Below are 57671 nucleotides of genomic sequence, written 5' to 3' on the forward strand. Positions count from 1 at the left end.
GCTGCACCAGCAGGCGCAGTGTTTCGATCTGCTCGCGATAGCCCTGTTCGGCCGGTGCCAGCAGGCCCTGGGTTTCCTGCGCCAGACTCAGCCAGGACAGGCTGTCGACAAGCTCGTAGCGCACGGACGCGTTGTCTGGGGTACGCGCCAATACCTGGCGTTTGAGCGCGATCGAGCGGGCGAACAAGCCGATCGCCGTGTTGGCCTGCCCTTCGCTACGCGCCAGCGTGCCAAGATTGTTGAGCGCGTACGACAACTCCAGTTGCCAGTGTGGATCATCCGGCGCGGTGCGCACCAACCATTCGCTGGCGGCCAGATACTGCGACCAATGGGTGCGCGCCAACGGAAACTGTTTGCTGCGATAGGCCATGTTGCCCAGCCAATACGCCGTCTGACCTATTTCCGCATGCGCCTCCACTGCCTCCGGCGCCTGCGTCCGCGCCTGCTCGGCAGCGGACGCGGCACGCGTGAATGCGGCCTGCGCCTCCTCCAGCTTGCCCTGATTCATCAGCACTTCGCCGGTGGTACGCAGCGCACGTGCGTGGTTGATCAGATCACCGGTTGCCACGCCCGCCCGGGGCAGGTCTTCCAGATAACGCAGCGCACGGCTGCCGACGCTATCGAGCAGCTTGAGGTTGCCCACGGTGCGCAACTGCTCGGCCAGGTCGCCCAGCATATAGCCCACCAGTTGCTGGGCTTGATCGCGGCGTTGTTCGGCTACTTGCTGGGCCTGGCGCGCCCGCCAGCCGAGCAGCAGCGAGGCGCTGGCCAGCACCACCAGCAGTGCGGCAGCGGCGGCGTACAGACCGCGGCGCTGGCGTTGGGAGCGTTCGCAGGCGCGCAGGAAGGCATGATCCAGTGCGTCCAGATCCTGCGGCATGCGCCGTGCAGCCTCGCGTGCTTCGCTCAGCGGGCGGCCGCTGTTGAGCAAGTGATCGCTGCGCCGGCCTTCGGCGGCCCAGCGCTGTGCCGCCAGTTGCAGCCGCTTGCGTGCCTGCAACAGGCGGCGGTTTTCATGGATCCACTCGGCTGCGCGCGGCCATTGCCGCAACAGGGCTTCGTGCGCGACCGCAAAGCCCGGCTCGCCGGCCACCAGCTCGCTGACGAACAGGCGCGCATGCACGAACGCATCCACCAGCACGCGCGCTGCGCTGCTGGCCGGCAGTGCCGACCACAGCGCACGCCGCGCGGTGACGGCATCGCTGTCGGGGTGGATCACGCTCAGCAGCGTCAGCACCTCGCCCAGCGCGGCCCGCGCATCGGAAGGCAATGCGCGAAACGTCTGTTCGGCATGATGCGCCAGCGCGCCTTCCAGCCCGCCCAGCGCGCCATACGCCGCGAACGTCAGCACGCCATCGTCGCTGCGCTGCGCATGCAGGGCATGCAGCAGATGTTGCAGCAATGGCAGTGCGTCGGGCTGGCGCGTGGTGGCATCGCGCAGCACATCGTCCAGGCGGCCGGCGCCGCTGTGGTCTTCTTCGAAGCGCAGCCCGGCCATCGCTGCCGGTATGCGAATGATCTGGCCGATCTCGCCATCGCGTGGCGGCAGCAGATCCACGTGCCCATCGCCGCGTTTGAGCTCGACGATGTCCGGCAGTGCATCGATCAGGCGCGGATAGAAATCGCTGCGGGTGAGCATCAGCACGGCCACGTGCGCGCTGGCGCAGAGCGCGTGCAAGGCCGCTGCCAGCGCGGCGCGATCGGCGGCAGTGATGCCGGGCGTGGCCACCATCGCTTCGGCATGGTCGATGACCAGCAGCAGATGGCGCTGGGTGTGCACGTTGTCGCGCGCGTGAGCGCTCTGGCGCATCGCTTCGTCGATGGCCGCATGCAGCGGCGCAGGTTGCTGCAGCCATTCGGGCAGGCGTGCCGTCTGCGCCGGCGACAGCACCGCGCGCCCACCCGGTGCCCATTGCCCCAGTGCGCGTGCGAGCGTGTCCAGCACATCGCCGCCGCGGCATTGCGCCAGGTTGCAGTACGCCACCGCGATGGCCTCCAGCCCATCCAGGCCGCCGGGCTGGCACAGCAACGGCACCACGCCGGCGCGCAGCAACGAGGTCTTGCCGCAGCCGCTGGCGCCGCTCACCAGCATCAGCCCGCGCCGGCTGTGCAATTGCGCGCGCAACGCGCCCAGCACCTGCGCAATGGCATGGCTGCGGCCGAAGAACACGTCTGCATATGCCGGGTCGAATGCCTGCAGCCCCATGTACGGGTTGCCATGCCCCCACACCTGCGTACCGATCACCGCACCGCGGTAATCGTCGGGAAACACCACCTTCGGCAGCAGCCGGTAGCCACGCTTGCGGATGGTCTCGATAAAGCGCGGCTGGCGGCTGTCGTCGCCGAGCTTGCGGCGCAGCTGGGCGATGGTCTTGTGCACCGGGTTATCGCCGTAGAAGCTGCCGTGCCACACCTCGATCAACAACTGCTCGGCGCTGATGACCTCGCCGGCGCGCTCGGCCAGCGCGATCAGCACTTCCATCATGCGCGGTTCCAGCGTGATGGTCCGGCCGTCGTCGATCAGCGTCAGCCGCTCCGGCTCGACCAGCAGCGGGCCAAGACGGAACCGCGGAACGGAGCCCAGCTGCGTGACGCGCTCGCTTCGAAGAGACATCGCTCAAATAACCGGTCGCACAACTGGAAGGGGCCTCGACAATCGCCATCAGGCGCGGCCAGGCACGGCACGGCAGGGCGGAAACGTAGCACAGCCCGCTGCCGGGTAAGTCGATTACGGTCGCTGTTCGTTGCGGCGCGCGCGCAGGTGCTGGCGTCGGGCTGCCCTGCGGCGGCCTTCAGTACGTCCATACAGCGGCGTGTGTTACGCATCAGGCTGTTTCGTGCGCGCCACACGCACTAAGATGCCGCCAGCATCTTGCTGACCAGGAGTCCACGTTGATCATCCATCCCAAAGTGCGCGGCTTCATCTGCACCACCACGCATCCGCTTGGCTGCGAGCGCAATGTGCTCGAGCAGATTGCCGCAACGCGTGCGCGTGGCGTACGCACCGACGGCCCCAAGAAAGTGCTGGTGATCGGCGCGTCCAGCGGCTACGGCCTGGCCTCGCGCATCACCGCTGCCTTCGGGTTCGGTGCGGACACGCTGGGCGTGTTCTTCGAAAAGCCCGGCACCGCCAGCAAGGCCGGCACGGCCGGCTGGTACAACTCGGCCGCGTTCGACAAACATGCCAAGGCGGCCGGGCTGTATAGCAAGTCGATCAATGGCGACGCGTTTTCCGATGCCGCGCGCGAGAAGGTGATCGAGCTGATCAAGACCGAGATGGGCGGGCAGGTCGACCTGGTGGTGTATTCGCTGGCCTCGCCGGTGCGCAAGCTGCCGGGCAGCGGCGAAGTCAAGCGCTCGGCGCTCAAGCCGATCGGGCAGACCTATACCGCCACCGCCATCGACACCAACAAGGACACCATCATCCAGGCCTCGATCGAGCCGGCCAGCGCGCAGGAGATCGAAGATACCGTCACCGTAATGGGCGGGCAGGATTGGGAATTGTGGATCGACGCGCTGGAAGGCGCCGGCGTGCTCGCCGATGGCGCGCGCAGCGTGGCCTTCAGCTATATCGGCACCGAAATCACCTGGCCGATCTACTGGCATGGCGCACTCGGCAAGGCCAAGGTCGACCTGGACCACACCGCGCAGCGCTTGAATGCGCGCCTGGCCAAGCGCGGTGGCGGCGCCAATGTGGCGGTGCTCAAGTCGGTGGTCACCCAGGCCAGCGCGGCCATTCCGGTGATGCCGCTGTACATCTCCATGGTCTACAAGATCATGAAAGAAAAGGGCCTGCACGAAGGCACCATCGAGCAGCTCGACCGCCTGTTCCGCGAGCGCCTGTACCGCGAAGACGGCCAGCCGGCGCAGTTGGACGACGAAAACCGTCTGCGCCTGGACGACTGGGAACTGCGCGACGACGTGCAGGACGCCTGCAAGGCGCTATGGCCGCAGGTCACGACCGAGAACCTGTTCGAGCTCACCGACTACGCCGGCTACAAGCACGAGTTCCTCAAGCTGTTCGGCTTCGAGCGCACCGATGTGGATTACGACGCCGACGTGGCGACGGATGTCAGCTTCGATTGCATCGAGTTGGGCTGAGAATCGGGAATCGGGAATTGCAAGAGCGGTGGCTGATGCAGCACTGATCTTGGGCGGACATCAAGACTTCGCGATAAGGACAACCGGTACGTTGCCGGTTGTCTTGCTGAGCTGCTGCGACGAATCCCCATTCCCTAATTCCGAATCCCGGCCCCCAATGGACAAACTTATCGCATCTGGTCCTGGCCTTTCTTGTCAGTGGCGTCTGTGCCGCGCTGTTGCGGTTTATCCGTGCGCACGGTGCGCTCAAAGCACTCGCCAATCCTGTGATCACTACGGCCGTGGTCTGCGCCGTGGTGGTGCAGGACGGCTCGGCACCGCCGTGGCAGAACGCGCTATTGATTGCGGCGTTCTTCAGCGTGCCTGCCTCGCTCTGCGTGGTGCTGGTAAGTGCCGCGATGGCATGGCTCATCAACAAGCGCCTCGCACGCAAGCCCGCCTGAAACGCGTCAGCGCAGCGAACAACACCTAGCGGGCATCTGCCAGCTGCCCGCTGGCGCGCAATCGCGCGCCAGTTCCGGATGCGCCGTGCTATCGGCAAAACATTCGAATCCAGTGCCGAAAACCAGCGCTCTCAGCTCTTACGATTCCCAATTCCCAATTCACCGCCTTACATCGAACCGCGCATCGCCCACGCAGGCCTGCACGTCGGCCACCGACAGCGGATTGAAATCGCCCGGGATCGAATGCTTCAAACAGCCGGCGGCCAGGCCGAAGCGCACGGTATCCTCCAGCGACCAGCCTTCGATCAGGCCGTGCAGCACGCCGGCCGCAAACGCGTCGCCGCCGCCAATGCGGTCGATGATGGGGGTGAGCTCTTCGCTGGGCGCACGCGCCAACGCGCCCTGGCGCGGCACCAGCATCGCGCCCAGGCTGTGGTGGTCCACGTGATGCGCCACGCGTTGCGTGCAGGCCATCAACTGCAGCTGCGGGAATGCAGCGAAGGCGTGCTGCGCGGCCGCTTCCACGCGCGCTTCCAGCGTGTCCTGCGCGAACTCCCCGCCCAGCACCACGCCGATGTCGCGGTAATCGGCAAACACCACATCCGCACAGGCAAACAGCTGATGCAGGATGCCGCGCGCATCGCCCTGCCAGCATTGCCACAACTTGGGCCGGTAGTTGCCGTCGAACGACACCTTCACCCCGGCCGCGCGCGCAGCACGTGCCGCCGCCAACGTGGCCTGCGCCACCTCCGCGCCCAATGCCGGGCTCACCCCGGACAGGTGCAGCCACTGCACGCCTTCCAGCAGACGCGGCCAGTCGTAGGCATCGGCCGGTGCCAGCGCAAAGGCCGAGTCGGCGCGGTCGTAGATCACCTCGCTGGGGCGATGGATCGCCCCGGTGGTCAGGAAATACAGGCCCATGCGGCCATCCACGCGCCGCACATGGCGGGTATCCACGTCGTGCCGGCGCAGTTCGCCCAGTACCGCGGCGCCCAACGGGTTGTCCGCCACCGTGCTGACCATGGCCACGTCATGGCCGAAATGCGCCAGCGAGACGCCGACGTTGGCCTCCGCGCCGCCGCAGTGCACATCCAGCCGAGGCTGCTGCAGCAGCAGTTCATGGCCAGGCGCCCCCAGGCGCAGCAATAACTCACCAAAACACAGGATACGGGCACGGCTCATACGGCAATTACCTCGGCTGGGTGGTACGTGACGGGTGGGGGCGCCGTCGCGCACTGAGATGACCATCGGTGTCATTCTAGCCGGCGCGAAATGCCGGCTGCTACGGACATGATGCGGCGTGAAGGGACCGCCTGCACCCGTTTTTCGGAAATTTGGTGGCGTTTTCTGCTGCGCTGCAAGATGTTACGGGACGATTCAGCTGGTAACGTCGTTTTGACCAGCGGTGTCATTGCCGCGCTCAACCCGCTATTTCACATTGTTCATGGACCCTTGGGAGGGGAGGACATGCAATTTCGGACCACCAGCCGGAAGACACCGGTTACCTTGCTTGCGCTGTCGATCGGCCTGGCGCTGAGCGGCCAGGCTGCCGCACAAGACGCCGCCCAATCGCCCGCTGAGCCCGCCGTCGACCTGGACACTGTCACGGTGACCGGTTACCGCGCCAGCGTCGAGAAGGCCCTGGACATCAAGCGCGGCGAAGCCGGCGTGGTCGATGCCATCGTGGCCGAAGACATCGGCAAGTTCCCCGACCTCAACCTGGCCGAGTCGCTGCAGCGCATTCCCGGCGTGGTGATCACCCGCGACGCCGGCGAAGGCCGCGCCATCACGGTGCGTGGCCTGGGCCCGGAATTCACCCGCGTCCGCATCAACGGCATGGAAGCGCTCACCACCGTGGGCGCCGGCGACCAGAGCGGCGGCACCAACCGCGGCCGCGGCTTCGACTTCAACGTCTTCGCCTCGGACCTGTTCTCGCAGCTGATCGCCCGCAAGACGGCCTCGGCCGATGTGGAAGAGGGCTCGCTGGGGGCCACCGTCGACCTGCGCACCGCGCGCCCGTTCGACTACAGCGGCTTTACGTTTGCCGCCAGTGGCCAGGCGGCCTACAACGCCATGGCCGAGAAGGCCAACCCGCGCGTGGCTGCGTTGATCGCCAATACCTGGGCCGACAACACCTTCGGCGCCTTGCTGTCGGTGGCCTACACCGAGCGGCAGGTGCTGGAAGAAGGCTCCAACACCGGCCGCTGGGCCAATGGGACGAGCAACGGCAACTTCAGTGCGGCATCGCCATTTGCGGCCGCACGCTCGGCGGACGTGTACCACCCGCGCTTCCCGCGTTATGTGCAGATGGAACACGACCAGCAGCGCCTGGGCGTGACCGGGTCGTTGCAGTGGAAGCCCACCGACCGCACCACCATCTCGCTGGACGCGCTGTACTCCAAGATCGACGCCACGCGCGATGAGCACTACATCGAGGCCATCTCCTTCAGCCGCGGTCGCGACAGCGGCACGCCGCGGCGCGCCGATCGCGACGGCAAGCCGGCCACCATCGTGCGCAATGGCGAGATCCGCAACAACGCGCTGGTGTACGGCGAATTCGACAACGTCGATATCCGCTCGGAGAACCGCCACGACGAGTGGAACACCGAGTTCAAGCAGGTCAGCCTGGATCTGGAGCACCGCTTCAGCGATGCCTTCTCCGTGTCCGGCCGTGTCGGTACCTCGCGCTCGGCGCACGAGAACCCGGTGCAGACCACCATCATCATGGACAAGTACGACGTCGACGGGTACAGCTACGACTATCGCGGCAACAATCGCGCGCCGGTGCTGAACTACGGCATCGACCCGACCAATCCTGCCGGGTGGGAACTGGCCGAAATCCGCCTGCGTCCGCAGACGGTGGACAACGATTTCGATACGGCGCAGATCGACTTCAACTGGAACATCAGCCCCAGGTTCCGCCTCAAGGGTGGCGTGCTGGCCAAGGACTACACATTCAGCACGGTTGAGCTGCGTCGCGCCAGCGAAATTGCGGTGCCGACCTTCGCCGATGGCACCCGCATCGTGCCGACGGACCTGACCGAGCAGGCCGGCCTCAAGGGCATCAACGGCAGCCCGTCCAACTGGGTCGTTCCCAACCTGGATGCAGTGGCCAACCAGCTCGGCATCTACCGCAACGCCGGCACCTACGCCGTGGCGCCGCGCGCCAACAACACCCGCAGCGTCGAAGAAAAGGACCGCGGCGTCTGGTTGATGGGCGAGTTCTCCACCGACCTGGGCTCCATCCCGCTGTCGGGTAATGTCGGCGTGCGCTATGTGCGTACCGAGCAGGAATCCACCGGCTATGCGTTGATCAACAACGCGCCGGCGCTGACCACGGTGGGCCGCAAGTACAACAACACGCTGCCCTCGTTCAACCTGGTGGCCGAGCTCGCGCCCGACCTGCTGCTGCGTCTGGGCGCGGCCAAGGTGATGTCGCGCCCCGGCCTGGGCAGCCTCACGCCCGGTGTGACCGTGGCGGTGGCCGGTGGCGCACGCACCGTGTCCGGCGGCAACCCGGATCTGGATCCAATCGAAGCCACCAATGTCGATCTTGGCCTGGAGTGGTACTTCAACGAGGGCGCGATGCTCGGTGTCGGCGTGTTCTACAAGGACATCGAAAGTTTCATCCAGACCGCACGCGAAGTGCGCCCGTATGCCAGCAGTGGCTTGCCGGCTTCCTTGCTGGATGGCACCGGCGCCAGCATCAACGACGACTTCACCTTCAGCATTCCGTTGAATACACCCGGTGGCGAGTTGAAGGGCGTGGAAGCGAACTATGTTCAGCCCTTTACGTTCCTGCCGGGCAAGTGGGCCAATCTGGGCGTGCAACTGAACTACACCTGGGTGGATTCGCAGATCCAGTACCTGTCCAGCACCGGCGCACCGGTGATGAAGAACGACCTGACCGGGTTGTCGCGCTCGTCGTGGAATGCGACCTTGTTCTACGAGGGCGAGTCCTTCGCCGGCCGCATCTCGGCCACCAATCGCGACGATTACCTGACCCAGGCCCCCGGCACCGAAGCGGGATTCAACGTCGATGGCGTGCACGGCATGACCGGTACCACCATGATCGACGCCTCGCTGCGCTACAAGATTAGCAAGCAGCTGGAGCTGAGCCTGGAGGGCATTAACCTCACCAACGAAGCGTCCGACGAATGGGTGTGGTCGCCGCAAACCGGCGAGTTGCCGTTGCAGTACACCGAAACCGGCCGCCAGTACTTGCTGGGCCTGCGCTACAAGTTCTAAGTGCAGCCAAGTCGCGCCAAGTGATCTCGCGCCCGCCACGTACATCGCGTAGCGGGCGCGAGATCGACGTTGCAACGCATCTGTACGACGCACCGCACCCCGCACCCCGCTGCACGCAACCCAGTGGTGGATGGCAACCCGTCCGCGCCGCGCACGACGCACCGCCTGGGTCATCAGCGTGCATCCAGTGGTGACCAAGGTGCGATGCACGGGCAGGCTGGCACCGCGTAGGCTATGCAGGCCATCGCGGCGCCGGGCAGGACATGAGGCAGACCCGTGCCGGCGTGGGGCTGTCATCGCCATGCAGTTTCGAATATTCGCCGCGCGGTGACCCCGTGCGGCGATGCTTTTTGAGGAGTCAGGCAGTGAGCGTGCAGAAGTGGTGGATGGGTGTGCTGTTGTTGATTGCGCTGCCGATGCGTGCGCCCGCTGCCGATGCACCGGAGTTGTTGTTCCGCGTCTCGGCCGACCAGAGCCTGCAAGCCGATGTCGCCCGCGGCGATGGCGTGCCCAATTTCCGCGACAAGATCGCGCTGGTGCCCACCGGTAAACGCGGCAACGCCATCGAATGGGCCGACGACGGCGTGCTGTCGTGGAATGCACCCGGCAACCTCTACACCCAGCGCGGCACGCTCGGCTTCTTCTGGCGTTCGCGTTACCCGGTCGGCGAAGCGCCGTTCGTGATCTTCCGCGTCGGCTACGCCGACCACACCAGCTGGGACATGGCCTGGCTGCGCATCGACTGGAACGGCCACGGCCTCGATGCCTTCGTCACCGATGCCAATCTCGCGCGCACCCGTGTCTCCTTCAAGCTCGACAAGGCTCCCGCTGCCAGCGACTGGACCCACATTGCGTTTGCCTGGGACGAAACCCGCGGCGTGCGCCTGTATGTCGACGGCAAGGAGGCCGCACGCGCAGACTGCGGCGCGCCTTGCACCAATGGCGGTTCGCTCGATTACGACGCCGCACTCGACCAGTTCGGCCTGGCCGGCCGCGTGATGTCGCCGCACCAGGTGCAGAGCCGCTACAACTTTTTGCGCGGCAGCGACTTCGACGAGATCCGCATCTACGACCGCATGCTCGACGCCAGCGGCGCCGCTGCGCTTGCGCGCCTGCAGGAACCCACCACCGCACCCGCCATCGCTGCGGACGCGCAACATGCCGCCTTCCTGCATCGCTACGGCTGGGACAACGGCCATGCGCCGCCTGTATTGACCGCTCCGGTCACCCGCATCCGCAAGGTGGAATTCACCGACGCGCGCGACCTCAAGCAATGGATGTGGAAGGCCACCGACGGCATCGCCGAAACCACCTGGCCCGGCGTCTACAACCGCTCGCGGCTGCCGGGGCGCAACGACTATTTCCAGCTGCCAGACTGGAACACCTATGTCGAAGGCGGCAAGGCACTCGACCTCACCCTGCCGGACGAACCCTTCAACCGCATCGAACTACGCGGTGCCGCCTACGGCCAGGCCACCTACGCTGCACCTAATGCACAGCCGCAACCGTTGTTCGCACGCCAGCAAGGCGTGGTGCGCAGCGTCGACCAGTTCGAAGAGCGCCGCGGCGGCACGCTGCGCTTTGCCAACACCGCGCAGGAAACGCCCATCCAGGAAATCTGGGCCTACGACGTGCAGCCGGGCGACGTGCCCAACGGCAGCGCGCAACTCAGCTACACCGTGCGCAGCGACATCCAGCCCGACTACGACAACCTCGCACCCTTGCGCGCTGTCATTGCCGGCCGCTACCCGCCAGGCGAGCGCCAGACCGTCATCGCGCTGCCCACCAAGGCACCGGCGCGCAAGCGCCCAAGCGACAAGGCCGCAGCAAGCAAGCAGCAACCCATCGTGCACATCCTGGTGCCCTCCAGCCTGGGCAACCCGCCGCCGGACCAGGCGCTGATGCGCAGTTGGTCCTACGGCTGGGAGAACATGCACGACGGCCTGGACGGCATCGCCATCACCCTGCCGGCGCTCAACCTGCCGGCCACCCACAACGGCAGCATCCCGCTCAACATCCGCATCAAGGACCCCATCTGGCCCGCACGCGACATGATCGATGTCTCGGTCTCCGTCGCCCCCGGCCAGGCCCGCACGCTGTGGCTGGATCTGCGCGACCGCATCCTCAGCAACGACAGCCTCATGCTCAGCATCGCGGCCGCTGCCCCCGGCTTCGATGCCAACGCGCTCGACGGCACCCAGCTGCAACTGGTGTTCAAGCCGCGCACCGAGGCCATCACAGAGCACGTCGCTGACCGCTTCAACCAGGTCAAGGACAACTGGGGCTTTCTGGTCGAAGAACACACCACCTCCAAGCGCCAGCTGCTCTACAAACGGCTAGATGCGGACATCACCGACCTGCTGCGCGTCGACCCGGACCACGCCCTCGGCCGCCAGTACTGGAACGACATCAGCTACGCCAACCAGGGCGCGTTGCCTGTCGAGCTGCCCACCGTACCCAAGGGCGTGCCCGCCTGGGCGTTCTGGCAGCTGCAAGACCTCAGCGTCACCCGCCGCTACATCCGCTGGTGGATCGAGCAGCGCCAGGTGGCCTACGGCGATTTCGGCGGCGGCATCTCCGACGACTCGGACCTGGTGCAGCAATGGCCCGGCGTCGCGCTGATGGGCGTGGACCCGGACATGCTCAACGCCTCCATGCTGGCGCTGTCCGATGCCAACTACCGCAACGGCATGTTTACCAATGGCCTGTCCACCATCGAAACCGACGAGCTGCATTCGTATGAGGAGGGCATCAACCTCAACAGCGCCCTGCTGTACCTCAACTGGGGCGACCCGCGCACCGTCGAGCGCCTGATGCAGACGGTCAAGGCCTTCGACACCATCATCCAGGTCAACCCGCAAGGCCACCTGCTGTTCGCCAGCAACTGGTTCGGCGGCCGCACCGTCTACCGCGAGCCCAACTGGCAATGGCAAAAACCGTACTCCTTCCCCATCGTGCACCCGGCCATCCTGCTGGGCGGCTATAACGCCGACCCCAACAGCCGCCGCATCGTCACCGGCCTGGCCGACGGCTATCTCGCCCACGCCTACACCAACGCCAAGGGCAATTGGGCGCTGCCCAACGAGATCAACTGGCAAACCGGCAAAACCCGCGGCGGCGAACTGTTCGAAGGCAGCGGCGGCGCCGACACCTTGCACACCTTCTGGGCCGCCTACCGCTTCACTGGCGAAGATCGCTATCTCAAGCCGATTAACTACCGTGTCGCCAACAGCGGCCCGAATGGTTTATCGCTGCTCAACGAAAACTTCCTCGACGTCATGGGCAAGCGCAGCGACTGGAGCGCCAAGCTCATCGACGCCGCAAATAAAGACGATGACAGCGCCCCGGACTTCCCGCACCACGTGGCCTGGGAGCAGACCGGCAATCTCGATTATCTCGCTTCCATTTACCGCAGCGAGACAAGAGAGAAACTGCAGAACTTCTACATGAACACCGAAGGCCACTGGTGGAGCGACCGCGTGGAATCCCCCACGGTCAACCTGCAACGCGCACGCCTTGGCGGCGTGGCCCTCAAGCGCAACCAGACCTACCCCGGCCACATCGTGAGCTGGCGCTTCGCCGATCCAGAAGCGGCGACCCAGGTCGCTATCGCCATCCCCGCACCCCGGCAAGACCGCTTCACCGTCATCGCCTACAACACCTCCAGTAAACCTCAGCGCGCCAGCATGACCGGCTGGAACGTCGCCCCGGGCCAATGGCGTATCACCCAGGGCGTGAGCAAAGCCAATGACGGCAAGCTCGACAGCAACGCCAAAACGCAAGAGGTCGCTTTCGAAAAAAGCGCAGCCATCGACATCGACTTCCCCGCAGGCCGCACCACCGTCCTGCAGCTCGAACGTATCGCAGCCACCACCCCGGTCGAACTACGCCCGGACCTTGGCATCGGCCACGGCGACGTGCGCGTGACTGCAGATGCCATCGAAGTGACCGTGCACAGCCTCGGTCATGCCGACGCACCAGCCGGGTTTGTGGTGCTGGAAGATGCGCGTGGGAAGGAGCTGGCAAGAGCCGCGTTCCCGGCACTCGCGGCACCACGCGATCTGCAGCCGATCACCACGCAGGTGCGCCTGCCGCTGGCCAACGCCGCAAACACAAAAACCGCGCAACTGCGCGTCATCACCGATGGTAACGTCGCAGAGATTACCGAACTCAACAATAAGCTGCCGCTGCCGACCCCAACCACCGCGCCAACGATAAAAAACAGCCCATAACCAAACTCACCCATCCCTTCTCCCGCACGCGGGAGAAGGTGCCCGAAGGGCGGATGAGGGCAAAGCCGATAAAGCCAACGATCATTCGCGCAAGCGCATTGACGCAATCCAAAAACTCGGCGAGGATCGAGGCACGCAGGACTTAATGCAGCCGCAAAGCCACACATTTCTTCAGGGGGAAGAAAAAATGTTGAGCAAGGCATGGAGCATCGCGGCACTGACTGTGGCCGCACTCGGTGTGTTTACCCCAACAGCGCAAGCGCGCGTCAGGGCCGCCGGTTCGCACCACACCACCAGTCACGGCGGTCACTACAGCGCAGGCCACGGCGCCTCGCACAAGGGTGGCAGCTACCGCAGCATCAGTACCAACAACCACTATCGGCGTCACAAGTCCTAGCAGGCCTCAAGCCAACGCCACTCGGAAGTGCTGCGTAATGCAGGAACTAGGACGCAAAGAATGCGCTATCAAAAACTCCTGAAGCTGCTCGCCGGCCTTGCCGGGGTCATGCTCGCGGCGACAGGCGCATTGCTGTTGGCGCTGGTTGCAGTAGGCCAGGTACGTGAGGGACAGACGAGTGCATTGATCAGCGGCATCGGATTTCTGGTGATGGCCGCTCCCGCGCTGGCAATGCCGTTTTCCTTACGCGTCGCCAAGCGATTGCTGATGCTGACGCTGTGCTGCCTCGCGGCACTCGCGATTTGGCTTTCTTTCTGGCCGAAGGAGGGCGTGATGCCGACGCTCCAACTGCGAATCGCCGTCCTTGCGTTCCCGGCACTTCTGATACTTCGCATGCTTCTGGCCCGTCGTCGCAAGTTAACTAAGTTTGTCTCTGATAGCTGATTTAAACGCGGCCGCTTTTATGGATCAGGCCTGTGGTAGATGATGGATAAATTTAATAAAAATAAAAATTCTTCACCGAATCTCTTCTGGAGATATCCGTTGATATCCAAAATTAGTAATGAAGCGGAAGGAAAATCCAAAGACATGTGTCAATACGTTAGTGGCCAAGGCCGAGGCGTTTGAAAAGTCATCTCCACTATTTTTCCGTTTATCTCCCTGGTAAATATAGATTGCATATCTCATGAATGAAATCATCGAGCCGCAGCCGAAGAAAAACTATTTAAAATCGGCAATTGCCAAGATATACGGAGATGAAGACGATTTCATACTTCTTGGATTGACCGGTCGCACGGGAAGTGGTTGTAGCACTTCGGCAAAAATCCTTCAATCTCCGAAAGATAAAATCAAACATAGCCTGTTCAATGGGAACTCGCCAGAGACGAACGAGCAAAGAAAGGAGCGGATAGTGTATCGGCACTTTGCCGCTACATGGAGCCCATTTTTATTGATTCAAGTCAGATCAATTATAACAACTTTCCTTCTTGATGAAGATGTTAATGATGTAAGCGAGAAATTTTCCCATCTTTTAGCTGATGCAGATCTTAAGGGCAAGTTTGCAGAATTGCTTTCAGAGCTCCAAATACCCTATGACAGCCTTTCTAAAGCTGAACTAGATGACCCGACGATCTATTACACGCAGACGCTACCAGAGAAGTGCGACGCACTGAAAATGCTTCTGGGTGAGAGTGTTTTCGTTAAATTATACCAGGAAGTAGGTAGAAATCTGCGTCTGTCAGGAAGCCCGTACAAAAATGAGGTGGTGGAGGGCCAATTCTTCACAATTGCGGAACGTATCAACTCTGTCGTCAAGCAGATCCACGGTTTTCAAAAGAAACGGCAGCAAAATACATTCATAGTTATTGATGCAATACGAAACCCCTTGGAAGCTATATTTTTTCAAGATCGGTACGCATCCTTTTTTCTCGTTGCCGTTTCGTCTCCAGATAACCATCGCGTACGAAGATTGCGTGAACAGAGATACTCTGAAGATGACATAACATCGCTAGATAATACAGAATATACGCCGCACGATCTCGATGAACCCGATTTTTATTCGGTGCAGGATATTCAGGCCTGTCTTCAACGAGCAGATTTGTACATAAGCAATCCTGACGTGACGTCAGAAGTTAATAAGTATCAAGCCCTTGCAAATCAAATTATTAGCTTTGTATCGCTCATCAGAAGGCCTGGAATAACTACGCCAAGTGCGGTAGAGCGGTGTATGCAAATTGCTTATACTGCGAAGCTAAATTCAGGCTGTATATCTCGTCAAGTAGGCGCAGTTGTAACGGACATGAACTATTCTGTACGCGCTTTGGGATGGAACGATGCGCCGCATGGACAAGTGCCGTGCAATTTGCGAAACCGCGACGACTTGATTGGTGGCGCCGACTCGTCTGCTTACAGTGAATTTGAAAAGACAGACGAAAAATATTTAACGCACTTTAGAGCAAGCACTGAACGTTTCAGAGAAATTGAACTAAATGGGAGGAATAATTCGTTCTGCTTCAAGTCGGAGTATAACAATTTCAAGTGTGAAAGAAATCAAGTGCACGCAAGATCGCTACATGCCGAAGAAAATGCCTTTCTACAGATATCAAAATACGGACTTGCAGCAATCCAAGGGGGTATACTGTTTACTACCGCAAGTCCATGCGAATTATGTGCAAAGAAAGCATATCAACTTGGAATAGTCGATATCGTTTACATCGATCCATATCCCGGGATCGCACTTACTCATATTCTTAATGGCGGAACTAACAATCCAAAATTAACTTTGTTTTCAGGTGCCATAGGCAGAGCATTTCACCGACTTTATTCGCCTATAGTTGCCTATAAGGATGAATTGAACGCCCTCATAAAGTAATTCTATAACGTTTAAGAATTGAGACTTGCCGAGCCAGATTATTAATATAGCTCGTTAGCCAATGCAAGTGATCGGAATATTCTTGCTAGAAAAACTGTACCCGCTTTCTCTAACGAGCTATTAAATGTGAAAAACACCTCAAAGGAAGTAACAAATCTTCGTACCTACGTGGTGTCGTCAGCGGTTTTTATCGGCGGCGTAATCCTTCTTATATGCGCAGAGTGGTTTAATTTTTCGAGAGGATATCTTTGGCTGAAGTCCATCACGTCCAACTTCGGGGCATTATTGATCGCTTCAGTATCCATAGCAATGCTTTGGGAGCTCTTCTCTAAAAGAAGCTTCCTGGATGAGTTGCTAGCTAAAACAGGTTTGGCCGAAGAGATTCGCACCGTTGGAGTGACGGGGTTCTCTTTAAACCCGTTAAGAGGCCCGGATTTCTCAAAAATAATAAGATCTTCTGAGCGGCTTGATATATTTGTATGTTATGCAAATACATGGAGGGCTAATTTTGAGGAAGACCTTAAATTGCTTGCTCAAAAGAAAAGTTGTCGAATTCGCTTAATTGTTCCTGATCCGGACAACATGGAAATCATGAAGGATCTTGCAAAAAGATTTAACGCGAGCGACGCCGAAACGATGAAGGGTAGAATTAATCAAGCAATTACTGAGTACAAAGCGCTTTTCGGATCCATATCAAATTCCAGTTTGGACTTTAGTATCTGGATTCATGACGAAACCCCAGTGTCTAGCTTCTATCGCTTTGATCGTTGCGCTGTAATAACGCTTTACAAGCATGCCAAAGGGAGGGGGAATGCACCTACCATTATAGCTGACCGCGGCGGTGCTCTTTATACATATATAGAAAATGAGATAGACTCAATGATAAATGGGGTAGATCCTTTTGGACGACTTGCTCGGCAAATTTTTCCAGAGATTGTATAAATAAAATAAAATAAAACAACGGAATCGGGTTCTGAGGTATCTACGTGCGTTTACAGCACAATGTCATCTGCGCGCTCACAGGAAAACGGGGTCAGGTTAACTTCTTGAGGTAAGTGTGCCAGATAGAAGCGAAAAAAGGTCGGGTGCAATTAATAAGTAAACATGCATCCGTTTCTTGATTTGACCTTGTTACAAATCCTTTTACAGTGCGCCAAGAACGGGGGTCAGGTTCTAAGGTATCCCCATGTTTTACAGCACCAACGTCATCTGCGCGCGCACGGCTTCCGGCAATGTGCGCAAGCGGTCGGAAAACGGGGTCAGGTTCACTTCTTGAGGTAAGAGTGCCATATAAAAGAGAAAAAATAGGCCATGAGAAATTACTAAGTCAACCTGAACCCGTTCCTCGATCCAACGTTGTCACGAATCCTTTTGCAGTTCGTCATCTTTGTTCGTCGGTTAATTACTAGGAGTTTTAATCATGAGCACTGCTCTCGTCGTCATTGCAATCCTTGCTGTCGCAATAGGCGTTCTGTCGCTTAGTCAGGCGACAATGGGCGTGGGGGTCATTGCTATAGGTTGCTTCATAGGAATTCTTGCAAGGATTGCGCAAGCCTCCGAGCACAATAGGGCTGCAATCTTACGCGGCAACTCCTAACAATTCGTTCAAGCCAACGCCGCTTCCCAGGGCGGCTTGATTGGGACGTTAGACGTTACATTGAGGACGGGTCAGATTCATTTAGGCATCAGCCCCCGTTCCTTGTCGAGAGCGAGGGGCTGCCAACCGTTTGATGATAGGTGCGTCGCGTCATCGCCTCAAAGTGACGGAACGGGACCCCGCTGTTGCTGCTCCTGCGAGCGCTGCTGTTCCACTACCAGCTCTTGCGTGCGCTCCTGCGCTAGTCGCTGGTTGACAGATTCCAGTTGGGTATAGCTATCTTGAACAGGCCGCTGCGCTGCATCGGCCGTCGGCATATGAGCGCGCAGCATGGCCGGATCCTTTGGATCGCCTTGCACTACGAACAGGGTCTGCGCAGCGGGCAGGTCTCTGGTCCTTTCGCTGAGCAGCACGTGGTCCACCCGAGTTAGTCCATTGTCTTTGGCTAGCGTCAGCAGACTCGCGGTCATCCGCTCGCTGGTAGCGTCGAACGTGCGGCCATTGGCGGCGTCCAGCTGCTCTACCTTGCTCCGGATCTGCTGATGCATGGCGTGGTCCGGGTGCCCCGCCTCTGCAGGCGTCAATGCGCGTCCAGGCTCATTCGGTGCCACAAGATTGGGAGAACTGACACCGCGTGCGCCAGTGTCCTTGAGCTGCACCATGCCATAGCCATCCTTGCCCAGGTCAACGGTGTTGAACGTCTTCGCAGATCCTAGCTCCAGCCCGTTGCGCTCCAGCTGTCTTGGGTCAAGTCCCAGGGATTTGAGATCGATGCGGACCTCTGGCGGCTTGCGGTCATGTGCCAGATGCGCGTAGCTCTGCGCGATGTGGCTGATCGGGTTGACGCCATAGTAATTCCGGTAATCGGAGTCGCCATGAGGTCCTAGCGTGCCGCGACCGTCGTAGAAGCACTGTTCCACCGACTTTGTCAGCGCATCATTACGTGAGAACGGGCGCGTCGTTAGCTCTTCATATGTCAGTCCGTTGGCAAACTGCGGTGGAGCAACCCCTCTGTCCACACAACGCGTGGTCGAGCGCTGGAGTAGCCGAAGTTCGACCATTGCATCAGACATCCCAGGGTTCTGATGCTTGATGCGGTCGTGAAGCGCACGCATGCCTGAAATCTCTGAGAGCGCCTCATCCTCCCGAGTGCTATCCAGATAGACGCGTGTTGGGCCGGTAAGGTCGACCTGACCTTCGCGATTCTCGTGCGCCTCCTGCAGCTGGCTGCTCATTGTCTTTGCGAACTCTGCCAGTGCCTGAGCGCGGTGTTCTGCCAGCACGCCATGCATCGTCTCATGCCCGAGTACTTCGGTGATGTAGTCAATCCGCTGCGCGCCGGTGAAGTCGCTGAACGCTGCAGCGCTGATGTTGAGCGTGCCAGCGCTCCCATTCTTGCCATCCTGGAAGTGGCCGCCGTTGTTCTGGCCATGCGAGACCGCAATCGATCCGATATGCCCATTCTCTATCGCATTACCAAGCAGGTTCGATAGGTAGGGCGATTCTGATAGCGCTTGACGAATACTGGACTCGGCCTCTTTTGGAAGGCGCGGATCGTTTGCCATGCGTCCCAGCAGAGGTTCGATTCTTGGATCGACACCTATCATGACTTGCCCCCATCGATCTGCATGCCGTAAGCGCATTCGCGCGAACCACTGTCCTGGCTGGTTCGGTAGATCAGCAACGCGACGGAGAAACCTTGCGTCCCATTACTGAGTGGGCGCCAATGCTGGCGCAGCCATCCTCCCTGGAAAGGCCTTTGCCCACCACGCTTGTACCCCATCTCCTCGAGTTTCCGTGACAGCGTTGTTGCATCCCAAACACAACGCGAGGTAGGCGTGCGCGTTGGGTCGATACGTTCGGGCAGACCGACGGCGACCTCCATACTTGAGAAGATTTTTTCCGCGGGTACATGGCTTGCGTAAAAGGTGTACCCGTCGCTGAGGGAAATATCTTTCATGATGTAGAAAGGATGCAGGGAGTCCGAGGTGCCAGCGAACCTCGTACCCAGCGCGACCTCCAGCCGCCGGTAATTCATGTCGGCCGGTGACTTGAATCCATCGACAAACTTCAACAACCGGGCTTCCAGCTCTTGAGAACTAATGCTGGGCTTGTTTGGCTGCGAGCGCTCGCCTGCGATCGGATCCTGCACGGTGACCGGTACTGATGGGGATGACGTGGTGGAATCCTTCTTAGGGTCGGCGCACGCGCCCTGAAGTCCCGCCACAAGGAGCAGCAACAAAAGGGAAAAGAAGCTTCTTCCTGTTCTTATGTGCTGGGTATCCTCAGGCTCTTCGCTTCCAGGGCCCCATTTCATGGCCTGCCTCCATCGATCTTGACGCCATAACGCACTCTTGTTAACCGTTTTGGTCATTGCTCTGGTAGATGAGCAATGAGTGCGCTCGCGGTAGCACTCTGCCTTCTCCAATCCAACGCTGGCTCTACTGCTCCAAACGGCAAGCAAGATCTTCCATCAACCCTCTACAGATTGCCAGCCTCGACCGGTTGACATGTCACGCGGCGCGTAGCAGTCTTTTGGCCACGGAGCGTAGAAACTCCTAAGACAGCGGTACCCACCTCCGAAATCCCGGTGGGTTTTTTGTGCCTGCAGCTTGCTGCGGGCGCAGCCGACGCGTTGCCTGCGTCGGGAGGGTGGCTAATACAATACCCCTCGGGGAAATACGCCCGCCGTCTGTCTTCGGTTTCTAACCTCCCGACATCCCGTCGCCACCCGGCGGCGGGGGCCTGTTCGTCAAGGAGGGCTTTGCAATGCGTCGATCCACGTCCAGTCCCAAGCCCGCGCGCAAGCGCGCCATGGTGCCGCCGCCCTCCGAGATCGGCTGGCACTCGCTCGACCCAACGATCAAACCGCGACCCTATCTCGAGCGCACTCCCATCCCCGAGCCCCGCCCCGATCCCAGCAAACCGCGCCGCCCAGGTCACCCGCGTGCCCCGCAACACTGCACCGTCGGCTACGGCTACTACCCCGACAGCCACCAACGCATCCCCACGCTGCGCCTGCGCGGCCGCTGGCTGGAACAACTCGGCTTCACCATCGGCAGCAAACTCAACATAAGCATGCGCAACGGCGAGCTGATCGTCACCGTAGCACCTGCAGAGTGACCAACCCGCCGCGCCTATGCGCAGCGCGTGCCCCCAGTTGGAGAACTCGCACGGTGAATGACACCCTGGCCGGCACCTTCGGCACATCCCCGCGCTTCGGCAGCAATTGGATGTCGCTGCCAGTCGAACGCGCGACCAGCGAAGAACGGGCTTAGGTTCACTTAAGAAGTCGACCTGGCGTCACTCCATTCAAATTGAATTCCTGAAACTTTAGTGCAATAGATCTAGCCGCAATAGGCTAGTTGATTTTCATCGCATACATGTTTGCTGCTGCCACTCCAGCGGTCTTGTCGAAATATATGATGGTGATTGGTAGTGGGTCGCCAGGCTGACAGGTGCCCGGGCTACTCGGGATGCTCGGCAGAGTGGCCATGCCACTAGACGTTACATTCAAGCAAGCTTTTGGCCGATAAATCAATTTTGATGATCCAGTAACGTCCACCTCGGCACCTGCGGGGTTAACTAGCGTGACTTGAATCTGGAATGAGGCTCCACGGGCGATGCCAATCTGAGCAGATGCTGCTTTCTGGAGCAGTTCATCCTGAGAAGTTATCTTCGATAGCTCCCATTCTCCTACTAACTGGTTTCCGGAAATCGCTGCACGGATGGTCCAAGTAGGTGGAGCGTCGTTCTGTGCACGGGCGCCCATTGAGCTAGCGGCGAGAAGCAAAAAAATTAGGGCTCGGCTCGGCATACCTTTCCTCCAAATCCAGAATTAATATCAATGGGTAAGCCACGCGCATTGCGACTAGCAAGGCACTGCGATCTCACTCTCTCACGAGCCAAGCGAACGAAGACGACGCCAAATTCGTAGTACTGGTTAGGATATCCAGGGTCCGTTTTAAGTAGGCACGGTGCAATTTGGTCTCCGACCAAGTCCCAGTCTTTCTGCGTTCCACATCCATGTGCTTCAAGCGCAGCCTTGAGGTCTATTTGAACGTGATTCCAGCCCATAGTCGAGAAACACTCTCTATCCGCGATCCACTTGCCACCAGGTACCACGCTCAACAGGCTCTGCATTGCGCCACAGTTAGTCTCCACTATTGGCCAGATGCCATCCCCGTCTAGATAAGGCCTGGTGAACGCAGGGATCACCAAATCCATCCATTGGCAATTATCCATTTGGCAGCGCAATTCACATGATTTTCTGGCGATGCACTCTTGCTGGTTATGGAAAAGACGACGGGGATCAATCTGGCTCTTTCGAGTTGCTTGAAGTTCCGCCACGCTTTCTCCGCATCCGAAAGTACTATTTTCTGGATAGCCTGGACAGGCGCCAGGAACACGCCAGCACTCGCCTGTGTCGTAGTCCTTCACGACGAATCCTGGCCTACAGCTTGCACTTACAATTATGCTTCGTACGTATGGAGCTGGACTGGATGGGGGTGACAGACCGTCAGGCCGATAGGTGTAGCATTGATGAGTGAAGTCAACACGCCCCATCCACTGCTGTGGGAACGAGTAATAGACAACGGGGAATGTTGCCACCTCAGCCCTTTCGCATTTACGCCGCCATACCGATTGAATCTCAGGGACATCCCAACCATCAATTTCGAGATAATCCGCGATGGCTCTAGACGCTGCCTCACTTTCCCAAGAATACATTTCGGTCCGATACCCAAATGGATCACGTGATCCGCCATTGTAAATGTCGCACGGACCCGACTGGCAAACGGCAAAGTACTGAAGGTTTTGTTTTGGATTCTGCGCGACGGCTTGGTCGGCGACTGACAATCCTATGAACATGAAAATTGCTGTAAGAACATCCCTCACCGAATTGGAAGAAAAAGCGTCTTGCATGTTGTGTAAGCCTCGAATTGGTTCGGGAAATCCCCATTGATGTACCGGCCAGCTATTTGTGCGAGAGCCTCTAGCCTTATTTGCGAACCCAGCTCCCATGATATTACATTGAATTCGTACGGCGGCGAGACGGCCAGGGCTCCGCGGACATTCACTGTGAAAGGGTGGGCAAGCTTGTTTGTTGAGATAGATTGGCAGGCTGGGACTCAGAGAAATCTTGCGCGTATCTCATCGGCAGGGTTGCACTCTCGGTGTGCCACCACAGCAGTTGACACCCCAGCACGCCCCTAGCAATCTCTACCTCAAGGAGCGTAGAAACTCCTCTAACCCTGGTGCTCACCTCCGTCGAACCGGTGTTTTTTTGCCTGCAGATTCTGTGGTTGCAACCGACGCGATGCCTGTGTCGGGAGTACGGCTGGCAACATCCTTCGGGGAAATACGCCCGTCGTCAGTCTTCGGTTTCTAACCTCCCGACATCCCGTCACCACCCGGCGTCGGGGCCTGTTCGTCAAGGAGGACTTTGCCATGCGTCGACCCACGTCCAGTCCCGAGCCAGCGCGCAAGCGCGCCACGGTGCCGCCACCCACCGAAATCGGCTGGCACTCGCTCGACCTCTCGATCACCCCGCGACGCTATTTCGAGCGCACCCCCATCCCCGAGCTCCGTCCCGATCCCAGCAAACCGCGTCGCCCAGGACACCCGCGTGCCCCCGCAACACTGTACCGTGGGCTACGGCTACTACCCCGACAGCCACCAACGCATCCCCACGCTGCGCCTACGCGACCGCTGGATGGAACAACTCGGCTTCACCATCGGCGAGAAGCGGGGTCAGATTCACTTCAGGAGATAAGCCGGCCGGATAAGTACTAAGAGATATCTTCCGCGAGCCGAGTCGGGAGGGCAGCACCGCATAGACGGCCGAGCATAAGCGGCCTCTAATTTCTCCAGCTACCACCAGGCGGCGTGGCCCAGCTGCGCGTGGCGATTGACGGCGGGCAGGAAGTCGATGAAGATCATGTCATACCACGCGTAAGTAGACCAATATGGATAGAAAGCTAATGGTTTTTATTCCAATTTGCTATGGATTCCTGACTTATTGGCTAACCCACTCTTGGCAGTCGACCCAATTCGCAAACGAAATTTTTGGCTATCATTATCGCGACCTTGCTATTCTTTTGCTCTCTATTGCACCGTGGGTGATTGCTTATTTTCCGCTACGCGCCAAGTTACCAAGACCTTCGTTATTATCCCGCGCACTCCTCGGAGTTGCATCATGCGTGCTTCTTCTCAATATCGCGTATCACGCGTACTACATCACCCGCCCATCCGCCACGACATTCGAGTTGCGGCTAATTGATAGACTGGACTTCTGGCTTAGATTCTTAGCGGGCTTCACCAAGCCGCTTGTATTGGTTGCATGCATCAGCTACCCAATATTTGCCGTCATCCGGATACTTAAAAGGGGACGTTCTGCTGGATTGAAAATGACGAGGTCAGATTCACTTGAAGAGCGACCTGGCCCCGATTTCGAAGCAGACTTGCAAGGGGCGAAGCCGATCACGCGATCACGTGTTTCGGGCGCACGTCGCGCAGAGTAGACAGTGGCTTTAGCTAGCGGATGAGTTGTGCGCTAATTTAACCATCTACATATTATATGACACGTAACTGATGCTATGCTTGTCCGTGGTAAAGCTGCAAATTTTGCCTTCAAATTTCTCGAGCGTGAGACTGAAGTTACCTGGCATCTTGCCTGTCTGGCTAAGGCAATGTTGTTCCACAATGCCGCGTAATTATATTGAGCTTATAAAGTAATACGAGGCGTATGAGTCGATCGTACACTCGGACTCTTGTATTTAGTTTCATGCGGCAGAAGAACGCAGTCAGGAGCAGCTACTAAGTCAGATTGACTTCAGTCTTCGCCAACACTCCATCACCATGCGGCGGTCATCGACCCTCGCGATGACAGTGCTCTTGCAACTCTACGGTCTGTCGCTCATGAGCATGGCGGCCGCGGTTGAGTGCAGTCACAGAACGTACGATGGATCAGGCGGCGCGCGTCTGTCTGACGCCCCGTAGGGCTGGACTGGCCAACAGCGCCCGTTGGCACGGCGGCTCGCTAGCCGTGCCCAATCCTCACACCGCGCACGGTCGACATGATAACCTGACCACCGCCATTCTGGCGAAGTGAGCGGCGTTCCTGGTAGGCACGTAAACGTACGGCGCGATTACCCGCAAAGCAGAGAACGATGTCGGGTTTACTTAGAAGCCTAACCTGAGTTCGTTATCCGGATTAGATTGCTCGGTGCACATGGCCACTAACCCTGCAGAGACAGCACTTCTTGACGCCCTCGATCACCACGACGCGTTGGTGCGGCAGTGCGCTGTCGGTGCTTTATCGTTCCGAGAATTCTGCGCGGCGTAGGAGAACTTTTACTGGGTGCATGCGCTTGACGGGCATGAATCAGATTCTGCAGGCCAAGCGCTACTCGACCGGCTTGCAACGCGCATCGCTCCACATCATGTATTAGCCGAGACTGTCCTGGGCCGTGTTTGTTTTGATACAAATGCCAATATTGGAAAGGCCGGTAGAATCAGTTCCGAGGAAGCGTTGGTTCGCCTTAGGCGCATCGCCGCCGAACTCCTCTATTAAAGGGCGTCACGACTAACTTAAGGTGAACCTAATCGGCGATGCGGTTCAATGAAGAGCTCGTCTCTCAGTGTTTCCATCTGCCGGCGGTAAGAACAGGGTCGGCGTGCTGCGCAGTCAACCCAACCCAGTTGTCAGGGGGCTACCCAACAAACACCTGCCGATGATCGCGGACAAACTCATCGAATGTATGCGGCCGCTTCCCGGTGAGCCGCTCGATCTCGAACGTGGGATCGATGTCATGATGGCCTGCCACCACATCTGCGAATTGCACGGTCAGGCCCTTGGCCATCCACGGCGAGTTGCCGGTCGCACGCATCAATACGCGAAACACCGGCGTTGGCAAGTCGAGATAACGCACCTTACGCCCGATGACTTGCGATAGACGCGAGGTTGCCGTTTGCATGTCGAGCGTCTCAGGACCAGTGAGGAAATAGGTTGCGCCTGCGTGCCCTTCTTCGGTCAGTACCGTAGAGGCCACGCGCGCGATGTCGCGTAGGTCGATCCACGACACGCTGCCCCGGCCTGCCGCCATCGGAAATAGGCCCTTGGCGATCGGATCCTTGAACCACAGGAAGTTCTGCATGTACGCGGTGGGCTTGAGGATGGTCCACGCGATGCCTGAGGCGCGCGGGTGGTGATCGATCAGCGCATGCGATTTCGCCCACGGCACCGGTGAGCGCACGTTGCAATCGGATGCCGACACTTTCACGATCCGGCCGATGCCGGCACGCTTGGCCGCATCGATGGCGGCCGTCTCCTGGACCACCTGCCCGGGTGTGGGCGGGGTGATGAGAAACAGCGTGCCGCAGCCCTGCATTGCGCCTTTCAGCGTTTCGGGTGTGTCGAAGTCGCCCAGCACGGCATCCACGCCCTTCTGTTGCAGGTCATCCACCTGCTCCTGCTTGCGGCACATTGCGCGAAACGCCGTGCCTGCTTCCTGCAAGAGCCTGCACAGTTCGCCGCCGATACCGCCCGTGGCACCTGATACCAGAATCATGATTGCGTTACTCCTGCAGTTTGACGATGGAACTGGAAGCGCTAGGCGCATCACCCAGATACTCCGAGATGACGGCGCTCATCTCTTCGAGCGTGCGGACGGCATCGCGGATGCGATCGATGCCGATCTTGTCCGCAATTGCTTGATCGACGGGGGCAACGGCGTTTTCGGCGCCCTTGACGGCCTGGATGCCCGCGCGAGTAAGGACAACGAGCTTGGCGCGTAGGTGCTGCGGGTTCGGCTGGAACTCGACCAGTCCATGCTCGGCAAGTACATCGACGATGCGCTGCACTGCCTGCCGGGTGAGTCCCATGTTGCGCGCGATCGAGGCGGCGGGAAGTGGCGTCGGCGCGTAGTGGAGCGCGGCCAGCACTTGCCACCACGCACTGGTGAGCCCCAGGTGAGCAACCAGCTCATTGCCGGCGCTGACCAGGCGGCCGTTGGCTGCGAACACCGCCAGCGCCAACTCGCGGACATGCTGGTTGTCGGTCTGCATACGATTGCCGTTGTTTAATTCGACAGCATGTTGTCAATCTGGCGGTGATCTGCAGGTGATTGCATGGGCTAGGGGACGGCTACGAAACGTGGGCTCACCACGAACAAAAAAAAGCGGGCCAAGCGGGTAACCCGTCTTGAGAGTGATCTGTGCAATCGACGCACAGCGGCCAAGCATGTCGGTGGCGAAATGCAGGGAAAGTTGCCTGGCAGATCAGCTGAAAAGTTAATCAATGAAATGGTTTTGGTGGTTCATTGTCATCAGACGAGCACGCAGCGCGAGTGCAGCGGAGCACGCGGTTTTCCTTGGCATCGCTCAAGCGCTGTGTCCCATGGAATTGAGGTCTGCCGATGCGGCGGGTCTGATACTGAAGTTACTTGCCCGACCCAATGCGATCGGTCGGCGAGACGCGCCCGCCTTGGTGGCGCCGACCTAGCTGATGCACTCCCTGGTTGGTCCAGCTATCGGCCTGCACCGTATTGGTCGGCCTTGCCTACGTGGCGCCTGTCACCCGGCAGCGCATGCGATCGCCAACGGCAATGGGAGATGCCGTGCGCACGCCCCACAGCCGCGCTTGTTTGATTTTCGTCAATTCCACCGACACATGAAATTCGCAGGGGGGGTGCTTGACTGCATGGGTCAAGAATCGTTGCGGAGTCGCGCATGAGTGCAGTCACGGGTGGCAGGGTCGGTCGGGCAGCGTGCCGGCAAGCGTCAATACGGCAAGGTTCGGTACGTAGTGATGGTGGTGCGGCGCGCGGTGAGCAAAGGCTCGCAAGACTGCCACGTGGCACGCGTCCGCTGGCTTCCCACGTGACGGTGCGCGTGCGCGCCGTTGCCTGCTGAGGGGGCGCCATGCGCATCTGTGTTCTCAATGAAGCACTGAAGGACGCGAACGGGCTGGAGCAGCGCTGCGTGGCGGCGCGTGAGGCTGGCTGCGATTACGTGGTGATGGCGGCACCCTTCGAACGCGATACCGAAGGCCGTCTGATCGAGCCCGCGGCCGGCGCCCAGACGCAGGCGCAGCGTCTGCAAGAGGCCGTGCAGGCGGCGCAACGCGCGGGCGTGAAGCTGTGGATCGATGTGCGCCTGGACGAAGTGGGCGGCGCCAGCGCGGTGGTGCGCGATAACCCGCAGTGGTTCCGCGCGCGCAGCACCGCGGTCCCGGACCCGCGTCAGCCGCGTGCCACGCCGGAGGTGGCCGAAGCGCGCTTCGCCTACGCGCAGGAAGGTGCGGCGCTGGTGGAGTGGTGGAGTGCGCGCCTGTTGGAGTGGGTGAGCCAGGGCGTTGGTGGCTTCCGTCTGTTGCAGCCGCAGCAGGTGCCGGTACAGCGCTGGCGCGAGTTGATCGCGCGCGTGCACGCGCAGGCGCCGGAGGTGGTGTTTGCGGCATGGACGCCGGGCCTGGGGCTGGAGGCACTGCAGCAGCTGGCCGGCGCCGGGTTCGATGCGGCGTTTTCCTCGCTTGCCTGGTGGGATGGTCGCGGCAGCTGGTTCTTCGACGAAGACAGTGCACTGCGCGCGTTGGCCGCGCAGGTCGTTGCGATGCTGGATGCGCCCGATGGCAAGCGCGCCGCGGCGCCCGAGCAGCACTGGCAACTGGCGCTGGCATTGGGCGGGGCATGGTTGCTGGACGATGCGCACCTGTCGGCATTGCCATCATCGATCCACGCCACCGACGGACTGCCAACCAGCAATGCAGGCATGCGGTTGCGCCCGCTGTTGCGGGAGGCGACCGGGCTCACCGCGGTGGCGATCAAGCCGCTGGGCGGCTTGCCCTCCCTGTTATTGATCAATGGCGACACCCAGCACGTGGTGCCGGTGCCGGCTTCAGACCTGTTGCGGCTGCTCGGCGATGCCGAGGCCTTGGTGGCCGAAGATGGCCGCACCTTGTCCGGTGCCACGCTGGAGGCGCTGGAGCCGGGCGAGGTGCGCGTGTATCGCAGCGTGCCGGCGCGCCATGTGCTGGCAGTGCCGCGCATGCGCCCGCGTGCGCAGACCGCCGGCACGTGGCCGCGCGTGTGCATCGAGTCGGTGACCCCGTCGGTGGATAACGGCCGTTTTCCGGTCAAGCGCACGGTGGGCGACCGCATTTGTGTGGAGGCCGACGCATTTTGCGATGGGCATGACCGCATCGCGGTGGCAGTGCTGTGGCGTCCGGCCGACGCCAAGGCCTGGGCCAGCGCGCCAATGCGTGCGTTGGGCAACGACCGTTGGCGCGCCGAGTTTCCGTTGGAACGCATCGGCACCTACGAATTTCGCGTAGAAGCCTGGCGCGACGTCTTCGCCACCTTGCATGCGGATCTGGAAAAGAAACGTGCCGCAAATACGGTGCTCCCGGTCGATGTGCAGGAGGCGGTTGCGGCAGTGCAGGCCGCACAGGCGCGCAGCGACGGTGCGCTGGCCGAGCGCTTGCAGACCGTGCTCACCCGCATCGGTGCGCAGAGCGAACCCCTGCAGCAGCTGGCCATCGTGCTGGAGCCGGATACCGCGCAGGCGATGGCGCTGGCCGACGACAAGCCGTTCCGCTCGGAATATCCGGTCACCTTCCGGGTGGAATCCGAGCGCCGCGCGGCGCACTTTTCCAGTTGGTACGAACTGTTTCCGCGTTCGCAAAGTGGCGATGCGAGCCGGCATGGCACGTTCGATGACGTCATCAAGCGCTTGCCGCACATCCGCGCGATGAACTTCGACGTGCTGTACATGCCGCCGATCCATCCGATCGGCCTGAACAACCGCAAGGGCCGAAATAACTCGGTCACGGCGGTGGAAGGCGAGCCCGGCAGCCCGTATGCGATCGGTGCGACCGATGGCGGGCATACCGAAGTCCATGCCGAACTCGGTGGGCTGGAGGGCTTTCGCCGGCTGATCGAGGCCGCGCGCGCGCAGGGTCTGGAAGTGGCGCTGGATTTCGCCATCCAGTGCGCGCCGGACCACCCCTGGTTGAAGGAGCACAAGGATTGGTTCACCTGGCGCGCGGATGGCTCGATTCCGTACGCAGAGAACCCGCCCAAGAAGTACCAGGACATCGTCAACGTCGATTTCTACGCCAGCGGCGCGGTGCCGGACCTGTGGAATACGCTGCGCGACGCGGTGCTGTTCTGGGTCAACGAAGGCGTCACGCTGTTCCGTGTCGACAACCCGCACACCAAGCCGTTCCCGTTCTGGGAGTGGCTGATTGCCGATGTGCGCGGCCGGCGCCCGGATGTGGTGTTTCTCTCCGAAGCCTTCACGCGGCCGAAGATGATGTACCGGCTGGCCAAGTGCGGCTTCTCGCAGTCCTACACCTACTTCACCTGGCGCAACCACAAGCACGAGCTGCAGGCGTACGTGGAAGAGTTGAACGACGGCGTGCCGCGCGAATGTTTCCGCCCGCATTTCTTCGTCAATACGCCGGACATCAACCCGCTGTTCCTGCAGACCAGCGGGCGCAATGGCCATCTGATCCGCGCCGCGCTGGCCACCACGCTGTCGGGTTTATGGGGGATGTACCAGGGCTTCGAGCTCTGCGAAGCCACACCGCTGGCGCCTGGCAAGGAAGAGTATCTGGACTCGGAAAAATTCCAGCTGCGCGCATGGCCCGAACGCGTGCCCGGCGACATCGTCGAGGAGATCACCCGCTTCAACCAACTGCGCCGCATGCATCCGGAACTGCAGTCGCATCTGGGCACGCGCTTCTACCAGGCGCATAACGACCAGGTGCTGTACTACGGCAAATTCCTGGATGCCGGCTACCTGTCGCGCAGCCGCAGCATGGTGCTGGTGGCGATCAATCTGGACCCGCATGCCGGGCAGGACGCCGATATCGAAATCCCGTTGTGGGAACTGGGCCTGCCCGATCACGCCAGCGTTGCCGTGGAGGATCTGTGGGATGGCCATCGTTTCGCGTGGCACGGCAAATATCAACACATTCGTCTAGAGGCAACGCGACCGTTCGCGTTATGGCGCATCCGCGCAGGAGAGGTCGCATGAATGCAGCGGCATCGTTACAAGCCGACGCAGAGCAGTCGGCCGTGGTCGCCGACCAGCGTTGGTACAAGGACGCGATCATCTACCAGGTGCACGTCAAGTCGTTCTTCGATTCCAACGACGACGGCATCGGCGATTTTCCGGGGCTGATTTCCAAGCTGGATTACATCGCCGAGCTCGGCGTGGACACCATCTGGCTGCTGCCGTTCTATCCCAGCCCGCGCCGCGATGACGGCTACGACATCGCCGAGTACATGGCGGTGCACCCGGATTACGGCAGCATCGAAGACTTCGAGCAATTGGTGGCGCATGCGCATGCGCGTGGCATCCGCATCGTCACCGAGCTGGTGATCAACCACACCTCCGATCAGCATCCCTGGTTTCAGCGCGCACGCAATGCGCCAGCCGGCTCGCCCGAGCGCGACTTCTACGTCTGGTCGGACACCGATCAGGAATACGAAGGCACGCGGATCATCTTCTGCGATACCGAAAAATCCAACTGGACCTGGGACCCGGTGGCCGGGCAGTACTTCTGGCACCGCTTCTATTCGCATCAGCCGGACCTGAACTTCGATAACCCGGCCGTGCTGGACGCGGTGCTGGAAGTGATGCGTTTCTGGCTGGATCGCGGCGTGGATGGCCTGCGTCTGGACGCGGTGCCGTACCTGATCGAGCGCGCCGGCACTTCCAACGAAAACCTGCCCGAAACCCACGCCATCCTGCGCAAGATCCGCGCCACGCTGGATGCCGAATATCCCGACCGCATGCTGCTGGCAGAAGCCAACATGTGGCCGGAAGACACCCAGCAATACTTCGGCCAGAACGCCGACGAATGCCACATGGCGTTTCACTTCCCGCTGATGCCGCGCATGTACATGGCGATCGCGCGCGAAGACCGCTTCCCCATCACCGACATCATGCGCCAGACCCCGGAGATTCCGGAGAGCTGCCAGTGGGCGATCTTCCTGCGCAACCACGATGAGTTGACGCTGGAAATGGTCACCGATTCGGAACGCGATTATCTGTGGCAGACCTACGCCGCCGATCGCCGCGCGCGTATCAATCTCGGCATTCGGCGCCGCCTGGCGCCGCTGCTGGAGCGCGACCGCCGCCGTATCGAGTTGATGACCTCGTTGCTGTTGACCATGCCTGGCACGCCGGTGCTGTATTACGGCGACGAAATCGGTATGGGCGACAACATCCATCTGGGCGACCGCGATGGCGTGCGCACGCCAATGCAGTGGTCGATCGACCGCAACGGCGGTTTCTCGCGTGCCGACCCGGCGCAGCTGGTGCTGCCGCCGGTGATGGATCCGCTGTATGGCTTCCAGGCGGTGAATGTGGAAGCGCAGATCCGCGACCAGCATTCGCTGCTGACCTGGACCCGGCGCGTGCTCAGCGTGCGCAAGCGCTACCAGGCCTTCGGCCGCGGCAGCTTGCGCTTCCTGTACCCGGGCAACCGCCGCATGCTCGCCTACTTGCGCTGCTATCAGGATGAAACCGTGTTGTGCGTGGCCAACCTCTCGCACACGCTGCAGGCCGTGGAGCTGGATCTGTCCGAGTTCGAAGGTCGCGTGCCGGTGGACATCATCGGTGGCGGCAGCTTTCCGCCGATCGGCCGGTTGACCTATCTGCTCACGGTGCCGCCGTTCGGTTTCTATGCGTTCCAATTGGTCAGCGAAGGCACCTTGCCGGATTGGCATGTGCCCAGCCCGGTGCCGCTGCCGGATTACCGCACGCTGGTGCTGCGCAGCGATGCCGACGAAAGCGCCGCACTGCTGCCGCATCTGCCCACCCTGGAAGGCGAAATCCTGCCGGCGTGGCTATCGGCACGACGCTGGTTCTCGGCCAAGGACCAGGTGTTGCGCAGCGTGCGCATCGCGCGCCGCACGCCGCTGCCGGGCGATGAGCCCATGACGCTGCTGGAACTGGAGGTAGAGCTGGAAGACGGCCGCCACGAGCGTTACATGCTGCCGGTGGGCATCGTGTGGGAGCGCGAGCAGCCGAGCACGCTGGCCGAGCAGTTGGCGCTGGCGCGCGTGCGCCAGGGCCGCGAGGTGGGCTATCTCACCGACGCGTTTGCGCTCAAGCCCATGGTGCGCGGTGTGATCGATGCGCTGCGCAGCCATGCGGCGCTGGACTTCTGCGACGGCGACGATGCCGCCCAACAGGGGCAGGTCTGCTTCGAAGCCACGCCGGCACTGGCAACGCTGGACATCCCGCAGGATCCGGAAATCCGCTGGTTGTCGGCCGAACAGAGCAACAGCTCGCTGGTGGTCGCCGACAAGGCCGTGTTCAAGCTGCTGCGGCATGTGGCCGTGGGCGCCAACCCGGAGATCGAGATCGGCCGCCGCCTGACCGAGATGGGCTACGCCAACGCTGCGCCGCTGCTGGGCAGCGTCAGCCGGATCGACGGGCAGGGCACCGTCACCACCATCGCGTTGTTGCAGGGCTTCATCCGCAACCAGGGCGATGCCTGGCGCTGGACGCTGGACCATCTGGCGCGCAGCTTCGACGAATACGCCACTGCGCAGACCGACGAAGCGCGCGCCGAAGCGGTCGCCGGCTACGATGCCTTCGCCGCCGTGGTGGGCAAACGGCTGGCCGAATTGCACGAAGCGCTGTCGCGCGGCACCGACGATGCCGACTTCGCGCCGCAACGTATCGACCTGCCCACCGCCAACGACGTGGTGGCCGGCGTGGGACGCCAGGTCGAAGAGATGTGGGAGACCGTCAACGCACGCCTGGCCGGCAGCGAAGACAGTGCCGAACGCGAGGCGCTGGAGGCGGTGCTGGCGCAGCGCCCGCAGCTGGATGCCTTGCTCGCCAAGGCGCCGAGCGTGCTGGCCGACTCCTTGCTCACGCGCGTGCACGGCGATTTTCACCTGGGCCAGATCCTGGTGGCCTTCGACGATGTGGTGCTGATCGACTTCGAAGGCGAGCCGGCCAAGCCGCTGGCCGAACGCCGCGCCAAGGCCAGCCCGCTGCGCGATGTTGCAGGCTTCCTGCGCTCGCTCGATTACGCCAGCGAAGTGTCGGCACGTGGCGAGGAAGGCACCGCCGCCCGCGCCGGTGTTGGTGTGGATACGCATCTGGACCAATTCCTGGTGCAATTCCGCCGCCGCTCCACACAAGCCTTCCTGGACGCTTACCATGCCGTGCTCGACGCCAGCGCCCATCCGTGGATTGCGCCGGCGGCGTTCAATGCAGCCACCTTGTTGTTCCTGGTGGAGAAGGCTTGCTACGAAGTGCGTTATGAAGCGGCCAATCGCCCAGGGTGGCTGATGGTGCCGATCGAAGGCTTGCGACGCATCCTGCAACGCGCACGCGCCGGTGCAGGAGACACATGATGAGTGGAGTAATGACAGCAGTGAGCAATCGATGGGATTCCGGCGTGGTACGCGCCCTGGCAGAAGCGCGCCACGGCGACGCGTTTGCGGTCTTGGGCGCCCACCCGTCCGACAAGGGGCGCTTGTTGCGCACCTATCTACCCGGCGCCGACCGCGTCAGTGCGGTGCTCGACGATGGGCAGGTGGTGGCGCTGGACGCCGGCCCGGAGCCGGGCCTGTTTGCCGGCGAGTTGCCGGCGCACGGCGGGTATCGCCTGCGCATCGGCTGGCCCGGTGGCGAGCAGGAGACCGCAGACCCGTACGCGTTCGGCCCGCAGCTCAGCGACTTCGACCTGCACCTGATCAGCGAAGGCCACCATCTGCAGCTGGCCGACGCGCTGGGCGCCAACGTGGTCGAGGTGGAGGGCGTACGCGGCACGCGCTTTGCCGTCTGGGCACCGAATGCCTCGCGCGTGGCGGTGGTGGGCGACTTCAACAGCTGGGACGCGCGCCGTCATCCGATGCGGCTGCGGCATCAGTTCGGCGTGTGGGAATTGTTCGTGCCCGACGTCGGCCCCGGCGCGCATTACAAGTACCAGCTGCGTGGTCCGCACGGGCACGAGTTGCCGGCCAAGGCCGACCCGGTGGCGCGCCGCGCGGAGCTTGCGCCGGGCACTGCGTCCATCGTGGCCGATCCCACGCCGCATCAGTGGAGCGACGACGGCTGGATGGCCACGCGTGCGCGTCGCCAGGCCCACGACGCGCCGATGAGCATCTACGAGATCCACGCCGGCTCGTGGCTGCGCGAAGCAGGGGTTGATCTGGATTGGGATGGGCTGGCCGACCGCCTGATCCCGTACGTGGCCGACATGGGCTTCACCCATGTCGAGTTGATGCCGGTGAGCGAGCATCCGTTCGGCGGTTCATGGGGTTATCAACCACTGGGCCTGTTCGCGCCCACTGCGCGCTTCGGCACGCCCGATGGATTTGCGCGCTTTGTCGACCGCTGCCATCGCGAAGGCATCGGCGTGATCGTCGACTGGGTGCCGGCGCACTTTCCCACCGATGCGCACGGACTGGCGCATTTCGACGGCACCGCGCTGTACGAGCATGCCGACCCGCGCGAAGGCTTCCACCGCGACTGGAATACGCTGATCTACAACCACGGTCGCCGCGAGGTGTCCGGGTTCCTGATCGCCAGTGCGATGGAGTTCCTGCAGCGCTATCACGTCGATGGCCTGCGCGTGGATGCGGTGGCCTCGATGCTGTACCGCGATTACAGCCGCAACGCCGGCGAGTGGATACCCAACATCCACGGCGGGCGCGAGAACTACGAGACTATCGCGTTCCTGCGCCGGCTCAACGAGGTGGTGCGCGAGCACACTCCGGGCGCGGTGATGATTGCCGAAGAATCCACTGCGTTTCCCGGTGTCACCGCCGAGGTGGCGCACGGCGGCCTGGGCTTTCACTACAAGTGGAACATGGGCTGGATGCACGACACCCTGCATTACGCCGGGCTGGACCCGATCTATCGCCGCTACCATCATGGCGAGCTGACTTTCAGCATGGTCTATGCGTATTCGGAGCGCTTCGTGCTGCCGATCTCGCACGACGAAGTGGTGCACGGCAAGGGTTCGTTGCTGGGCCGCATGCCGGGCGACGATTGGCAACGCTTCGCCAACCTGCGCGCGTACCTGGGTTTCATGTTCACCCACCCGGGACGCAAGTTGCTGTTCATGGGCTGCGAATTCGGCCAGCCGACCGAGTGGAATCACGACGCCGGCCTGCCGTGGCATTTGCTCGACGACCCTCGCCATCGTGGGGTGCAGACGCTGGTGCGCGATTTGAACCGGCTGTATGTCCAATACCCGGCGCTCCACGCGCACGACGACGATCCGTCCGGGTTCGCCTGGGTGGTGGGCGACGATGCCGGCAACAGCGTGGTGGCGTTCCTGCGCAAGGGCAAACGCGGCGACGCACCGGTGCTGGTGGTGATCAACTTCACCCCGGTCGTGCAACACGCATATCGCATCGGTGTGCCACAAGGCGGCCAGTGGCGCGAGGTGTTCAATAGCGACGCCGGTATCTACGGCGGCAGCAACCTGGGCAATGGCGGCAGCGTCACCGCCGAGCAGCAATCCATGCATGGGCACGCGCAATCGCTGCCGCTGCTGTTACCACCGCTGGGCGCCATCGTGCTGACGCCGTATGGCTGATGCCCCCTGCGCCTCCCACCGGGCAACTGGCCCGGTGGGAGGCGGCAGCTGCGTCATGCATCCAGCTGTCGTTGACGGCGTGGGTCATGCGCTGGCATCGCCTGCATTCCTGCACTCCCACTCGACCGTGATGGCATTGATCTCTCCAGGCCGGGAGTCTCGCAACAGATCATCCAGCAGCAGGTCGTCTCGATGATCGAGCGCAAGCGCGGTGATGGCCAGACGGGCACCGGCACGCGGATCGGCGTGATCTCCGATACGCACGGCCTGCTTCGGCCCGAAGCGCTTGCCGCGCTCGAGGGCTGTGCGCACATCATTCATGCCGGCGATGTTGGCAAGCCGCAGGTGCTTGAGGCATTGCGGGCACTGGCACCGCTGCATGCCATCGCAGGCAATATCGATGACAAGCCCTGGGCGGCGGGTTTACCGCAGACGCGGGATCTGCAGATCGATGGCGTGCGCATCCATGTGCTGCACGATCTGAAGACGCTGGCACCGCAGGTGCAGGCCGACGTCGTCATCAGCGGCCATTCGCACAAGCCGGTGGTGCACATGCACGATGGGGTGCTGTATCTCAATCCGGGCAGCGCCGGGCCGCGTCGTTTCAGTCTGCCGATCAGCGTGGCCACGCTATGGCTGGGCGATGGCGCGCCACGTGCGCGCGTGCAGCCATTGGCACTGGTTTGAAGCCCAAGGCTGAGTTCGCTGACTTGGCATGCACACCGGCGGGGCCATGCTCGTGGACCACGTTGTTGCAAGGAATTCCCATGAATACACGTCGCCAATTCCTTTCTGCTGCCGCGGCCGGTACTGCGGCATTGGCCGCTGCGCCGTTGATGGCGCAATCGTCGGCACCCGGCAGCGTGATGCCCACGCGCGGGAAAACCGATGCGGGCGCATTGCCGACCAATCCGCTCGTCAAGGGCGGACGCTACCGGCCTGGCAGTCGCCTCGGCTTCGGTGGCGTGGCGATCGGTAATGGCTTTGCGCCTGCCACCGACGCACAGAGCGAGCAGACGCTGGCAGCGGTGTGGGAGTCGGGCGTGCGGTATTTCGATACCTCGCCTTGGTACGGGTTGGGCTTGTCGGAGCGACGCACCGGCCATCATTTGCACAACCATCCGGCCGACGATTACGTGTTGTCGACCAAGGTCGGGCGCTTGCTCACCGCGACCGACACGCCGCCCAAGACGATGTGGCAGCAACCGTCGCCGTTCGACTATCGCTACGACTATAGCGCGTCCGGGGTGCGGCGCTCGATCGAAGACAGCCTGCAGCGTCTGGGTGTGTCGCAGATCGACATCGCGTATATCCACGATCTCTCGCCAGAGAACGAAAAAGACCTGGGCATGCCGTGGGAGCAGCGGTTCGCCGAGGCGGTGAAGGGCGCGATGCCGGAGCTGACCAAGATGCGCAAGGAGGGCTCGATCAAGGCCTGGGGCTTCGGCGTCAATCGTCCTGAGCCGGCCTTGCGCGCAATCGAAGAAGCCGACCCGGACATCTTCCTGCTCGCCTGCCAGTACTCGCTGCTCGACCATGCGCAGGCCTTGCATGACACCTTCCCGAAGATCGCAAAGCACGGCGCCTCGGTTGTGATCGGTGCACCGCTGTTGGCTGGCTATCTGGCCGGGCGCGAGCGTTATCTCTACGACGGCACCATTCCGCCATGGGCGCCTGCCAAGCGGCAGAAAGCGCTGGCCATCTGCGACCGGCACGGCGTGGATCTACGCACCGTCGCGCTGCAATTTGCTGCGGCCCCGCAGGTGGTGTCGGCCGTGATTCCCGGTGCGCGCACGGCCGAGCAGGCACGCGCCAATGCGAGCTCGATGCGGGTGGCGATTCCGTCGGCGGTGTGGGAGGCGCTCAAGCGCGAAGGTGTGATCGAGGCAGACGCGCCGGTGCCCGCGGCGCGTTGAGGGCTGAGCCCGCGCGCAGCGTAGGGTGTTCGCGCTGCATGGCAATCAAAACGTCCCGCGTTGAATGAACGGCGCTTGTTGATACAACAGGCGTTCGCCACCACGCGGATCCAGTTCCAACCGGCTTGGCGTGTCGAACACCAGCGTTTCGCGCCGTTTCAAGGAATACGGTTTCCAGTACGGCGCGCCGCGACGATTGGGGTCGCCCTGCCGCGCAAACGCAAGCAGCGCTTCGCTCATCTGCTCGGCCATGCGCTGCGCATCGGCACCATCGCCGGTGCGCGAGCCCGGCTGGCGCACGTTGTCGAACACCAGCGGAATATCCAAGGTATGGAAGGCGCCGAACTTGCCGCCATCCAGCGGCGAACCCCAATCCAGTTGATAGACCCAGGTGGACGCGCCCTGACGGGCACGCGCTTGTGCTTCTTCGACAGCGCCGCGCCACGAGCGGCCGGCGGTGGTGGCTGCGAAGAACACCTGCGACGGCGTGTACTGCGGATAGAGCCGCCGATATTCGGCAATGACCACCTGCGGCAACAGGTCCACGTATTGCTGCGCCTCCAGCCTGGCCGGCAATTCGTCCCAACTCAGCGCGAAGTTCTTCGCATCGTTGCCGAGAAAGCCGCGTGTTTCATCGCGCGTATTGCCGATCACCATCGGAATACGTGCCGACTGCACCGGCGCCGTCGGCCAGAACGGATGCACCGGCACGTTGCGCGCATCCAGCACCGGGCCGAAATACAGCGCCGTGCTTTCCACCCGCGACGGGTCGCGCACGTGCGCGGCGGCCAGCAGTTGGGCCACAGGCAGCGTGCGCATGCGCGCGATCTCGCTTGGCGAAATCTTCAACGCGTCCAGCAGCAGCTGCGCGCGCTGGGTGGCCGCACGCGGCCCGGCCACGGTGACCTGTTGCCCGCTCATGGTCCAGGCGCGATGAAATAGCCCGCGCGCGACCGGCATCGCCATCAGCGTGGCGATTTTGGCGCCACCGCCCGATTGCCCAAACACCGTGACATTGCCGGCGTCGCCGCCGAATTCGGCCGCGTGCTGGCGCACCCACTGCAGCGCCTGGATCAGGTCCAACTGCCCCGCATTGCCGGAGTCGGCGAAACTGGCATCGCCCAGCTGCGCCAGCGACAGATAGCCGAACAGGTTGAGCCGGTGATTGACGGTGACCACCACCACATCGCCGCGCTTGCACAGGCGCACGCCATCGTAGAGCGGATCGCTGCCGGAGCCGGTGGTGTAGCCGCCGCCGTGGATATAGAACAACACCGGCCGCTTGCCGCCATCGCGCAGGCCGGGTGTCCACACATTGAGGAACAGGCAGTCCTCACTGGTGGGCTCGCTGGCCTTGGGTTGTGGCGCCGCTGCACCGAAACCGCTGGCATCGCGCACGTGGTGCCACGGCGTTTCCTGCAGCGGTGCCTGGAAGCGTCGCGAAGCGGTGTCGCCGCCATAGGGGATGCCCTTGAACACGCAGACGCCCTGGTCGCGGTAGCCGCGCAGCGCGCCGCCACGCACGCGTGCCAGCGGCGCGCCATCGTCGCGTGGCGGCGCAAGTACGGCCGCGGCAGCGAAGCCGGGAAGCGTTGCTGCCGCAGTCGCGAGCAGGCCACCACGCAGCAGCGTGCGGCGTCGCGTGTCAGGAGTGGCTTGGGTTGTCATCGCGCCATCTCCTTCGCGGGTGTAGGTGTCGGTGCGGGCTTGGCGACATGCGCGATCCAGGCTTGCGCCAGCTGCGGCCATGCGGACACGGTAAGACCGCTGCCGCTGGCGGTACCGAAGCCATGGCCGCCCTGCGGGAATACGTGCAGCTCGCTGGGCACACCAGCGCGTAGCAGCGCATCGTGCATCAGCAGGCTGTTGCGCACCGGCACCACGCTGTCGTCCTGCGCATGCAGCAGAAAGGTAGGTGGCGTGCGCGCGTCCACGTGCAGCTGTGGCGAATAGGCCTGCACCTGCGCCTGGCTCGGGGCGCTGCCGAGCAGGCGTTCGCGTGAGCCTTTGTGCGCGTTGGCGCTGTCCATGTCGATCACCGGGTAGATCAGCAACTGGAAGTCCGGTCGTGCGCTCAGTGCATCGGCCGCGTCGATGGGCGGATACACCTGCGCGGCGTAGCGCGTGCCCAGGCTGGCGGCGACATGGCCGCCGGCCGAAAAGCCCATCACGCCCACGCGCTGCGCATCGATGCCATAGCGCGCCGCATTGGCGCGGATCAGCCGCAAGGCACGTTGCGCATCGGCCAGCGGCACGTCGGCGCCGTTCGGGTGGCCTTCGCCCGGCAGCCGGTAGCGCAGCACGAACAGGGTGATGCCGGCGACGTCGACAAAGCCGGGCACCAGCGCGCTGCCCTCGTTGTCCAGCACGATGCGTTGGTAGCCGCCGCCAGGCGTGACCAGCAGGGCGGTGCGGTTGGGCTGTTTGGGCCGGTAGACCACCAGATACGGCGTACTGACCTGCTGGATGTAGCGATCCGGCTGCGTCGGCTCGCTGCTGCGCTCGACGATGCGCTGCGGTTGCGGCAGCGCCGTATCCCCCGGTGCCAGCGGCGTTGGCCATAGCGCGATCCGGCTGGCTTGTTCGGCGGCAGTATCGGCGCTCGGTCGCTCGGCCGCCGGCGCCGGGCCGGCCAGCAGCGCGCCCAGCACAAGGACCGCCAGGCCATGCCGCGTGGCGCGCGAAAGTGCGGTCAACGCATGCGTTTGGCGTGTCTGTTGCATTCACCCCTCCCAGGGCCACTTCGTCACCGCGACCACAATTGCCGCAGTGCACATTGCCAATGACACCGGTTTACCATATACAGCACACCGTGCCGCTGTCGATTGGCAGTGCAACAAAACACCTATCGGGGAGACACCCTTGAGCAACGACGCCGCCACTCCGCCATCGTCCACACCCGCGCTGTCCGCCATTGCCCAGCGATTTGTGGAAGCACGCCGTGCAGGGGCATCGCTGCCTGACTTTCCCGGGCAAATCCCCGACGATCTGGTCACCGCCTACCAGGTGCAGGACATCGCCATCAGCCAGTGGCACGACCACGTCGTCGGCTGGAAGGTGGGGTACATCGCCGCCGAGCGCCGCGACGCGTCCGGCGACGAGCGTCTGCTCGGCCCGATCTTCTCTCGGAAGGTCTGGAATGCTACCGGTGGAACAACCGAGTTCCCGATCTTTGTCGGCGGCTTCGGCGCAGTGGAAGCCGAATATGTCCTGATGCTCGGTGCCGATGCCCCGGCCGATCAGACCCACTTCACCCCGGAGCAGGCGGCACAGCTGCCGGCCACGTTGTTCATCGGGGTGGAAATCGCCAGCAGCCCGCTGGCCACCATCAACCAGTTGGGCCCGCGGGTGGTGATTTCGGACTTCGGCAACAACAACGGCCTGATTCTGGGCCCGGAAGTGACCGATTGGCTGGCGCGCGACGAGGCTGCGCTCACTGCCCAGACGCTGATCGACGAAAAGGTGGTTGGCACCGGTGGGGCCACCACGCTGCCGGGCGGGCTGCGCGCGGCCTACGCATTCGCGCTCAGCCGTTCGGCACAGCGCGGGCGTCCGCTCAAGCGCGGTGATCTGATTGCCACCGGCAATGCCACCGGTATCCACGACATCGAAGTGGGGCAGCGTGCCCTGATTCGCTTCGCCGGCATCGGCGATATTTCCTGTACGGCTGTGTCCGCCAGTTGACGGCGGTCCCCGTGACCAGACGCTTGGGAGGGCGCCAATGATCACACGCAGACATTTTCTCGGTGCCGGGCTCGGCGCCGCTGCCGCCGCCCCCTGGTGGGGTGCCGGCGCCACCACGCCGGTTCCCGGCGGGCAGTTGCTCACCGCCACCGATGTGCACGTCGGCGATTACCCCACCGTGGAAGCGGTGCGCTGGTTCGGCAAGCAGCTGGAAGAACGCACCAACGGCCGGCTCAAGCTGCGCCAGTACCACTCCGGCCAGCTGGGCCGCGAATCGGAGGCGATCGACATGGCGCGCTTCGGCGCCATCGACATCACCCGTGTGTATTCCGGCGCGTTGAACAACACCTTCCCGCTCACTCAAGCGCTGTGCCTGCCGTATGTGTTCGACTCGGTACCGCATCTGCGTCGCGCCATCGACGGGCATGTCGGCGACAGCGTGCTGCGCAGCTTCGAGCAGCGCGATCTGGTCGGTCTTGCCATCTACGATTCGGGCGCGCGCTGCTTCTACAACACCAAGCATCCGCTGCACCGCCCGGAAGATCTCAAGGGCCTGAAATTGCGGGTGGCTTCGTCGGACATCTTCCTCAAGTTGATGCGCATGCTGGGCGCCAACCCCACGCCGATGTCGCTGGGCGAAACGTTTTCGGCGATGGAAACGCACATGATCGACGGTGCGGAAAACAACATGCGCAGCTTTCAGTCCAGCCGGCATTTCGAAGCCGCGCATTACTGGTCGCAGAGCGAGCATTCCTACGCGCCGGACATCCTGGTGATGTCGCGCCAGAGTTTTCAATCGCTGAGCGCGGCCGACCGCGGCCTGGTGGTGGAACTGGCGCGCGCCTCGGTGCCGGTGATGCGCAACTTGTGGGACGCCTCCGAGACGGTGGCGCGCAAGCAGGTGATCGACTACGGCGTGAAGCTCAATCAGGTCGACATGCCGGCATTCCGCGCTGCCGCTGCGCCGCTGTTGGCCGAATACCGCAAGCAGCCGGAGATCGAAACCCTGTACCGCCGCATCCGCGATTTCGCATAGAGGTGTCCCGATGACCGAACCCGAGACTGTTGCCGTCCCGGTCGCGCCGTTGCAACGCGCGCTGGACCGCGTTTCCGATATCGCCGTGGGCGTGGCCTCATTGGCGCTGCTGGGCCTAGTGGTCGTGCAGGGCTGGCAGGTGTTCACCCGCTACGTGCTCAACGACTCGCCCAGCTGGACCGAACCGGTGACCCTGTTGCTGCTGAGCACCGCACTGAGCCTGGGCGCGGCGGCCGGCGTGCATACCAACCGCCACTTCGGCTTCTACCTGCTGGGCGACCACGTGCCGCCGCTGGTGCGCAAGATGTTCGAAGTGATTCGCCCGCTGATGATCCTCTCCATCGGTGCGGTGCTGGCATGGTGGAGCGCGGCACTGCTGGTCGACGGGCTGGATATCAAGATGGCCGGTGCGCAGATGCCGCAGAGCATCAACTACCTGCCGCTGTCGATCGGCGGTGCGCTGATGGTGCTGTTTGCCGTGTTCAAGTTGTGGCGCGTGCTGCGCCCGGTCCATGTCGGAGGAGTGCGCTGATGGGCATCGCCATGTTGTTGGGCACCTTCGTGGTGCTGCTGCTGATCGGCGTGCCGGTGGCCTACGCCCTGGGCGCGGCGGCGCTGGCCACGCTGCTGTATCTGGACCTGCCCACGGTGGTGCTGGTGCAGCAGATTTCCGCCGGTAGCGGCTCGGCGTCGTTGATTGCGATTCCGCTGTTTATCTTCGCTGGCGAGCTGATGCTGCGCGGTGGCATTTCCGAACGCTTGATCGCGTTGGCCTCGTCCTTGGTCGGGCGTGTCCGCGGTGGCCTGGGCCAAGTCAGCGTGCTTTCGTCGCTGTTCTTCGGCGGCGTCTCCGGCTCGGCGATTGCCGATGTCTCGGCAGTCGGCGGCACCATGATTCCGCAGATGATCAAGCGCGGTTACGACCGCGATTACGCGGTCAATGTGAGCATGACCGCTGCGCTGGTGGCCTTGCTGGTGCCGCCTTCGCATAACCTGATCCTGTTCTCGGCCGCGGCCGGTGGCGGCTTGTCGATTGCCGATCTGTTCGCGGCCGGCATCTTCCCCGCGTTGTTGATGACCGCCGCGATGATGGTGACCGGCTATGCGGTGGCGCGTCATCGCGGCTACGGCACCGAAGCCTTTCCTGGTTGGCGTGCGGTGGCCTTGCGCCTGATCGGCGCGCTGCCCGGCCTGGGGCTGGTCGGGTTGATCTTCATCGGGATTCGCGCCGGCATCTTCACCGCGGTGGAAAGCGCCGCCATTGCGGTGGTGTACGCATTGATCGTCACCGCGTTGTTGTATCGCCAATTGCGTTGGGCCGAGTTCTTCGCTGCGGTGACGCATGCGGCGCGCACCACCGGCGTGATCCTGTTCGTGATCGCCACCGCTGCTGTGTTCGGCTGGTTGCTGGCCTATCTGCAGGTACCTGCAGCGGCGGTGAAGTTCCTGCAGGCCATTGCCGACAGCAAGAACACGGTGCTGCTGATGATCGTGGTGATGCTGCTGTTGCTGGGCATGTTCATGGACCTGGCGCCGAAGATCCTGATCTGCACGCCGATCTTCCTGCCGGTGGTCAAGGCCTACGGCATCGACCCGATCCACTTCGGCCTGGTGATGGTGTTGGCCGGCGGTATCGGCCTGATCACGCCGCCGATCGGCTCGGTGTTGTTCATCGGCACCTCCATCGGGCAGATCACCATCGCGCAAAGCATGCGCACCATCTGGCCGTTCTGGCTGGCGGCGTTGTGCGTGCTGTTGATCGTGGCGTTTTTCCCTGAGTTGTCGCTGTGGCTGCCGCGCGCCCTGCGCGCCTGAGCCGGGGTAACTGCGTGATGGCATGACTGGCAGACGGGCGATCGGTACGGCTTGTTCGCGTCGTATCGATCGCCTGCCATCCACCTGCAAGCGTGCCAGACACCGTTGCCGGTGGCAGGGTTCTACCGCATCTGGTTAACCGGTGGCATTGCCCGCCATCGTGGTAAAGCCCGGCATCCGGGACTAGGAGAGAGCATGTGTGTGCGTCCCATTTCATCCCGGTGGCGTTGGCTGATGGCCGGCGGCTTGCTGTTGTGCGCCGGCCTGAGCGCTGCGGCGGACTGGAAGCGCGGTATCGAACACCAGCGCATCGCCGACCAGGGCGATGGCCGCTTTCTCAATCCGGTGCTGGCCGGCGACCATCCCGACCCGTCGGTGCTCAAGGATGGCGATGATTACTACCTCACGCTGTCCTCGTTCGATGCGTACCCGGGCCTGCCGATCTGGCACTCGCGCGATCTGGTCAACTGGCAGCCGCTGGGCCACGCCATCGCCCAGAACGTCGGTGCGATCTGGGCGCCTGACCTGATCAAGCACGGCAAGCGCTACTACATCTATTTCCCCGCGCGGCGCGGCGATCAGGGCGAGCGCAGCAATTTCGTGGTGTGGGCCGACGACATCACCGGTCCATGGAGCGCGCCGATCGATATCGGCCTGGGCAAATACATCGACCCCGGCCATGCGGTGGGCGAAGACGGCAAGCGTTACCTGTTCCTGAGCGGCGGCGATTACGTGCAGCTGTCCGATGACGGCCTCAAGGTGGTCGGCACGCCCAGGCACGTCTACGACGGCTGGAAATACCCGGAAAGCTGGGACGTGGAAGGCTATGCCCAGGAGGGCCCCAAGATCACCCGCCACAACGGCTGGTACTACATGACGACCGCCGTGGGCGGCACCGCCGGCCCGCCGACCGGGCACATGGTGATCACCGCGCGCTCGCGTTCGATCCACGGCCCGTGGCAGAACGCGCCCAATAACCCGATCACCCGCACCAGCAGCGCGGATGAGCCGTGGTGGTCGCGTGGCCACGCCACCCTGGTGGAAGGCACCGACGGCCGCTGGTGGATGCTCTACCACGGCTACGAACACGGCTACTGGACGCTGGGCCGGCAGGCCTTGCTCGACCCGATCGAATGGACTCCGGACGGTTGGTTCGCCGCCAAGGGCGGCGATCTGGGCACCCCGCTGAAGAAACCCAGCGGGCAGGCGCTGGCCCACGGGATGGCGTTGTCGGACGACTTCCGTGCCGCCAGGCTGGGCCCGCAGTGGGCCTTCTTCGATCCGGCTGCCGACGAAGCCAAGCGCCTGCAGGTGGGCAATGGCGTGTTGCGCCTGCAGGGCAAGGGCACCGCGCCGCGCAATGCCTCGCCGCTGACGGTGATCGCCACCGACCCGGCCTACCAGTTCGAAGTGCAGATGACCGTGGCGCCGGGCGGGCAGGGCGGGGCGTTGCTGTTCTACAGCGACAAGCTCTATGCCGGCGTCGGCAGCAATGGGCAACAGTTCGTCATGCACCGCTACGGCGAGGAACGCCCGGCCACGCTGGCGCCCAGCACCACCGGCGGCACGCTGTGGCTGCGCGTCACCAACAACCGCCACATCGTCACCATTCACAGCAGTCCCGACGGCAAGACGTGGACCAAGTACCCGGTGCAGATGGAAGTGTCCGGTTACCACCACAACGTGGCCGGCAAGTTCCTGGCCCTGAAGCCGGCGCTCTATGCCGCAGGCCCCGGCCAGGTGGAATTCCGCAACTTCCGCTACCGCGCCCTTGACTGACTGACCGTTCTGCATCGGCGGGCATGTCGTGGCGCCGCCTGCTGTGGCAGGCCCGGCACGGCGGACCCGGTGCAGCGGCAGGCCTCGCTCAGGTCTGCCGGCCGTCGGGCCGGTAGAATCCAATCAACTTTACTGGTTGACCGCTATGCCCGCCCGCAAGATGCCTGAAGAGGGAATGCCTGGCCTGCCGAAGGGTCGGGTCGCAACGATCAACGACATCGCGCGGATGTCGGGCGTGTCCAAGAAGACCGTCTCGCGGATCATCAACAATTCGCCACTGGTGCGCCAGGACACGCGCGAGAAGGTCGAGGCGCTGATGCGCGAGGTCGGCTACGCGCCGGATCCGCTCGCGCGCGGGCTGGCGTTCCGGCGCTCGTTCCTGATCGGCATGGTCTACGACAACCCCACCGCGCAATACATCGTGGACATGCAGTACGGCGCGCTGGACGCACTGCGCGGCTCCAGCTTCGAGCTGGTGGTGCACCCCTGCGACAGCCGCAGCCCCGGCTACATCGAAGGCGTGCGCCGTTTCGCCCAGGCGCAGAAGCTGCACGGCGTGATCCTGGTGCCACGCGCCTCCGAAGACCAGGCGCTGGCCGACATGCTGGCCGAGATCGGCTGCCGTTACACCCGCATCGCCTCGATCGCGCTGGACGCCACCTCGCAGACGGTCATCACCCACGACCGCGACGGGGCAGCGGAGGCGGCCGATTACCTGCTCTCGCTGGGCCACCGCGACATCGCCCTGGTCACCGGCCCCAGCGCCTACCGCTCCTCGATCGAGCGCACCTCCGGATTTGCCGACGCGCTGACCCGGCGCGGCATCGAGCTGCCGCCCGAGCGCATCGTCGAAGCCGGTTACACCTTCGAATCCGGCGTGGCGGCGGCCGAAAAGCTGCTGCTGGGCAAGAAACGGCCCACCGCCATCTTCACCGGTAACGACGAAATGGCCGCCGGTATCTACAAGGTCGCCCTGCGCGCCGGCATCAACATCCCGCGCCAGCTCTCGGTGATCGGCTACGACGACAGTTCGCTGGCCTCGCGCCTGTGGCCGCCGCTGACCTCGGTGCGCCGCCACACCCGCGACACCGGCCGCACCGCCGCGGCGATGCTGATCCAGCCCGACAACGCGCCGCAGCTGCCCACCGCCAGCGTGCGGCCGCACCTGATCGTGCGCGACTCCTGCCAGCCGCCGGAGGATTGATCGCCGCGCCGGCGCTCCCTCATCCGGCGCTACGCGCCATCTTCTTCCCAGGAAGAGGGAACAAGCCTCCGCTCGGCCGGCGGCTGGCCCCCATCCGCCCTTCGGGCGGCGGGGGAAGGCAGTCCGGCGATCGCTGCTGTAAAGCCCCTCTCCCGCCTGCGGGAGAGGGGTAAGGGTACGGCGGCAGACAGCCGTCCGAGAAAACTCAGCTGTGAGCGGAGGGGAAGGCACACATCAACGGTCACCCGCTCAAACCCTGCACGCTGATCCGGCGTTGTGCGCCACCTTCTCACAGGAAGAGGGAACAAGCCTCCGCTCGGCCAGCGGCTGGCCCCCATCCGCCCTTCGGGCACCTTCCCCCGCCGGCGGGGGAAGGCAGGCCGTCGATCGCTGCTGTAAAGCCTCTCTCCCGCCTGTGGGAGAGGGGTTGGGGTTGGGGTTGGGGTTGGGGTTGGGGTGAGGGTACGAGGGTACGGCGGCAGGCAGCCGTCCGAGAAAGCCAGCTGTGAGCCGAGCGGAAGTCACACATCAACGGTCACCCGCTCAAGCCCCGCACGCTGATCCGGCGCTGTGCGCCACCTTCTCACAGGAAGAGGGAACAAGCCTCCGCTCGGCCGGCGGCTGGCCCCCATCCGCCCTTCGGGCACCTTCCCCCACCGGCGGGGGAAGGCAGGCCGTCGATCGCTGCTGTAAAGCCCCTCTCCCGCCTGCGGGAGAGGGGTAAGGGTACGGCGGCAGACAGCCGTCCGAGAAAGCCCAGCTGTGAGCCGAGGGGAAGTCACACATCAACGGTCACCCGCTCAAACCCGCACGCTGATCCGGCGCTGTGCGCCACCTTCTCACAGGAAGAGGGAACAAGCCTCCGCTCGGCCAGCGGCGGCCCCCATCCGCCCTTCGGGCACCTTCCCCCGCCGGCGGGGGAAGGCAGGCCGGCGATCGCTGCTGTAAAGCCCCTCTCCCGCCTGCGGGAGAGGGGTTGGGGTGAGGGTACGGCGGCAGGCAGCCGTCCGAGAAAGCCCAGCTGTGAGCCGAGGGGAAGTCACACATCAACGGTCACCCGCTCAAACCCTGCACGCTGATCCGGCGCTGTGCGCCACCTTCTCCCAGGGAGAAGGAACGGGCCCCCACACCGCCGACACCCATTTCGTGCACTGCGCAATGACACCGGTTAACCAGAGTCGGTAGAATGGCCCGGTGCAAGCCACTGCCCCCGCGCTTGGCACCGGAGATCGCGCATGTCCCTGTACTGCAAGACCCATTACGCCACCCATCCCGACGCCATCAAGGGCGCCAGCAACGACGACCTGCGCGAGCTGTATCTGCTCGATGGGCTGTTCGTGGACGACGCGGTGACGCTCAAATACACCCACTACGAGCGCTTCGTGCTCGGTGGCGCCGCGCCGCTGGGCAGGACGCTGGAACTGCCCAGACAGACCGAGCCCGCCTCGGCCGCCGGGCATCCGTTTCTGGAGCGTCGCGAGCTGGGCATTCTCAATGTCGGCGCAGGCACCGGCACGGTGACCGTGGACGGCACCGCCTACACGCTGGGGCCGAAGGACGGCCTGTACGTGGCGATGGGCAGCACCGATGTCAGTTTTGCCTCCGAAGACGCGGCCAACCCGGCCAAGTTCTATCTCGCCTCCACGCCGGCGCATGCGCGCTTTGAGACCAAGCAGCTCTCGATCAAGGATGCGGTGGCACTGGAGCGCGGTGCGCTGGAAACCAGCAACGAACGCACCATTTACCAGTACATCGTGCCGGCCACCTGCCAGTCGTCGCAGCTGTTGCTCGGCCTGACCGTGCTCAAGCCCGGCAGTGTCTGGAACACCATGCCGCCGCATCTGCACGACCGCCGCAGCGAGGTGTATTTCTATTTCGACCTCGGCGCCGACGACCGCGTCTACCACTTCATGGGCGAACCCGATGCGCAGCGCCACATCGTGATTCAGAACAACGAAGCGGTGGTGTCGCCGCCGTGGTCCATCCACATGGGCGCCGGCACCTCCAATTACGCCTTCATCTGGGCAATGGGCGGCGAAAACCTGGATTACACCGACATGCATGTGCTGGATATCTGCCAGCTCAAGTAAGGCCTGCGTCCACGCGCCTGCACGCAGGCGGCCGCGCCATGACGCCGCTTTGTTCAAGCCGGTGCCAGTCACGCCGGCGCGATTCAGATGCGCCTTCGGCGCTGCACCCATTCGTATGACGTCATCGTCCGCACACTACGCGGTTCACTCAGCACACCACGGCACATCCAGCAGGAGCGATAAGGTAATGAGCAATCCGTTCAGTCTCGAAGGCAAGGTCGCACTGGTCACCGGTGCCAACACCGGCTTGGGCCAGGGCATCGCGTTGGCATTGGCCCAAGCCGGTGCCGACATCGCTGCCGCCGGCATCCAGGCGCCCACCGAGACCGAAGCGAAGGTCAAGGCGCTGGGCCGCCGGTTCATCGCCATCGAAGCCAACCTGATCAGCATCGAGCCAGTGCAGCGCATCATCGACGAGACCATCGCCGGCCTCGGCGGGCTGGATATCCTGATCAACAACGCCGGCCTGATCCGTCGCACCGATGCGGTGGATTTCAGCGAGCAGGATTGGGACGACGTGCTCAACGTCAACCTGAAGTCGGCCTTCTTCATGGCGCAGGCCGCAGGCCGTCACTTCATCGCGCAGGGCCGCGGCAAGATCATCAACATCGCCTCGATGCTGTCGTTCCAGGGCGGTATCCGCGTGCCGTCCTACACCGCCAGCAAGTCGGGCATCGCCGGCATCACCCGCCTGCTTGCCAACGAATGGGCCAGCAAGGGCGTGACCACCAATGCCATCGCACCGGGCTATATGGCCACCGACAACACTGCGCAGCTGCGTGCCGACGAAGACCGCAACAAGGCCATCCTGGACCGCATCCCGGCCGCGCGCTGGGGCGTGCCGGCCGACCTGGGCGGCACCGCGGTGTTCCTGGCCAGCAGCGCCTCGGACTACGTCAACGGCGCGATCATCCCGGTCGACGGCGGCTGGCTGGCACGCTAAACGCTCGCGCATGGACGGCTGTCCTTCTCCCTTCGGGAGAAGGTGCCCGAAGGGCGGATGAGGGTCGGCAACTACGCATCAACCAGATGCGCACTTCCGCTCCTGCAATTGCTCTTCCTTCCTGCATCAGCGCGTTGGCCGCTTCAGCAAACAACGCGCACGCCGTCCAAAAAGACCGGCAACCCAACACACACATCATCGCTATCTAGCGACAACTTTTAAAAAAACTTCCCCAACCAATCGGAGCATTCCCATGAAAATCGCACTCATGAATGAGTTTAGTCAGGCCGCCAAGAACCCGGTAATCCTGCAGCAACTCAACGACGTCGCCGGCGAGCAGGGCCATAGCGTCTTCAACGTCGGCATGGACGGCGACAACGACCACCGCCTGACCTACATCCACTTGGGCATCGTCGCCAGCCTGCTGCTGAACTCCAAGGCCGTGGACTTCGTCGTCGCCGGCTGCGGCACCGGCCAGGGCGCGATGATGTCGCTCAACGCGCACCCGGGCGTGTTCTGCGGCTATTGCATCGAGCCGACCGACGCCTACCTGTTCGCCCAGGTCAACAACGGCAACGCGCTGTCGCTGGCATTCGCCAAGGGCTACGGCTGGGGCGCGGAAATCAACGTGCGCTACATCTTCGAAAAGGCCTTCAGCGGCGAGCGCGGCATGGGCTACCCGGCCGAGCGTCGCGAATCGCAGCAGGCCAACGCCGGCATCCTGACCCAACTCAAGCAGGCCACCGCCAAGTCGTACCTGGACGGCCTGCGCGCCATCGACCCGGAGCTGATCAAGCAGGCGATCGGCGGCGAGCGCTTCCAGCAGTGCTTCTTCGACAACGCGCAGGATGCAGAGATCCGCAACTTCGTCGCCGGCGTGCTGGGCAGGACCGAAGCTGCTGCTGCGTAATCGCTAAAGCCCCTCCCCGGTGGGAGAGTCAGTCAACGCGATTGAGCTCCTCTCCTGCGGGCCTTCGAGCGCCCACGCCGCAAGGCGTGGGCCGGGGCGCGGAGCAGGGGGTGGGGTGAGGTACGGCGGAAGACAGCGAACCCAGGCGGCCAGGCGCACGCGCCGAACCATTGGACGAACGGCCACACCGTTGCATCGCTCACCAACCGCATCAACGCGTCGCTCTGCCGAGCCCAATGAGCGCGCGAAGCGCAATTGCGTCGCCCAAGACCACGCATGCGCTCCACGCGTCAGCACGGTATCGCAAACCGCAACAACACCAGCAACAGCAATAGCAATAGCACGCTCACTCAGCGGAGCCCCCATGCATCGACTGCTCATCGCCATGCTGTTGCTCTGCACCGGCATCGCCCATGCCGCGCCACAGCGCATCTTCATCGCCGGAGATTCCACCGCCGCCGAATACGGTGCCGAGCGCGCCCCGCAGGCCGGTTGGGGCCAACTGCTGCAGGACTGGTTCGACCCGGCGCAGTGGCAAGTGCACAACCACGCCAAAGGCGGGCGCAGCACGCGCAGTTTCATCGCCGAAGGGCGCCTGGATGCCATCGCAAGAGAATTGCAACGCGGCGATGTGTTGCTGATCCAGTTCGGCCACAACGATGCCAAGCGCGAAGACCCCACGCGCTACACCGATCCGACGACCGACTACATGCAGTTCCTGCGCCGCTACATCGCCGCTGCGCGCGACAAGGGCGCCACACCCATCCTGATCACTCCGGCCGCGCGCCTGCTCTACGACTTCGGCGCGCTGCTCGACACCCATGGCCGCTACACCCTGGCCATGCAGCAACTTGCCGCGCAGGAACACGTGGGCCTGATCGATCTCAACGCCAGTTCCAGCGACTGGATTCGCGCGCTCGGCGAGCAGGCGGCCAGACCGTATTTCCTGTTCGTGCCCGAACAGGGCAAGGCCGACGGCACCCACTTCAGCCGCGCCGGCGCGACCGCCATCGCCTGCCTGGTGGTGCAGGGTTGGGTCCAGCTGCAGCCGGCGCTCGAGTCGCAGTTGCAGCGCGATGCCGATTGCGGTGCTGCGCCCGACACCGCCACGCAACGTGCTGCACAACCGCGTCCGTCGTTGATCGCACACGAACGCGATCTCGCGCGTCGCCAGCCTGGCCCGCACGGCGGCGCCGGCCCGACCACGGCCTATCCGTTTTTCGCAGACGCGCCGGATCTGGCGTTCGTGCTGCGCAAGCGGGTGCTGCACAAAGGTGCCGGCATCGGCCTGCATCTGCACGACAAGGACGAGATCTATTACATCGTCAGCGGGCGCGGCTTGTACGCGCTGGACGGCAAGCAATACCAGGTCGCTGCCGGCGATGCGTTGTTGACGCGGCCGGGCAGCACGCACGCCTTGCAGCAGACTGGTGAAGAGCCGCTGGTGCTGCTATTGGCCTATCTCGCCAAGCCGGCAGGCTGAGCCTTCGCCCCGGTGCACCGCATCTGCCGGCACTGCACCTGCGCCGCCCATCGCTGTACTGCGGTGTCAGTCGGTCCAGGCCGGCAGCCATCGCCGCGTATTGCGCGGCATGACCTTCGGCATGCTGGCAGGCGACCTCGACCGGCGACAAGATAGGTCATCCCCACCGCCCCGACACGCATGAAAACTCCCTGGTCGCTGCTGTGTGCACTCCTCACGCTGGCCGCTGGCGCAGTGGCCAGCCCGGCGCCTGCAGAGCCTGCTCCGGTTGCGCTGGACCTGGAGCTGGCACCGCACGCAGTCGAGGGCGAAGTGAGCACGGTGGAGGTGCGTCTGCGCCTGGCGACGCTTCGCGTTGCGCGCGGCGGCATCGTGGCGCAGCTGCCGATGCAGGTGCAAAACGTGGATACCGCTGCCGAGCACATCGCCGCGATCGAAGCGACCGATGCGCAGGGGACGGTGCAGCTTGTCGGGCGTGCGGCCAAGGCGCAGGAAAGCGGTGACCAGGGCCAATTGCGCGTCTGGATCGCGCCACGCGCGCTCAGCGGCCCGCTCAGCCTGCACTACCGTGTCCCAGCCAATGCAACCCGGCCGCCGCGCGGCCCGGCGCCGCCGATTTCGTTCCGCAACGATGACCATGCCTTTTCTGCGCTGTCGAGCATGTTTCTGGCACTGCCGCCGCAGGAGCAAAGCTATGCGCTGACCATTCGCTGGGATCTGTCGCAGCTGCCCGACGGCGCCAAGGGAGTCAGCTCGTTCGGCCAGGGCACGGTGCAGGTCGCGCAGATCGACAACAACAGCTTGTCCGGTGTGTTCTTCATGGCCGGGGAGGTTGGACGCTGGCCGGCCGTGCCGCGTGCGGACGGGTTTTCGGTCGCCTGGCAGGGGCAGCCGCCCTTCGATGCGGCCGCGTTGTCCGCGTGGGTGGGCAAGCTGCACGACCAGTTCGAGCTGCTGTTTCCGCAGCCCGCGCCCTACACGATCTTCCTGCGCTACAACCCGGTCAACGCCGGCGGCGGAACCGCATTGAACCAGTCCTTCGTCACCACCTATGGCGAAGGCGACGGGGCCGATCTGGACCTGATCAAGATCACCTTGTCGCATGAGATGTTCCATACCTACCAGCCGCACCTGTCCCGGCATGGGGCCGAGTCCACGACCTGGTTCAGCGAAGGCTCGGCGGTGTTTTACGAGGCGCTTCTGCCGCTGCGATTCGGCTTGCTCACCCCGCAGCAATTCCTGGATACGCTTAACACGACCGCGGCGCGTTACTACACCAATGCGCTGGGAAATCTGCCGAACGCACGCATCGATGAGGGATTCTGGAAGGACACCCGCATCCGCACGCTCGCCTACGACCGCGGCATGTTGTATCTGGCCACGGTAAACGATGCGCTGCGCAAGCGATCGCAGGGCAGGCGTTCGCTGGATGACCTGTTGCGTGCGCTGCTGGAGATCGGGCAGCAGCGCGAGGCAACCCAGGCCGATTGGGAGGCCTTGTTGAAAGCAGAGCTGGGCGACACGGCGGTGCAGGACTTCCACGCCTTCCTGGCCGGAACTGCGCCGCTGCCGGCATCGGATGCGTTCGGGCCGTGCTTCCGTAGGATCAGCAAGCCGCTGCGGCGCTACGTGCTGGGATTTGAGCCGGCGGTGCTGGCCGAACCCAGGCGCATCGTGCGCGGCCTGATGGCGGAGTCTGCTGCTGCACAGGCGGGAGTACGCAATGGCGACGAGATCGTGCGGCCGGTGCCGCAGGACGGCATCCAGGGCAATCAAACCCAGCACCTGAAACTGCGCTTGCGCCGCGACGGCAAGGAATTCGACGTGGACTATCTGCCACGCGGCGAGCAGGTTGACGCCTGGCAATGGGAGCGCGTCCCCGGTGTGGATGATGCACAGTGCCGGCGGTAGATCGCGCGTTTGGCGTCGACATCAGCACCGCGCCGATGAGGTAGCGGCCAACCCCGCTGCGTCGCCGGCAGTTCAGGCCTTGTCCACCCCGTAGTGCGTCAGCCCCAGGCGCGCCAGTTCAGCCGAGCGGCGGTAGTAGACTTCTTCCCAACCATCCACGCGCTGGCGGTCGGTGTCGTTCATGGCATCGAGAATGTCTTCGATGCTGAGCAGATTCGGATCTTCTTCCAGGCGCTCGAACACCGCGCCCAGGCCCTCGATGGCTTGGCGCGCTTGCACCGCGCCCATGGCGGCCAGCCCCCGCAATGCATCGCTGCGGGTCGCCGCATCCCAACGGTCGAAATAGCGCGCGTAGCCGCTCTCGTTCATGTCCGCATCCAGCCGCGCCAGCGCGATGAGTTCGCGCTCGCCTGGCGACAGCGCATCCATGCGCCCGCGCAACTGGGTGAGCTTGGCCTGCGCACGGGCAGCGCGGCGGCGCCACAGCAACTCGGGCATGTTGAGCAGGCCCTCCGGGGTGGGGGGCGCCACCGCGGGCCAGTTCACCCCGAAGCCGTCTTCGGTGATCTGCCATTGCGCGCGTTGCGGCGGCGATGCCTTGAGCAAGAGCCGGTGTGCCTGGATGGGCTCGTCGATGCGCATGCCGTTGGCCAGAGTGAACAGCAGGCGGGTGTCGTCCAGCTCCAAGCGCCGGATGCGCAGATGCGTCAGGTCCATTGAGCGAAGGCGATGTGGGGAGGTTTGACCTTAGTGCGCGTTGGCGGTGGTGTCGAGTCGGTGCAGGTCACATCACGGCATCTTGACCGGGCGGCAATGCGGCGCGCCGCGATCGGCGCCGCGTGATCGCGGCAGCGACCCCACTCACACGTCGCCGTCGCGGCTCCAACCCTCGCCGCTGCCGCGTTGGATCACCCGATCGCCCGGCAGCACGTCACCCGCCGGCACCTGCGGCTGTTGTGCAAGCTCGGCATAAATCGGGGTGAAGTCCGGCGCAGTGGCTTCCATCAACTGCGCAAAGCTGTCGATGACGAAATAGGTCTTCTGAAAGCTGTCGATGCGGTAGCGCGTGCGCATGAGGCGTTGCAGGTCGAACCCGATGCGGTTGGGTGCCGGCGATTCCAGCGAATACAGCGATTCGCCCTTGGACGACACGATGCCGGCACCGTAGATGCGCAGGCCCTGGGGCGTGTCGATCAGACCGAATTCCACCGTGTACCAATACAGCCGGGTGAGGTTCTGCAGCGCGTCCGGGCCGATGCCGTGCGCCTTGACCCCGCCGCGGCCATAGGCCTGCATGAAGTCGGCAAACAGCGGGTTCATCAACAACGGCACATGCCCGAACAGGTCATGGAACAGATCGGGTTCGGCGATGTAATCGATCTGATCGGGCCGGCGGATCCACCAGGTCACCGGGAAGCGCCTGTTGGCCAGGTGATCGAAGAAATCCAGCTCCGGCAGCAAGCCCTGCACGCCGACCAGGGTCCAGCCGGTGGCTGCCTGCAGCACGCGATTGAGCGCATCGAAGCGCGGGATGTGCGTCTGGCCCATGCCCATCGCATCCTGCGCCTGCAGGAACTCCTCGCAGGCGCGACCGACCAGCAGCTCGCGCTGGCGCCGGTACAAGGTGCCCCAGGTGGCGTGATCGTCGGCGCTGTAGCCGTCCCACGGCTGCTCCACCACCGCAGTGGTGTAGACCGGGACATAGCCCTTGTCGGTGAGCTGGTTTTCGACGCGTTGCGGAGCGGTAGTCATGCAGCGGCACCTCCCGGTGATCAGGCCTCACCTTAGCCGGATGTCCGCGCAACGGGATTGCGAATCTTGCGCGCCATGTGCATCCTGGCGCAAGATCCGTGCGTCATCCTCTGCTGCTGCGCAACATATGGATCAGCCCATCGCCTTGGACCGCACCGATTTGCGCCTGCTCGCCCTGCTGCAGACGCAGGGGCGCAGCAGCAATGCGGAGCTGGCCGTGCAGGTCAATCTGTCGGCGTCTGCATGCCTGCGCCGCACGCAGCGACTGGAAGCCGCCGGCATCATCGCCGGCTATGGCGCGCGGCTGGATGCGCGCGCGCTAGGGCTGGGCTTGCAGGCGTTCGTGCGTGTGCAGCTGGAGCAGCACGGGCAAGCCGACATCGAGCATTTCGCCGAGGGCGTGCGCGGCTGGGACGAGGTGGTGGCGTGTTGGGCGCTGACCGGCGACATGGATTACCTGTTGCAGGTACAGGTGCGCGACCTGGAACACTTCTCGCGGTTTCTGCTCGATCGCCTGCTCAATGCCACGGGCGTGTCGGATGTGAATTCCAGCTTCGTGCTGCGCACGGTGAAGGCGCCGGAAGGTCTGCCGCTGTCGCATCTGGCCTGAGGTGCAGATCAGCCATGTGGCTTAGGCAGGGTGCCGCTCGCCCGGTGCAGCCGGCAAGGTGCACCGGCGTGCCGTCGCTTTCCAGACGGACGCAAGAAACGTGCTGCTTGCCACATAAACGATAACGATTTACATTTACCTCACATCTTGGCCGCGTCCGGCCATGTCGTTCGTGTCGCATCGCCAGCCCACGCAGGGTCAGCCAGCCGGTTCGAGTGGACGCCCGCGTGTGCCTGCGCCTTTCCCTGTTGCGTGACGCGCTGCGTCGGCAACGATCGACGAGAACGCCCCATGTCTGCTGCCATCGCTCCCCTTGGCCTGTTGTCTGCCGCGCTGCTGTGCGCACTGTCGACCTTGGCCCCCGCCGCTGCTCATGCCGCCGAGGCCGCCGATGCGACCAACGCCACGACGCTTGACCAGGTCAGCGTCAACGGTACGGTGAGTCGCGCGCAACCGGCCACCACCACGCGGCTGCCGCTGACCCTGCAGGAAACGCCGCAGTCGGTGAGCGTGATCGGGTTGCAGCGCCTGGAAGAGCAATCGCTGTTCAGCATCGACGATGTGATGCG

Annotated in this window: 38 protein-coding genes and 1 pseudogene (2 of these 39 running past the window's edge); 29 read left to right on the top strand and 10 right to left on the bottom strand. The window is 63.0% G+C overall.

Annotation, left to right across the window (positions count from 1 at the left end; genetic code table 11):
* On the bottom strand, nucleotides 1–2614 hold the 5' portion of the coding sequence (locus tag EO156_RS14275) for a winged helix-turn-helix domain-containing protein (RefSeq protein WP_029827807.1). Its footprint begins 734 nt before the window's first position; 2614 of the gene's 3348 nt are visible here — the first part of the coding sequence; the start codon lies at nucleotides 2612–2614; its stop codon lies off the left edge, out of view.
* 278 nt (nucleotides 2615–2892) lie between these two features.
* Between EO156_RS14275 and fabV the strand changes: the two genes are divergently transcribed.
* Entirely contained in the window at nucleotides 2893–4101 is a 1209-nt protein-coding gene (fabV, locus tag EO156_RS14280) for an enoyl-ACP reductase FabV (protein ID WP_016848832.1), read from the top strand.
* Between the two features lie 157 nt (nucleotides 4102–4258).
* Nucleotides 4259–4544, top strand: a pseudogene (locus EO156_RS24395) (hypothetical protein).
* A gap of 159 nt (nucleotides 4545–4703) precedes the next feature.
* Here EO156_RS24395 and EO156_RS14285 read toward each other — a convergent pair.
* Nucleotides 4704–5726 carry a sugar kinase gene (locus EO156_RS14285; protein ID WP_016848834.1) on the bottom strand — a complete coding sequence of 341 codons (1023 nt, stop codon included), beginning with the start codon at nucleotides 5724–5726 and terminating at the stop codon, nucleotides 4704–4706.
* A gap of 285 nt (nucleotides 5727–6011) precedes the next feature.
* Between EO156_RS14285 and EO156_RS14290 the strand changes: the two genes are divergently transcribed.
* The 6 genes from EO156_RS14290 to EO156_RS14320 all read left to right on the top strand — a co-directional run bounded on the left by EO156_RS14290 (nucleotide 6012) and on the right by EO156_RS14320 (nucleotide 16734).
* Nucleotides 6012–8792, top strand: a complete 2781-nt coding sequence (locus tag EO156_RS14290; protein ID WP_016848835.1) for a TonB-dependent receptor — start codon at nucleotides 6012–6014, stop codon at nucleotides 8790–8792.
* Between the two features lie 386 nt (nucleotides 8793–9178).
* Complete coding sequence (locus EO156_RS14300) at nucleotides 9179–13024, top strand: LamG-like jellyroll fold domain-containing protein (protein WP_033483014.1); 3846 nt, start codon at nucleotides 9179–9181, stop codon at nucleotides 13022–13024.
* A 187-nt stretch (nucleotides 13025–13211) separates the two neighbouring features.
* A complete protein-coding gene (locus tag EO156_RS14305) occupies nucleotides 13212–13421 on the top strand; it encodes a hypothetical protein (RefSeq protein ID WP_016848837.1) in 210 nt (69 codons plus the stop codon).
* 60 nt (nucleotides 13422–13481) lie between these two features.
* Nucleotides 13482–13865 carry a hypothetical protein gene (locus EO156_RS24400; RefSeq protein WP_016848838.1) on the top strand — a complete coding sequence of 128 codons (384 nt, stop codon included), beginning with the start codon at nucleotides 13482–13484 and terminating at the stop codon, nucleotides 13863–13865.
* Nucleotides 13866–14106: 241 nt separating this feature from the next.
* Complete coding sequence (locus tag EO156_RS14315) at nucleotides 14107–15792, top strand: hypothetical protein (RefSeq protein WP_078585792.1); 1686 nt, start codon at nucleotides 14107–14109, stop codon at nucleotides 15790–15792.
* A gap of 126 nt (nucleotides 15793–15918) precedes the next feature.
* Entirely contained in the window at nucleotides 15919–16734 is an 816-nt protein-coding gene (locus tag EO156_RS14320) for a hypothetical protein (protein WP_124632033.1), read from the top strand.
* 813 nt (nucleotides 16735–17547) lie between these two features.
* On the opposite strand, the gene EO156_RS14325 is transcribed toward EO156_RS14320, so the two are convergent.
* Nucleotides 17548–18996 (bottom strand): XVIPCD domain-containing protein, encoded by a 1449-nt coding sequence (locus tag EO156_RS14325; RefSeq protein WP_026006795.1) that lies wholly within the window; start codon nucleotides 18994–18996, stop codon nucleotides 17548–17550.
* Nucleotides 18993–19706, bottom strand: coding sequence for a hypothetical protein (locus EO156_RS14330; RefSeq protein ID WP_026006796.1), 714 nt, complete (start codon nucleotides 19704–19706; stop codon nucleotides 18993–18995). The genes EO156_RS14325 and EO156_RS14330 overlap by 4 nt, the downstream gene beginning before the upstream one ends.
* A gap of 452 nt (nucleotides 19707–20158) precedes the next feature.
* Between EO156_RS14330 and EO156_RS14335 the strand changes: the two genes are divergently transcribed.
* The 3 genes from EO156_RS14335 (at nucleotide 20159) to EO156_RS14350 (ending at nucleotide 23910) form a co-directional block, all read left to right on the top strand.
* Nucleotides 20159–20512, top strand: a complete 354-nt coding sequence (locus tag EO156_RS14335) for a SymE family type I addiction module toxin (RefSeq protein ID WP_016848843.1) — start codon at nucleotides 20159–20161, stop codon at nucleotides 20510–20512.
* Nucleotides 20513–23015: 2503 nt separating this feature from the next.
* Nucleotides 23016–23162 carry a SymE family type I addiction module toxin gene (locus tag EO156_RS24405; RefSeq protein ID WP_230578010.1) on the top strand — a complete coding sequence of 49 codons (147 nt, stop codon included), beginning with the start codon at nucleotides 23016–23018 and terminating at the stop codon, nucleotides 23160–23162.
* 193 nt (nucleotides 23163–23355) lie between these two features.
* Nucleotides 23356–23910, top strand: coding sequence for a hypothetical protein (locus EO156_RS14350; protein ID WP_144363094.1), 555 nt, complete (start codon nucleotides 23356–23358; stop codon nucleotides 23908–23910).
* A gap of 1191 nt (nucleotides 23911–25101) precedes the next feature.
* Here the strand turns inward: EO156_RS14350 and EO156_RS14355 are convergent.
* The gene (locus EO156_RS14355; protein WP_230578014.1) at nucleotides 25102–26010 is read right to left on the bottom strand and encodes an SDR family oxidoreductase; all 909 of its coding nucleotides are present in this window, start codon (nucleotides 26008–26010) and stop codon (nucleotides 25102–25104) included.
* Nucleotides 25967–26455 carry a MarR family transcriptional regulator gene (locus EO156_RS14360; RefSeq protein ID WP_016848846.1) on the bottom strand — a complete coding sequence of 163 codons (489 nt, stop codon included), beginning with the start codon at nucleotides 26453–26455 and terminating at the stop codon, nucleotides 25967–25969. Before EO156_RS14360 ends, EO156_RS14355 begins: the two co-directional genes overlap by 44 nt.
* A gap of 855 nt (nucleotides 26456–27310) precedes the next feature.
* Here EO156_RS14360 and EO156_RS14365 point away from each other — a divergent pair.
* The 5 genes from EO156_RS14365 (at nucleotide 27311) to EO156_RS14390 (ending at nucleotide 37885) form a co-directional block, all read left to right on the top strand.
* A complete protein-coding gene (locus EO156_RS14365; protein ID WP_016848847.1) occupies nucleotides 27311–30427 on the top strand; it encodes a maltotransferase domain-containing protein in 3117 nt (1038 codons plus the stop codon).
* Entirely contained in the window at nucleotides 30424–33774 is a 3351-nt protein-coding gene (gene treS / locus EO156_RS14370; protein WP_016848848.1) for a maltose alpha-D-glucosyltransferase, read from the top strand. Before EO156_RS14365 ends, treS begins: the two co-directional genes overlap by 4 nt.
* Nucleotides 33775–33785: 11 nt before the next feature.
* Nucleotides 33786–35969, top strand: a complete 2184-nt coding sequence (gene glgB, locus EO156_RS14375) for a 1,4-alpha-glucan branching protein GlgB (RefSeq protein WP_033483012.1) — start codon at nucleotides 33786–33788, stop codon at nucleotides 35967–35969.
* A gap of 192 nt (nucleotides 35970–36161) precedes the next feature.
* Complete coding sequence (locus EO156_RS14385; protein WP_016848850.1) at nucleotides 36162–36656, top strand: metallophosphoesterase family protein; 495 nt, start codon at nucleotides 36162–36164, stop codon at nucleotides 36654–36656.
* Between the two features lie 80 nt (nucleotides 36657–36736).
* Nucleotides 36737–37885 (top strand): aldo/keto reductase, encoded by a 1149-nt coding sequence (locus EO156_RS14390; protein ID WP_016848851.1) that lies wholly within the window; start codon nucleotides 36737–36739, stop codon nucleotides 37883–37885.
* 45 nt (nucleotides 37886–37930) lie between these two features.
* On the opposite strand, the gene EO156_RS14395 is transcribed toward EO156_RS14390, so the two are convergent.
* Both EO156_RS14395 and EO156_RS14400 read right to left on the bottom strand, forming a co-directional pair.
* Nucleotides 37931–39553, bottom strand: coding sequence for a carboxylesterase/lipase family protein (locus EO156_RS14395; protein WP_029827810.1), 1623 nt, complete (start codon nucleotides 39551–39553; stop codon nucleotides 37931–37933).
* Nucleotides 39550–40608, bottom strand: coding sequence for an alpha/beta hydrolase (locus EO156_RS14400; RefSeq protein ID WP_029827811.1), 1059 nt, complete (start codon nucleotides 40606–40608; stop codon nucleotides 39550–39552). The genes EO156_RS14395 and EO156_RS14400 overlap by 4 nt, the downstream gene beginning before the upstream one ends.
* A 139-nt stretch (nucleotides 40609–40747) precedes the next feature.
* Here EO156_RS14400 and EO156_RS14405 point away from each other — a divergent pair, with 139 nt between their 5' ends.
* From EO156_RS14405 to EO156_RS14470, 11 genes are all read left to right on the top strand, one after another.
* On the top strand, nucleotides 40748–41569 hold the full coding sequence (locus EO156_RS14405) for a 2-keto-4-pentenoate hydratase (RefSeq protein WP_016850028.1): 822 nt from the start codon (nucleotides 40748–40750) through the stop codon (nucleotides 41567–41569).
* A 37-nt stretch (nucleotides 41570–41606) separates the two neighbouring features.
* Nucleotides 41607–42605 (top strand): TRAP transporter substrate-binding protein, encoded by a 999-nt coding sequence (locus EO156_RS14410; protein ID WP_016850027.1) that lies wholly within the window; start codon nucleotides 41607–41609, stop codon nucleotides 42603–42605.
* Nucleotides 42606–42615: 10 nt separating this feature from the next.
* On the top strand, nucleotides 42616–43137 hold the full coding sequence (locus EO156_RS14415) for a TRAP transporter small permease (RefSeq protein ID WP_005912128.1): 522 nt from the start codon (nucleotides 42616–42618) through the stop codon (nucleotides 43135–43137).
* Complete coding sequence (locus EO156_RS14420) at nucleotides 43137–44420, top strand: TRAP transporter large permease (protein WP_005912129.1); 1284 nt, start codon at nucleotides 43137–43139, stop codon at nucleotides 44418–44420. The genes EO156_RS14415 and EO156_RS14420 overlap by 1 nt, the downstream gene beginning before the upstream one ends.
* Before the next feature lie 195 nt (nucleotides 44421–44615).
* The gene (locus tag EO156_RS14425) at nucleotides 44616–46199 is read left to right on the top strand and encodes a family 43 glycosylhydrolase (protein WP_016850026.1); all 1584 of its coding nucleotides are present in this window, start codon (nucleotides 44616–44618) and stop codon (nucleotides 46197–46199) included.
* A 145-nt stretch (nucleotides 46200–46344) separates the two neighbouring features.
* Nucleotides 46345–47403 carry a LacI family DNA-binding transcriptional regulator gene (locus tag EO156_RS14430; protein ID WP_007968130.1) on the top strand — a complete coding sequence of 353 codons (1059 nt, stop codon included), beginning with the start codon at nucleotides 46345–46347 and terminating at the stop codon, nucleotides 47401–47403.
* Nucleotides 47404–48638: 1235 nt separating this feature from the next.
* Nucleotides 48639–49493 (top strand): 5-dehydro-4-deoxy-D-glucuronate isomerase, encoded by an 855-nt coding sequence (gene kduI / locus EO156_RS14450; protein ID WP_005921184.1) that lies wholly within the window; start codon nucleotides 48639–48641, stop codon nucleotides 49491–49493.
* Nucleotides 49494–49680: 187 nt separating this feature from the next.
* Nucleotides 49681–50436 carry a 2-dehydro-3-deoxy-D-gluconate 5-dehydrogenase KduD gene (gene kduD, locus EO156_RS14455; RefSeq protein WP_016849063.1) on the top strand — a complete coding sequence of 252 codons (756 nt, stop codon included), beginning with the start codon at nucleotides 49681–49683 and terminating at the stop codon, nucleotides 50434–50436.
* A 253-nt stretch (nucleotides 50437–50689) separates the two neighbouring features.
* Nucleotides 50690–51346, top strand: coding sequence for an RpiB/LacA/LacB family sugar-phosphate isomerase (locus EO156_RS14460; RefSeq protein WP_016849064.1), 657 nt, complete (start codon nucleotides 50690–50692; stop codon nucleotides 51344–51346).
* 364 nt (nucleotides 51347–51710) lie between these two features.
* Nucleotides 51711–52829 (top strand): GDSL-type esterase/lipase family protein, encoded by a 1119-nt coding sequence (locus EO156_RS14465; RefSeq protein WP_005921182.1) that lies wholly within the window; start codon nucleotides 51711–51713, stop codon nucleotides 52827–52829.
* 180 nt (nucleotides 52830–53009) lie between these two features.
* Complete coding sequence (locus EO156_RS14470) at nucleotides 53010–54740, top strand: peptidase M61 (protein ID WP_016849065.1); 1731 nt, start codon at nucleotides 53010–53012, stop codon at nucleotides 54738–54740.
* Between the two features lie 72 nt (nucleotides 54741–54812).
* Here the strand turns inward: EO156_RS14470 and EO156_RS14475 are convergent, their stop codons facing one another.
* Together EO156_RS14475 and phhA are read right to left on the bottom strand one after the other, a co-directional pair.
* Nucleotides 54813–55457 carry a DUF4375 domain-containing protein gene (locus EO156_RS14475; RefSeq protein WP_003490472.1) on the bottom strand — a complete coding sequence of 215 codons (645 nt, stop codon included), beginning with the start codon at nucleotides 55455–55457 and terminating at the stop codon, nucleotides 54813–54815.
* Nucleotides 55458–55601: 144 nt separating this feature from the next.
* Nucleotides 55602–56492: a phenylalanine 4-monooxygenase gene (phhA, locus tag EO156_RS14480; RefSeq protein WP_005921178.1), complete on the bottom strand. Its 891-nt coding sequence runs from the start codon at nucleotides 56490–56492 to the stop codon at nucleotides 55602–55604.
* A 127-nt stretch (nucleotides 56493–56619) separates the two neighbouring features.
* Between phhA and EO156_RS14485 the strand changes: the two genes are divergently transcribed.
* Both EO156_RS14485 and EO156_RS14490 read left to right on the top strand, forming a co-directional pair.
* A complete protein-coding gene (locus EO156_RS14485; protein WP_003490476.1) occupies nucleotides 56620–57102 on the top strand; it encodes an Lrp/AsnC family transcriptional regulator in 483 nt (160 codons plus the stop codon).
* Between the two features lie 291 nt (nucleotides 57103–57393).
* A protein-coding gene (locus EO156_RS14490; RefSeq protein WP_016849066.1) for a TonB-dependent siderophore receptor crosses the window boundary here: on the top strand, nucleotides 57394–57671 show its start. The gene runs 1924 nt beyond the window's last position; 278 of the gene's 2202 nt are visible here — the first part of the coding sequence; its start codon is at nucleotides 57394–57396; its stop codon lies beyond the right edge, outside the window.

The sequence above is a fragment of the Xanthomonas sp. DAR33341 genome (assembly GCF_003992815.1).
In the GTDB taxonomy this organism is placed as follows: domain Bacteria; phylum Pseudomonadota; class Gammaproteobacteria; order Xanthomonadales; family Xanthomonadaceae; genus Xanthomonas; species Xanthomonas cissicola.

Coding starts and splice junctions, on each gene's coding strand:
- EO156_RS14470 (WP_016849065.1), top strand. CDS start 53,010: ATGAAAACTCCCTGGTCGCTGCTGTGTGCACTCCTCACGCTGGCCGCT.
- EO156_RS14290 (WP_016848835.1), top strand. CDS start 6,012: ATGCAATTTCGGACCACCAGCCGGAAGACACCGGTTACCTTGCTTGCG.
- EO156_RS14305 (WP_016848837.1), top strand. CDS start 13,212: ATGTTGAGCAAGGCATGGAGCATCGCGGCACTGACTGTGGCCGCACTC.
- phhA (WP_005921178.1), bottom strand. CDS start 56,492: ATGACTACCGCTCCGCAACGCGTCGAAAACCAGCTCACCGACAAGGGC.
- EO156_RS14420 (WP_005912129.1), top strand. CDS start 43,137: ATGGGCATCGCCATGTTGTTGGGCACCTTCGTGGTGCTGCTGCTGATC.
- kduD (WP_016849063.1), top strand. CDS start 49,681: ATGAGCAATCCGTTCAGTCTCGAAGGCAAGGTCGCACTGGTCACCGGT.
- EO156_RS14390 (WP_016848851.1), top strand. CDS start 36,737: ATGAATACACGTCGCCAATTCCTTTCTGCTGCCGCGGCCGGTACTGCG.
- EO156_RS14360 (WP_016848846.1), bottom strand. CDS start 26,455: ATGCAGACCGACAACCAGCATGTCCGCGAGTTGGCGCTGGCGGTGTTC.
- EO156_RS14330 (WP_026006796.1), bottom strand. CDS start 19,706: ATGAAATGGGGCCCTGGAAGCGAAGAGCCTGAGGATACCCAGCACATA.
- EO156_RS14400 (WP_029827811.1), bottom strand. CDS start 40,608: ATGCAACAGACACGCCAAACGCATGCGTTGACCGCACTTTCGCGCGCC.
- EO156_RS14430 (WP_007968130.1), top strand. CDS start 46,345: ATGCCCGCCCGCAAGATGCCTGAAGAGGGAATGCCTGGCCTGCCGAAG.
- EO156_RS14465 (WP_005921182.1), top strand. CDS start 51,711: ATGCATCGACTGCTCATCGCCATGCTGTTGCTCTGCACCGGCATCGCC.
- EO156_RS14315 (WP_078585792.1), top strand. CDS start 14,107: ATGAATGAAATCATCGAGCCGCAGCCGAAGAAAAACTATTTAAAATCG.
- EO156_RS14385 (WP_016848850.1), top strand. CDS start 36,162: ATGATCGAGCGCAAGCGCGGTGATGGCCAGACGGGCACCGGCACGCGG.
- EO156_RS14350 (WP_144363094.1), top strand. CDS start 23,356: ATGGATAGAAAGCTAATGGTTTTTATTCCAATTTGCTATGGATTCCTG.
- treS (WP_016848848.1), top strand. CDS start 30,424: ATGAATGCAGCGGCATCGTTACAAGCCGACGCAGAGCAGTCGGCCGTG.
- EO156_RS14325 (WP_026006795.1), bottom strand. CDS start 18,996: ATGATAGGTGTCGATCCAAGAATCGAACCTCTGCTGGGACGCATGGCA.
- kduI (WP_005921184.1), top strand. CDS start 48,639: ATGTCCCTGTACTGCAAGACCCATTACGCCACCCATCCCGACGCCATC.
- glgB (WP_033483012.1), top strand. CDS start 33,786: ATGACAGCAGTGAGCAATCGATGGGATTCCGGCGTGGTACGCGCCCTG.
- EO156_RS14415 (WP_005912128.1), top strand. CDS start 42,616: ATGACCGAACCCGAGACTGTTGCCGTCCCGGTCGCGCCGTTGCAACGC.
- EO156_RS14410 (WP_016850027.1), top strand. CDS start 41,607: ATGATCACACGCAGACATTTTCTCGGTGCCGGGCTCGGCGCCGCTGCC.
- EO156_RS14485 (WP_003490476.1), top strand. CDS start 56,620: ATGGATCAGCCCATCGCCTTGGACCGCACCGATTTGCGCCTGCTCGCC.
- EO156_RS14395 (WP_029827810.1), bottom strand. CDS start 39,553: ATGACAACCCAAGCCACTCCTGACACGCGACGCCGCACGCTGCTGCGT.
- EO156_RS14300 (WP_033483014.1), top strand. CDS start 9,179: ATGGGTGTGCTGTTGTTGATTGCGCTGCCGATGCGTGCGCCCGCTGCC.
- EO156_RS14425 (WP_016850026.1), top strand. CDS start 44,616: ATGTGTGTGCGTCCCATTTCATCCCGGTGGCGTTGGCTGATGGCCGGC.
- EO156_RS14335 (WP_016848843.1), top strand. CDS start 20,159: ATGCGTCGATCCACGTCCAGTCCCAAGCCCGCGCGCAAGCGCGCCATG.
- EO156_RS14355 (WP_230578014.1), bottom strand. CDS start 26,010: ATGCGCCTAGCGCTTCCAGTTCCATCGTCAAACTGCAGGAGTAACGCA.
- EO156_RS14475 (WP_003490472.1), bottom strand. CDS start 55,457: ATGGACCTGACGCATCTGCGCATCCGGCGCTTGGAGCTGGACGACACC.
- EO156_RS14365 (WP_016848847.1), top strand. CDS start 27,311: ATGCGCATCTGTGTTCTCAATGAAGCACTGAAGGACGCGAACGGGCTG.
- EO156_RS14460 (WP_016849064.1), top strand. CDS start 50,690: ATGAAAATCGCACTCATGAATGAGTTTAGTCAGGCCGCCAAGAACCCG.
- EO156_RS14285 (WP_016848834.1), bottom strand. CDS start 5,726: ATGAGCCGTGCCCGTATCCTGTGTTTTGGTGAGTTATTGCTGCGCCTG.
- EO156_RS24400 (WP_016848838.1), top strand. CDS start 13,482: ATGCGCTATCAAAAACTCCTGAAGCTGCTCGCCGGCCTTGCCGGGGTC.